The organism is Knoellia altitudinis, from assembly GCF_042666355.1.
Classification (GTDB): Bacteria; Actinomycetota; Actinomycetes; order Actinomycetales; family Dermatophilaceae; genus Knoellia; species Knoellia altitudinis.
Genome location: NZ_JBHTDK010000002.1, coordinates 623,539 through 679,145, shown reverse-complemented (window position 1 = coordinate 679,145; position 55,607 = coordinate 623,539). Strand labels below are relative to the sequence as shown.

The following is a 55,607-nucleotide window of genomic DNA, read 5'->3' as shown; positions in this document are numbered from 1 at the left end:
GGTGTCGGTGTCGGCGTCGGTGTCGGTGGCTCGGCCGTACATGAGCGAGCCGGGTGTGGTGAGCTCGGTGCCGGTCTCGAGCCAGGTCTTCAGGCCTGAGAGCACCATCGGCCAGCCGCCATGGATCGCCTCGACGACGCCTTCGGGGAGCTGGTCGTGGACCACCGTCAGGCGGCACGAGTCGCCGACCGGTTCGATCTCCCAGGTGACCCGTGACGTCCCGGCCGACTCGGCCGCGTCGTCCCAGTGGGCCCGGAAGCTCTGCACGAGGCGCCGGGGGGGCTCGACCGTGAGGTTCTCACCCTCGACGAGAGGTCCGTCGACCCCGTCGTGGGTGAGGGAGTAGGACGATCCATCGGTCCAGTCGGACGTCACCGTGCTGCCGAAGTGGAAGCGCCGGCGCGTCTGCGCGTCGGTGATGGCGGCCCACACCTTCTCGGGGGTGGTGCGGATGTAGATCTCGAACACCTTGCTCGTGCTCATGTCCTGGCCTTCCAGCTCGTCGCGCAGCCCGATGAGGCCGGCGGCCCAGGGCTCGGTGTACTTGCTGACCCACCGGTCGTGGATCTGGCGGATCCCCACCGGGTTGAGGAAGTGCAGCTTCTCCCGCCCCTGTCGACGGCTCACGACGAGGCCGGCCTCCTCGAGCAGGGCCAGATGCTTGGCCACGCCGATCCGGGTCATGTCGAAGTCGGCCGTGAGCGCCAGGAGCGACTGCCCGTCTCGGATGAACAACGCATCGAGCAGCGCCCGGCGGGTGGGGTCGGCGAGTGCTCGGAAGATGAGGTCCACGAGGACAGATTAGGAAACCATATGGTTTCCTGTCAAGGGTCGACCGGTCGCCCCAGTGAGGCTCCAAGGACTTGACCGACCGGCACCCTGCCGGAAGGCGGGATCGCAGCCACGTGGTTGGATGAACTCGCCCGACGACGGGGCCGGCTGGCATCGTCCCTGACCCGGAGGAGAGACATGGACGGCGCACGGCCGGTGGCGCAGGAACCTCGCGTCGTGTGCGTGGGAGAGTCCATGGCCCAGGTCGTGCCCCAGGACGGCCGCTTGGGCACAGCCGAGGTGTTCCGGATCGCCACTGCCGGGGCGGAGTCCAACGTCGCCGCAGGCCTCGCCGCCCTCGGCCTGGACGCGTCCTGGGTGAGCGCCGTCGGTGCGGATCCCCTGGGGGAGAGGGTGGTCGCCGATCTTGCTGCCAAAGGGGTCGACACGTCGTCGGTGCTCACCGACGACGACGCGCCCACCGGCGTCTTCTTCAAGGACCCGTCACCCGAGGGCTCCCGGGTGCACTACTACCGCGCCGGGTCGGCCGCGAGCCGCATGGACGCCTCCGTCGCCGATGTCGTCCTGGCCGCTGCGCCCACCTGGGTCCACGTCTCCGGTGTGACGAGCGCCCTCTCGCCGTCCTGCCGGGAGCTCGTCGCGTCACTGTTGCGACGAGCGCGGAGCTCTGGCGTGCGCACCACCTTCGACGTCAACTACCGCCCGCGCCTCTGGGGTGACCGCGAGAGCGCCGCGGCAGCCATCGCCGAAGCGGCTGCCCTCGCCGACACCGTGCTCGTGGGGCTCGACGAGGCCCAGGACCTCTGGCACGTCGACACTCCCGAGGACATCCGTGCCCTCCTGCCCCAACCCGAGACGATCGTGGTCAAGGACGGAAGCCGGTATGCCGTCCGCCTGGGTCACGCGGACACCGTCACCGTGCCTGCCCTGGCCGTCGACGTGGTCGAGCCGGTCGGGGCCGGCGACGCGTTCGCCGCGGGGTGGATCGCAGCCACGGCCAGGGGTGCTGATGCCGCGACGGCCCTCCGCCTCGGTCACCTCGTCGCCGGGCGAGCCCTGCTCAGTCTCGACGACCATCCGGAGCTCACCGACCGGGAGGCGCTTCTCGTCCGCGCGACCGATCCGCACGGCGAGTGGCCGGCCGAGACACGGACCTTCCCCGTGGCGGCCGAAGCCACCTCCCCCACCGCACAGGAGCAGACCTCATGAGCGCACCCCACGACCCGGACAGCTGGTTCGACGAGCAGCTGGGCGGGACCGGCGTCATGGTGATCCTGCGCGGATTCGACCCGGCGCGGACCCTCGAGCTGGCCCGCACGGCGTGGGCCGCCGGCATCCGGGCGGTCGAGGTGCCGGTGCAGGGCGAGGAGTCGCTGCGTTCGCTCACGGCCGTCGCGCGGGCCGCACCCGACGGTGCACCCGTCGGGGCGGGCACCATCGTCAGTCCCGACCAGGTGGCCCTCGTGCGTGACGCGGGAGCAGTCTTCACGGTCTCTCCGGGTTTCGACCGGGAGGTGAGCGTGGTGAGTCGCAACGCGGGCCTGCCGCACCTGCCCGGTGTCGCCACGGCCACCGAGGTGCACCACGCCGTCAGTGCCGGGCACCGCTGGCTCAAGCTCTTCCCGGCCACCGTCCTGGGTGCTGAGCTCATCCCTGCGCTCCATGGCCCCTTCCCGATGGCGAAGTTCTGCGTGACGGGTGGGATCTCCGTCGACAACGCAGCCCGCTTCCTCGATGCGGGTGCCTCTGCGGTGTCGTTGGGGTCAAGCTTTGCCGGCGCCGACGCCAGCGACCTCGCCGCCCTCGTGGGGCGCATCGCCGGATGAGCCGGCGTCGCCGGCGCTGCCTCAGAAGGCGGCGGGGCGGGGTGCGACACACATCGGAGCAGGAACCGTCAGGGTCGTGACGGCGCGGCCGATGCGGTGGGGTGAGAGGTCGTGCGTCGTGACTGCATCGGCGTCGCGTCCGGCGACGAGCAGGATGTCGCGCTCGCCGTCGGCGTGGAAGTGTCGCGGGTGTGCCGGGACGGCGGTCTCGCCGATGAGCACCGGGAGGTCCCCGGCCACGTCGAACACGCTCAGCGTGTCCGGACCGCGGTTCGAGATGAGCAGGCGTTGCGCGTCGGCATCGAGCCAGATCTGAGCGACGGAGTTCTCGGTCCTGCTCGAGGATGCGAGAACTTGGCCGGTGACCTCGAGCCTGCCGACAGCATTCTCGCGAAGGGCGACCAGGAACCCTGAAAGCTCCGCCCCCACCCAGGCTCGACCCGTCCGTGGGTCACGCACGACGTGACGCGGGCCGGCGCCGGGCGGCAGGGCACTCGAGGTGAGCTGGTCCAGGACGCCCTCACGGACGGCATACGTGACGATCTGGTCGCCACCCAGGTCGACGACCCATACCCGGTCATCAGGCAGGGGCGCGACCTGGTGCGCGTGACTGCCCTCCTGGCGTGTCGGGTGCGGCCCGCTGCCGGAGAGGCGCGCGGTGTCCGTGAGCGTGGTGACGACGTCGTCGGTGACCTCGATGGTCGACACGGTGCCGTCGGTGTAGTTGGCGGCGAGAAGGGTCCGTCCATCGGGCATGAGGGCGAGGTGGCACGGGTGGGCGCCACCGGTCGAGCACTGACCGACCTGGCTGAGAGCGGGTGGGCCGTCGGAGCGGTCTTCGACCATGAGGGTGACCACGTGACCGTCAGGCGTCTCACAGGCGACATGGAGGTGCGTGCCGTCAGGCGCCCAGACGACCCAGCCCGGCCGGGGGAGCTCGATGCTCGCGACAGCGGCGCCGAGCCCGTGGCCACCGTCCCACGGGTGCAGCGAGACCGTCCCCACGGACGGGTCGTCCGGGGATGATGCGACGGCAACCCAGACAGTTCGCGGTGTCGTGCCCATCACGCCAGCCTAGGGTCGACGGCTGGTGGGTGATCACTGCCTGACCACGAGCGCCGACACGGCGAAGTGCCGTGGGAGGATCGGGCCATGCTCCGTTGGTTGACCGCAGGTGAGTCTCACGGCCCTGCACTCCTTGCCACGATCGAAGGCCTTCCTGCTGGAGTCGAGGTGACTCGCAAGGACCTCGCTGACGCCCTGGCCCGGCGTCGTCTCGGCTACGGCCGTGGCGCCCGGATGAAGTTCGAGCAGGACGAGGTCGAGTTCCTCGGCGGCGTGCGCCACGGGCTGACGATGGGCTCGCCGGTCGCGATCCGGATCGGCAACACGGAGTGGCCCAAGTGGGAGACGGTCATGTCGGCCGACCCGGTGTCCGACGAGGCCTACGCGGCGTCGGACGACGTCAACGCCGAGAAGGAGATCGCCCGCAACCGACCCCTGACGCGTCCGCGGCCGGGACATGCCGACCTCGTGGGCATGCAGAAGTACGGCTTCGACGACGCCCGTCCCGTGCTCGAGCGCGCCTCCGCCCGGGAGACCGCTGCGCGAGTCGCTCTCGGTGAGGTCGCCGCCCGCTTCCTCGAGCAGGCCTACGGCATCCGGCTGGTGTCGCACACCGTCGCGATGGGCCCAGCCGGCGTCGCCGAGGACGCACCCCTGCCGACGCCCGACCAGCTCGCCGAGATCGACGCCGACCCGGTCCGCACGCTCGACGCAGCCGGGTCCGCGGCCATGGTGGCCGAGGTCGAGGCTGCCAAGAAGGACGGCGACACCCTCGGTGGCGTCGTCGAGGTCCTCGCCTATGGCCTGCCGCCCGGACTCGGCTCGCACGTGCACTGGGACCGGCGCCTCGACGCGCGACTGGCCGGAGCGCTCATGGGCATCCAGGCCATCAAGGGCGTGGAGGTCGGTGACGGCTTCCGCACTGCCGCCCGCCGTGGCTCGGCGGCCCACGACGAGATGGAGCGCGCCGCTGACGGCACGATCCAGCGCCGCACCGGGCGGGCCGGCGGCACCGAGGGCGGCATGTCGACGGGTGAGGTCCTACGTGTCCGGGCCGCGATGAAGCCGATCTCCACCGTGCCGCGCGCGCTCGACACCATCGACACCACGGGAGAGGCAGAGGCCAAGGCGATCCACCAGCGCTCCGACGTCTCGGCCGTGCCCGCCGCTGGCGTCGTTGCCGAGGCGATGGTCGCGCTCGTCCTCGCCGAGGCCTGTCTGGAGAAGTTCGGCGGGGACTCGGTCGCCGAGACGCGACGCAACCACGCGGCATACCTTGCAGCCATCCCCGAGACGATGCGCTCGTGGTGACCGGGGGAGAGGGCCGCCCGGTCGCGATCCTGATCGGTCCGCCGGGAGCGGGCAAGACGACGATCGGTGAGGCGCTCGCGGCTGCGCTCGAGGTGGACTTCCATGACACGGACGCCGCCATCGAGGACGAGCAGGGGTGCTCGATCTCGGACATCTTCGTGCTCGAGGGGGAGTCGGCCTTCCGGGCCCTCGAGCGGGCCGAGGTGGCCCGCGCCGTCTCGGTCGAGCGCGGCGTGGTGGCCCTCGGGGGCGGGGCGCCCATGGACTCGGAGACCCAGGCGGTCCTCGCGGACCATGTCGTGGTCTTCCTCGACGTCGGGATCGCGGATGCGGCCAAGCGGGTGGGCTTCGACGGGAGCCGACCGTTGCTCGCCATGAACCCGCGCGCGTCCTGGACCAAGCTGATGAACGAACGCCGCCCCACCTATGACCGGGTCGCAACGCACCACATCGACACGGCCGGACGTCCGGTCGACGACATCGTCGGGGAGATCGCCGAGCGCTTGCGGGCCGCTCGATGAGCGTGGTCTCGGTCGGTGGCGACTACGACGTCGTCATCGAGGCCGGCTGCTCCGCACGGGTTGCCGATGTCGTCGGCGACGGCGTCCAGCGGGCGCTCGTCGTGCACCCGGACTCCATGCGCCCTCTCGGCGACAAGGTCACGGAGTCCCTGCGGGACAAAGGGATCGATGCGTATGCCGTGAGTGTGCCTGACGCCGAGGACGCCAAGACCGCTGTGGTCGCCGCCGACCTCTGGGCGCTGCTGGGGCAGCACGGGTTCACCCGGAGCGACGTCGTCGTCGGGGTCGGGGGAGGGACGGTCACCGACCTCGCGGGGTTCGTTGCCGCCACCTGGTTGCGCGGCGTGCCCGTGGTCCAGGTGCCCACGACGCTGCTCGGCATGGTCGATGCGGCTGTCGGGGGCAAGACGGGCATCAACACCGCCGAGGGCAAGAACCTCGTCGGGTCGTTCCACCCGCCGCGCGCCGTGCTGTGCGATGTCGACGTGCTGTCGACGCTGCCTCGCGCCGACTACGTCGCCGGCCTCGCCGAGATCATCAAGGCCGGTTTCATCGTCGACCCCGTCATCCTCGACCTCGTCGCGGAGGACCCCGAAGCGGCGACCCGGCCCGACGGCCCGCACACCCTGGAGCTCATCGAGCGGGCCATCGCGGTCAAGGCCGAGGTCGTCAGCCAGGACCTCAAGGAGTCCTCGCTGCGTGAGATCCTCAACTACGGCCACACGTTCGGTCACGCGATCGAGCACGTCGAGCACTATCGCCGCCGCCACGGTGAAGCGGTCTCGATCGGCATGGTCTTCGCCGCCGAGCTGGCCTGTGCCGCAGGGGTGCTCGCACGTGACGTCGTCGACCGGCACCGAGAGGCGTTGACGTCGGTGGGACTGCCGACGGCCTATGAGTCAGGCAGATGGGCCGAGCTCGAGACGGCGATGCGACGCGACAAGAAGACCCGCGGCTCACTCCTGCGGTTCGTCGTCCTCGAGGACATCGCCCGCCCCGTCCGCCTGGAAGGTCCGACGGAGGACCAGCTCACCACGGCATACGCCGCACTGTCCCACTGAAGACCTGCTGCCGTGGAACGCCCCCCGCCGCCTGACCGTTGCCATGTCGTGAACCCTCAGGCCCATGCCGGCGCGCCTCAGCCCATGATGGATGCGCCCTCGCGCCGGGTCTCGGCGCAGCTCGCCGACCGTCTCTTCGACATCAGGACCATCTATCACGAGCCGGAGATCGACCGCTTTGCTCGGGCACGCGAGGTCTTCGACCGTTACCCCGACGCTGAGCGCATCGTCGTACCGTCTCACGGGGCCATCCCCGGGCTCTACGGCAACCGGGGGAGCGTCGACGACTGGGTCCGACTCAAGCGCGAGGTGCTGGTCCTCGGGGAGAAGAAGTCCCTGACCGCACGTCCCAACGGGAGGTCGAGCGACTGGATCGCACCCTCCACCGCGAACGGCTGTGCCATGTCCTGCTCGTACTGCTACGTCCCCCGCCGCAAGGGCTTCGCCAACCCGGTGACCGTGTTCGCGAACATCGAACGGATCGTGGGGTACCTGGAACGTCATGCGGGTCGCCAAGGTGTCAAGGCGCAGCCTAACCAGTGTGATCCGAGCGACTGGGTGTACGACATCGGTGAGAACAGCGACTGCTCTGCCGACGCCCTGATCTCGGACAACGTGTCGGACCTCATCGACCTGTTCGGCCGGCTTCCCAACGCGAAGGCGAGCTTCGCGACGAAGCTGGTCAATCGTCAGCTCCTCGACCTCGACCCTCGCGAGGGCACGCGGGTGCGATTCAGCCTCATGCCGGAGGTGACGTCCAAGGTCGTCGATGTCCGCACCTCGAAGGTTGCCGAGCGGATCGCCGCCATGGACGAGTTCGTCGAGGCGGGTTACGAGGTGCACGTGAACCTCAGCCCGGTGATCGTCCACGAGGGCTGGCTCGAGGAGTGGGCCGATCTGCTCGACCAAGTGGCCGACGGGACGAGCGCGCGGACGAAGGCACAGCTGGCGGCCGAGATCATCTTCCTCACCCACAACGAGGACTTGCACGAGGTCAACCTCGGATGGCACCCGCAGGGGGAGGACCTGCTGTGGCGGCCCGACCTGCAGGAGACGAAGCAGAGCCAGAGCGGGCAGATCAACGTTCGGTACAGAAGTGCGTGGAAGGGCCGGTGGGTGGCTCAGCTCAACGACCTGGTCGCCACCAAGCTGCCCGAATGCCAAATCCGTTACGCCTTCTGAGGCCCGCTGCCGGCCCGCTGCCGGCTCAGCCGAAGGTTCCGCCGATCCCGCCGATCAGATCCATCGGGTTGATGCCGAGCCGATGCAGCAGGGCTGCGTGCTTGTCGGTGTCGACCACCTCTGGCAGCTCCAGCTCAGCGCGATCGGCTGTGGCGTCCTCACCCCTGCCTCGGAGCTCGTCGACGATCTCCTGCCTGTCGATCTCCACGTCGAGCCCCTTCCGTTCGTAGGATCTCGCCAGCCTGCCCGATCCTTGGCGCTGCGTGAAGGGGTGCGGGCACTTTGCCCCGGGTCAGGGCGCCCGTCCCGACCGGTGCACGTCAGTCGCTCTGCGCCCCGGGATCCGGCAGGACGTCGCGCCACGAGTGCAGCGGCTCGTAGCCGAGGAGCTGGCGCGCCTTGTCGATCGAGTAGAACGTCTCGTACCGACCAATCTCCCGTGTCACCTCGATGCCGTCGTAGAAGCGGTCGAGGACCTCTTGGCTCGTCGCCGCGACGGACATGTCCGCGTTGGCGACGTTGAAGACCTCGTAACCGAGCCCGTCGACCTCGAGGCACCGCTGCACCATCTGGCTGAGGTCCCGGGTGTCGATGTAGGCGAAGATGTTGCGCCGCCGGAGCGTTGGGTCCTCGAGGAAGTCAGGGAACATCCCCGCGTACTCGTGCGGCTCGATGACGTTGTTGATCCGCAGGCCGTAGATGTCGGCGCCGGTGCGAGCCTGGAAGGACCGCGCCGTCACCTCGCCCGCCACCTTGGACATCGCGTAGGAGTCCTCGGGCACTGTGGGGTGCTCCTCGTCCACCGGCACGTAGTCCGGTCGCCGCTTACCCTGGGCGAAGCAGATCCCGTAGGTCGTCTCCGACGAGGCGAACACGATCTTGCGGATGCCCAGGCGAGTCGCGGCCTCGAGCACGTTGTAGGTGCTGAGCACGTTGGTCGCGTAGGTCCTGGCGTCCGGCGACAGCAGGATCGCTGGCACCGCCGCGAAGTGGACGACGGCGTCGTAGGAGGGCTTGCTCCCCAGCTCCAGCTCGTCCATCGTCGCCAACCCTGCCAACGCCGAGTAGGTCTCCCCGATGTCAGTGAGGTCGACCCTCAGGTCGCTGACCGACGGATGCCCCAGGGGGACGAGGTCAGCATTGGTGACCTGATGACCCTGCTCGGCCAGGTGGGTTGCGACGTGCTTGCCCGCCTTGCCACTGGCCCCGGTGAAGAAGATGCGCATGCGTTGATCCAACCACCGAGCCGGACGGTTCGGGCGTGCCCACGCCTCAGGCGGTCGAGGTTGCGGACTCGGGAGCCTCGGTGTCACGGTCGCGCTCCGGCCACATGATCGAGGTGATCTCGCGCGAGAGGTCGGGACCCAGTGCCCCCCAGCCCGGTTCGTACCCGTAGACCTCGCGCAGGGGTCGACCCGAACGGTTGCCGTCGAGGATCTCGACCGAGTCGGCGTCGATGAGTCCGGGGTGGGGCACGCCGCACGCTTCCGACACCTTGAGCAGGTCACGGCGCAGTGTCCGGAGGTAGTTCGCGAGGCGCACCGACTTGAGCTCGGGGTCGAGACCGTGCGCGAGCCACGGGTCCTGCGTCGCGACACCGGTGGGGCAGCGGTCCGTGTGGCACTTCTGGGCCTGGATGCAGCCGAGCGCCAGCATCGGCTCACGGGCGACGTTGACCATGTCGGCGCCGAGGGCGAAGGCGACGAGCGCGTTGTCGGGCAGCCCCAGCTTGCCGCTTCCGATGAACGCGACGTCGTCGGTGAGACCGGCTCGCGCGAACGTCGAGTAGACCCGGGCGAAGCCGATCCGGAACGGCAGGGCGACGGTGTCGGTGAAGACGAGCGGGGCCGCACCCGTGCCCCCCTCGCCCCCGTCGACGGTGATGAAGTCGACGCCGCGTGTCCGACCGGACATCTCTCGAGCCAGCTCGGTCCAGAAGTCCATCTCGCCGACGGCCGACTTGATGCCCACAGGCAGGCCGGTCTCGTCAGCCACCATCTCGACCCAGTCGAGCAGGCTGTCGACGCTGTCGAACTCCGCGTGCCGTGACGGACTGACACAGTCCTCACCCTTGGGTATGCCGCGGATCCTGCTGATCTCGTCGGTGATCTTGGCAGCGGGCAGCACCCCGCCGAGGCCGGGCTTTGCTCCTTGGCTCAGCTTGACCTCGATCGCCTTGACTGGCGCGCTCTGGACGAGGTCCTTGAGACGCGCGAGGTCGAAGCGACCGGCATCGTCACGGCAGCCGAAGTAGGCCGTGCCGATCTGGAGGACGAGGTCGCCGCCCTGGCGGTGGTGGTCGGACAGGCCACCCTCGCCGGTGTTGTGGAGCGCGCCGGCCAGCGCGACCCCTCGGTTCATGGCCTGGATCGCGTTGCCGGACAGCGACCCGAAGCTCATCGCCGAGACGTTGACGACCGAACCGGGGCGGAACGCGTGTCTGCGACCCCGTGGTCGGCCGAGCACCTTGGCCGCCGGCAGGTCGACCTTCTCGTCGTGGTGACCGTGGGCGACGGCCGTCGAGGGCGCCGCAGCAGAAAAGGTCCGGTGCTTGATGATCGGGTAGTTCTCGAGGTGCTCGACGTCGTTGTCTGTGCCGAAGCCGACGTAGTTGTTCTCGAGCTTGCTGCTGGCATAGACCCAGGAGCGCTGGTCGCGGGAGAACGGTCGCTCGGTGTCGTTGCCCGTGATGATGTACTGCCGCAGCTCTGGGCCGATCTTCTCCAGGAAGTAGCGGGCGTTCGCCACGACGGGAAAGTTGCGCTTGAGCGAGTGCTTCTTCTGGGTGAGGTCACGGACGGCGACTCCCGCGAGTCCGACGACGGTGGCACCGATGAGTGACTTCGGTTTCATGTCTCGCAGTCTGCCCTGCCAGCAGGCGGCCAAACGGCAAGTCGTCCACAGGATCCACACAGCCGCTTCAGGGTTCGTGGCCAAGCCGCGCGCCCAGAGTGGAGCCATGAGCGAACGCCAGATGACGCAAGATCCCCACCCGGACCACGACCGCGGCCTCGAGTTCGACGTCGCCACACTCCTGGGGAGGCGCCGTGCGCTCGGCCTCTTCGGTGGTGCCGGCCTGCTCGCCCTGGCCGGCTGCGCCGAGGCCAGGACCGGCTCGACCGCGACGACCGCGTCGGCGACGGGCTCAGCCGCAGCCTCCACCGAGGTGCCGGACGAGACCGGCGGCCCCTTCCCGGGCGACGGCAGCAACGGGGTCAACGTCCTCGACGACTCCGGCATCGTCCGCTCCGACATCACCAGATCCTTCGGTACGTCGACGACGAAGGCGGAGGGGGTCCCGCTCACCATCCACCTGACCGTCACCGACAGCGGAGGCGGGTATGCCGCGATGGAGGGTGTCGCCGTCTACCTCTGGCACTGCGACCGGGACGGCAGCTACTCCATGTACTCGGAGGGCGTCGAGGGCGAGAACTACCTTCGAGGGGTGCAGCCGACCAACGCCAACGGCACGGCCACGTTCACGACGATCTTCCCCGCGGCATACACGGGTCGTTGGCCGCACGTGCACTTCGAGGTCTACCGGTCCACGGCGGACGCGACGAGCAGCGGGCAGATCGTCAAGACGTCGCAGCTGGCCCTTCCGGACGCGGTGTGCAACAGCGTCTATGCGACACCCGGCTACGAGCAGAGTGTGCGCAACATGTCGCAGACGAGCCTCACGTCCGACAACGTCTTCGGCGACGATGGCGGCATCCACCAGCTGGCCACGGTGACGGGGGACGCCACGAGTGGCTACGTCGCGAACCTGACGATCGGCGTCTGACGCGGCGCCGGGCCTACACTCCAACCCATGGCAGCCCCCCACGCATCGGCCCAGCCCGAGAACGGTGGTGACGACGTCGTCACCTACGTCCTCGTCGACGGGGAGAACATCGACGCCACCCTCGGCACCTCGATCCTCGGTCGGCGCCCGCAGCCCGACGAACGCCCGCGCTGGGACCGCCTGCTGTCGTTCGCCCGTGAGACGTGGGGCCAGGACGTGCGAGGGCTGTTCTTCCTCAACGCCACCACGAGCATGCCGATGCCGTTCATCCAGGCGCTCAACGCGCTGGGGTTCACTCCGGTGCCGCTGTCCGGAGCCGCCGACGTCAAGGTCGTCGACGTCGCCATCCAGAAGACGCTGCGGGCCATCCGCGACCGTGACGCCGACGTCATGCTCGTCAGCCACGACGGCGACTTCCTCGAGGAGCTCGAGGGGCTGCTCGACGACGACCGCCGCGTCGGGGTCATGGCGTTCCGTGAGTTCCGCAACAGCGGGTTCACGGCGTTGGAGGCGGACGGCCTCGAGAGCTTCGACCTCGAGTACGACGTCAAGGCGTTCACGTCACGGCTGCCACGCGTCCGGGTCATCCCGATCGACGAGTTCGACCCGTCGCAGTTCCTCTGAGGCGCGCGAGTTCGGGCGTCGGCGCCCCGGCGGATAGACTTCCCGGCGAATCCCACCGTCCGACTTCCGTGACGCCTCCGCGCGCCCTGCGCACGCGGCATACCGGATCCTTGAAAACCTGATCGAAAGTGAACACCCGTGGCATCGACGAACGACCTCAAGAACGGCCTCGTCCTCAACCTCGAGGGCCAGCTCTGGACCGTCGTGGAGTTCCAGCACGTCAAGCCCGGCAAGGGTCCGGCCTTCGTGCGCACCAAGCTCAAGCACGTGCTGTCGGGCAAGGTCGTCGACAAGACGTTCAACGCCGGCACCAAGGTCGAGACGGCCAACGTCGACAAGCGCAACATGCAGTACCTCTACAACGACGGCACCGACTACGTCTTCATGGACGGCGACACGTTCGACCAGATCGCGGTCACGCCGACCGTCGTGGGTGACGCGGCCAAGTACATGCTCGAGAACCAGGACGCCATCGTCGCGCGCCACGAGGGCAACGTCCTGTTCATCGAGCTCCCCGCCTCGGTCGTCCTCGAGATCCAGTACACCGAGCCGGGCCTCCAGGGCGACCGCTCCACCGGTGGCACCAAGCCGGCGACCCTCGAGACCGGCGCCGAGATCGGCGTCCCGCTCTTCCTCAACACCGGCGACAAGGTCAAGGTGGACACGCGCGACGGGTCCTACCTCGGCCGCGTCAACTGATCGGCGGACTTCCACCACATGGCCGCCCGCACCAAGTCGCGCAGACGCGCGATCGACCTCCTCTTCGAGGCCGAGCAGCGTCAGGTCAACGCCAGCGAGCTCCTCAGGGAGCGCCTCGCCACGCCGGTGACCGAGGCCCCGCTCAACGAGTACACCGCCGACCTCGTCACAGGGGTCGTCGGGCACTGGACGCAGATCAACGACCTGCTCGCGACCTACTCGCAGGGGTGGTCGGTCGAGCGCATGCCCGCCGTCGACCGCGCGATCCTGCGCGTCGGTGCCTTCGAGGTGCTCTTCGGTGAGGTGCCCGAGGGTGTGGCCATCTCCGAGGCCGTGGCCATCGCCACCGAGCTGTCCACCGACGACTCGCCGAAGTTCGTCAACGGTCTGCTCGCCCGTCTCGCCGAGGTCAAGCCGACCCTGGTCTGACGTCGCTCCACTCGCATGGCGGCCGCTGACCCTCCTGGTCGGCGGCCGTTGCGCTGTGCGCAGGCACGACATGTCGGTATGCCGCGTGCTCGCCCCTGTCGAGGTCCTTCACCTCGACGCACACCGGTGGCTGCAGGGTGGCCGGAACGCTCCGCGTCGTCAGTGCGCAGCGGACGGGTGCGGGATCCGGGCACCGAAGACGACCTCGGGCCAGGCGGCGCGTGCGAGCCACGCGCGGTAGGCGTCGGCGTCCGCGTCGCGCGGCGGGAAGAGCGGCGCACGCTCGGGCGTCGTGGCACACGTGCCGCCGGAGCTGGATGTCGTGAGCGTCTGCGGGTGCACGGTTGCCTCCTTCGGCGATGAGCGATGTCCCATTACATCACGTCACCTTGGGCCAGGCATAGCATCACGTTATGTGTTTCGCGGTGTGGACCGTCATGCCGGGTCGGATTGGGGGAGGGTGGGCCGAGTCGCTACAGTGAGGCGACCGACATCCTTTAACGACCTGTCCCGTGAGGCAGGGAAGGAGGTCACGACACCGATGTGTCCTGACGCAGCTGTGCCCCCGAGCTCCCAGAAGTCCCCGAGCTCCTCGAGTGAGACCGACCCCGTGGACGACGGGAGGACGGTCCTCGGAGCATCCGACATCTCCCGGGCACTGCGTCGCATCGCCCACGAGATCCTCGAGGCCAACAAGGGTGCGGAAGGCCTCGTCCTGCTCGGCATCCCCTCTCGGGGCGTGCCGCTCGCTCGCCGCCTGGCCGCCATCATCGCCGAGTTCGAGGGCAGCGAGATCCCCGTCGGCAGCCTCGACGTGACGATGTATCGCGACGACCTGCGACGTCAGCCCACGAGGGCGCCCCTGCCGACCGAGATCCCCGACGGTGGCGTCGACGGCAGGACCGTCGTGCTGGTGGACGACGTCCTCTACAGCGGTCGCACGGTCCGAGCCGCGCTCGACGCCTTGGCAGACCACGGACGGCCGGCCGCCGTGCGCCTGGCCGTGCTCGTCGACCGTGGGCACCGTGAGCTCCCGATCCGGGCGGACCACGTCGGCAAGAACCTTCCGACCGCCCAGACCGAGAAGGTGCGCGTGCGCCTCGCCGACTTCGACGACGCCGACAGCGTGACCATCACCGGGGGCGCCCGATGAGCGAGGCGAAGACGCAGACACGGATGCCGCGCCACCTGCTCTCGATGGACGACCTGGACGCGGCCGGTATCCGGACCATCCTCGCCACGGCCACCCAGATGCACGAGGTGCAGAAGCGCGAGGTCAAGAAGATCCCGACCCTGCGGGGACGCACGATCATCAACCTCTTCTTCGAGGACTCCACACGCACGCGCAGCTCGTTCGAGATCGCGGGCAAGTGGATGAGCGCCGACACCATCAACATCACCGGCAAGGGGTCGTCGGCCTCCAAGGGCGAGTCGCTGCGCGACACCGTGCGCACCATCGACGCCATGGGGGTCGATGCCATGGTCATCCGGCACGGTGCATCCGGTGCCTGCCACCAGGTTGCCGGCTGGGTCGACGCCCATGTCATCAACGCCGGCGACGGCACGCACGAGCACCCGACCCAGGCGCTGCTCGATGCCTACACGATGGAGCAGCGGCTCGGTTCGCTCGAGGGCAAGCACGTCGCCATCGTGGGGGACCTCACCCACTCCCGTGTCGTCCGGTCCAACCTCATCTCGTTGCGCCGACTCGGGGCGCACGTCACCCTGGTCGCTCCACCGACGCTCATGCCGAGCGGGATCGGCACCTGGGCGCAACGTGAGGGCTTCGACCTCAGCCACGACCTCGACGGGGTGCTGCAGGGCGGCGGCTCCGGGCGGCCGATCGATGCGCTGATGATGCTCCGCGTCCAGAAGGAGCGGATGAGCGGCGGCTTCTTCCCCACGGCCCGCGAGTACACCGTGGGCTACGGGCTCACGCGCGACCGGCTCGCTCGCCTCACCGACGCCAACCCGGACCTCGTCATCTGCCACCCGGGTCCGATGAACCGTGGCCTCGAGATCAGCGCGGACGCTGCCGACGCCGCGCAAAGTCTGGTCCTCGACCAGGTGAGTGCCGGAGTGGCCGTGCGGATGAGCGTCTTGTACCACCTGCTGGCCGGCAACGACTCGCCCACCGAGGTAGGGCCCGTCACAGAGGGGAGTGCGGCATGACGAACCTGCACATCACCGGGGCCCGACTGCTCGGTGCCGGCGCCCAGGACGTCCTCGTTCGAGATGGACGGATCGCCGAGATCGGAACCAGCCTCGATGTGCCCCAAGGCACCGAGAGGATCGACGCCGACGGGCTCGCCCTGCTGCCCGGCTTCGTCGACCTGCACACCCACCTGCGTGAGCCGGGACGGGAGGACGCGGAGACGATCGCGACCGGTGCGGCCGCAGCGGCTGCTGGTGGTTTCACCGCGGTTCTCGCCATGGCCAACACCAGCCCGGTCACCGACACGGCGGAGGCTGCTGAGCGCGTCCTCGACCTCGGTCGCGCCTCCGGGCTCGTCGACGTCCAGCCCATCGGGGCGGTCACCAAGGGCCTCGACGGTGAGGAGCTCGCGGAGCTCGCCCTCATGCACCGCTCGCGTGCCACCGTGCGGGTCTTCTCCGACGACGGCCGGTGCGTCCACGACGCGCGCGTCATGCGCCGCGCCCTCGAGTACGTCCGAGCCTTCGGCGGCGTCGTGAGCCAGCACAGCCAGGACCCGGACCTCGCCGGGCCGAGCGCCTGCTGCCACGAGGGAGAGCTGAGCGGTCGCCTCGGGCTGGTCGGCTGGCCGGCCGTCGCCGAGTCGAGCATCATCGCCCGCGACGCACAGCTGGCCCGGCACACCAGGTCACGAGTCCACGTGGCTCACGTGACGACGGCCGAGGGGGTCGAGGTCCTCCGCTGGGCCAAGGCCCGTGGCATCGACGTCACCGCCGAGGTCACGCCGCACCACCTGCTCCTCACCCAGGAACTGCTGCGTGGCTACGACCCGACGTTCAAGGTCAACCCACCTCTGCGTCCGGCCGAGGACGTCGAGGCCCTGCGCGCCGCACTGGTCGACGGGACCATCGACGCGGTCGCGACGGACCACGCTCCCCACGCCCGTCACGACAAGGAGCACGCGTTCGTCGATGCGGCCTTCGGCATGCTCGGCCTCGAGACCGCCTTCGCAGTCGTCCACGACACCATGGTCCGCAGCGGCGCGCTCGACCTCGCCACGCTGGCGGACCGGATGTCGACGTCGCCGGCGCGCATCGCCGGGCTGTCCGAGCACGGCCGCGCACCCGAGGTGGGCGCTCCCGCCAACCTCGTCCTCGTCGACACCGACGCCCATCACACGGTGGACGCCTCAGCGTCGAAGTCGTTGTCCCGCAACAATCCTTGGCACGGCATGGGCTTCACCGGTGCCGTCCACACGACCATCCTGCGTGGCCGGGTCACGGCCACGCTTCAGGAGCACGCATGAAAACGACACTGCCCACCCGCGAACCAGCAGTCCTCGTCCTCGAGGACGGGCGTACCTTCAAAGGACGTTCCTACGGCAGCCTCGGCGAGACCGTGGGCGAGGCGGTCTTCTGCACCGCGATGACCGGCTACCAGGAGCTGCTCACCGACCCGAGCTACCACCGCCAGGTCGTCGTCATGACGGCCCCGCACGTCGGCAACACCGGGTGGAACGACGAGGACGACGAGTCCTCTCGCATCTGGGTCTCCGGCTACGTCGTGCGCGACCCCGCACTGCGCCCCTCGAGCTGGCGCTCCCAGCGCTCTCTCGAGGACGAGCTCGTCGCCCAGGGCGTCGTCGGCATCTGCGACATCGACACCCGTGCCCTCACCCGGCACCTCCGTGAGCGTGGTGCGATGCGGGTCGGCATCTTCTCCGGAGACGACGCGCGTATGCCGTCGCGCGAGCTCGTCGAGCGCGTCACCGCCGCGCCCCAGATGGCGGGTTCCTCGCTCGCCGAAGAGGTCAGCACCGACGAGCCCTATGTCGTCGAGGCAGTGGGGGAGAGGCGCTTCACCGTCGCGGCGATCGACCTCGGCATCAAGGCGATGACGCCGCAGTGCATGGCCGAGCGTGGCATCGAGGTCCACGTCCTCCCGGCGACCACGACCTTCGCCGACATCCGGGCCATCGGCCCCGACGGCGTCTTCTTCAGCAACGGCCCGGGTGACCCGTCGGCCGCCGACCACGAGGTCGGTGTCCTGCGCGAGGTGCTCGCCGCCGGGATCCCGTTCTTCGGGATCTGCTTCGGCAACCAGCTGCTCGGGCGGGCGCTGGGCTTCGGCACCTTCAAGCTCAAGTACGGCCACCGCGGGATCAACCAGCCGGTCATGGACCGCACCACGGGCAAGGTCGAGGTCACTGCCCACAACCACGGCTTCGCGGTCGATGCCCCCCTCGACAGGGACACCGAGACCGAGTTCGGCCGGGCGCGCGTCTCGCACGTCTGTCTCAACGACGACGTGGTCGAAGGCCTCGAAGTGCGTTCTGGCACAGGCGAGCTGACGGCTTTCTCGGTCCAGTACCACCCGGAAGCGGCAGCGGGACCGCACGACGCGGCATACCTGTTCGACCGGTTCGTCGATCTCCTCAACTCACACCAGAAGGTGAACGCCTGACATGCCGAAGCGCGACGACATCACGAGCGTCCTCGTCATCGGGTCCGGCCCGATCGTCATCGGGCAGGCCTGCGAGTTCGACTACTCGGGCACCCAGGCGTGCCGGGTCCTGCGCGAGGAGGGTGTGCGCGTCATCCTCGTGAACTCCAACCCTGCGACGATCATGACGGACCCGGAGTTCGCGGACGCGACCTACATCGAGCCGATCACCCCCGAGGTCGTCGAGAAGATCATCGAGAAGGAGCGCCCCGACGCGGTGCTCGCGACCCTCGGTGGCCAGACCGCCCTCAACTGCGCGATCGCGTTGCACGACAACGGTGTCCTCGAGAAGTACAACTGCCCGCTCATCGGCGCCAACGTCGAGGCGATCCAGCTCGGTGAGGACCGTCAGCTCTTCAAGGGCGTCGTCGAACGCTGTGGCGCCGAGAGCGCCCGCTCGGTCATCGCCCACACGATGGACGACTGTCTCGCGGCCGCGCAGGAGCTCGGCTACCCGATGGTCGTTCGCCCCTCCTTCACCATGGGTGGGCTCGGGTCCGGCTTCGCGCACGACGAGGCCGAGCTGCGACGCATGGCCGGTGCCGGACTGCAGGCCAGCCCGACCACCGAGGTCCTCCTCGAGGAGTCGATCAAGGGCTGGAAGGAGTACGAGCTCGAGGTGATGCGCGACCACAAGGACAACGTCGTGGTCGTCTGCTCCATCGAGAACCTCGACCCCATGGGCGTGCACACCGGTGACTCGATCACGGTCGCGCCCGCGCTCACCCTCACCGACCGTGAGTACCAGCGGCTGCGTGACGTCGGCATCGCGATCATCCGCGAGGTCGGCGTGGACACCGGTGGCTGCAACATCCAGTTCGCGGTCAACCCGCAGGACGGCCGCATCATCGTCATCGAGATGAACCCGCGCGTCTCGCGGAGCTCGGCGCTGGCGTCCAAGGCGACCGGCTTCCCGATCGCCAAGATCGCCGCCAAGATGGCCATCGGATACACCCTCGACGAGGTCCCCAACGACATCACCCGGGAGACGCCGGCGAGCTTCGAACCGAGCCTCGACTACGTCGTCGTCAAGGTGCCGCGGTTCGCCTTCGAGAAGTTCCCCTCCGCCGACGACACCCTCACGACGACGATGAAGTCGGTCGGCGAGGCCATGTCGATCGGGCGCAACTTCACCGAGGCCATGCAGAAGGCGCTGCGCTCGGTCGAGAGCAAGGGCTCCTCGTTCCACTGGCGTGGCGAGACCCCCACCCGCGACGAGGCGCTCGAGCTGCTCACGGTGGCCGCCCGGCCGACGGACGGGCGGATCGTCACCGTCCAGCAGGCCATGCGCGGCGGAGCCACCGTCGAGGAGACCCACGCGGCGACCCGCATCGACCCCTGGTTCCTCGACCAGATCGAGCTCGTCAACGACATCGCCCGCGAGGTCGGCGATGCACCCGAGCTGACGCCGGAGCTGCTGCGGCTGGCCAAGCGTCACGGCTTCTCCGACGCCCAGCTCAGCGAGCTCCGACGTATGCCGGAGAGTGTCGTTCGCGGGGTCCGTCACGCCCTCGGGGTGCGACCGGTCTTCAAGACCGTCGACACCTGCGCGGCCGAGTTCGACGCCCAGACGCCCTACTACTACAGCTCCTACGACGAGGAGACCGAGGTCGTGCCGCGCGAGCGGGAGGCCGTGATCATCCTCGGCTCCGGCCCGAACCGCATCGGACAGGGCGTCGAGTTCGACTACTCCTGCGTCCACGCCAGCTTCGCCCTGCGCGACGCCGGCTACGACACCGTCATGGTCAACTGCAACCCCGAGACGGTCTCGACCGACTACGACACGAGCAGCCGCCTCTACTTCGAGCCCCTCACCCTCGAGGACGTCCTCGAGGTCTACCACGCCGAGAAGCAGGCCGGCCCGATCGCGGGCGTCATCGTGCAGCTCGGTGGCCAGACGCCCCTCGGACTCGCACGCGCGCTCAAGGACGCCGGCGTGCCCATCGTCGGCACCTCGCCCGAGGCGATCGACCTCGCCGAGGACCGCGGGGCCTTCGGCCGAGTTCTCGCAGAGGCGAAGCTGCCCGCGCCCAAGCACGGCACGGCATACAGCGCTTCTGAAGCCCTCGCGGTGGCGCGCGACATCGGCTACCCGGTCCTCGTGCGACCGTCCTACGTGCTCGGTGGGCGCGGGATGGAGATCGTCTACGACGACGACACCCTCATCACCTACGTCGAGCGTGCCACGCAGGCCTCGCCGGAGCACCCGGTGCTCGTCGACCGCTTCCTCGACGACGCGATCGAGATCGACGTCGACGTCCTCTACGACGGCACCGAGATGTATCTCGGCGGCGTCATGGAGCACATCGAGGAGGCCGGCATCCACTCCGGCGACAGCGCCTGCACCCTTCCGCCCGCGACCCTCGGCAACGCCGAGATCGAGCTCGTGCGCGAGAGCACGCTCAAGCTGGCCCGGGGGATCGGCGTCGTGGGGCTCATGAACGTCCAGTTCGCCCTGGCGCAGGACATCCTCTACGTCCTCGAGGCCAACCCGCGCGCCTCGCGGACGGTGCCCTTCGTCGCCAAGGCGACCGGTGTGGCCCTGGCCAACGCCGCGAGCCGCATCATGCTCGGCGCGACCATCGCCGAGCTGCGCGCCGAGGGAGTGCTCCCGCCCAGCGGCGACGGAGGCAACCTCCCGCCGCACGCACCGATCTCGGTCAAGGAGGCGGTGCTGCCCTTCCACCGCTTCCGGCAGGCCGACGGCTCCATGGTCGACAGCCTCCTCGGGCCCGAGATGCGCTCGACCGGCGAGGTCATGGGCATCGACACGACGTTCGGCCGGGCGTTCGGCAAGAGCCAGCTCGCGGCATACGGCGGCCTTCCCGACGCGGGCACGGTGTTCGTCTCCGTCGCCAACCGCGACAAGCGCGCGATGCTCTTCCCGGTCAACCGGCTCGTCGACCTCGGCTTCGATATCGTGGCGACGTCCGGCACGACGGATGTGCTGCGGCGCAACGGAATTCCCGCCAAAGTCATCCGCAAGATCACCGAGCGTGAGGGCGATGCCGAGGCCAGCGACGCACGCACGATCGGCCAGCTCATCCTCGACGGCGAGATCGCCATGGTCATCAACACGCCGACCGGGCAGAGTGCACGCGCAGACGGGTACGCGATCCGGGCCGCGGCCAACACCGCCGACGTCCCGCTCATCACGACCGTGCAGGAGTTCGCTGCCGCCGTCCAGGCGATCGAGGCCCTGCGTCGGGGAGACCTCACGGTCACCTCGCTCCAGGAGCACGCGCGTCACCTCGACCTCATGCAGGTGGCCGACAAGTGAGTGAGACCCGATCCAGCGGCGTCGTCCAGGTGCAGGGCGAGGTCATCGCCACCCGTCGCGTGGGCGCCTACCACCACCTCACCATCGTCGCGCCCGGGGTCGCCGAGCTCGCCCGCCCGGGCCAGTTCGCGGCCCTGGCCGTGGGCGGTCCGACGACCGGCAACCTCCTGCGACGCTCGTTCTCCATCCACAAGGTGAGCCCGTCCGGCACCTACGGCGGCACGATGGACCTCGTCATCGCGGCCAAGGGCGCCGGGACGGAGTGGCTCACGAGGCTGCGGGCGCACGACGCGGTCGACGTCGTGGCACCGCTGGGGCGGCCGTTCCCCCTGCCGACCGAGCCGGTGCCCTGCGTGCTCGTCGGGGGTGGCTACGGGTCGGCGCCGCTGTTCTGGCTGGCCGAGGTCCTGCGAGGACGCGGCTGCCCGGTCGAGATGGTGCTCGGCGCGGCGTCCGAGGACCGGCTCTTCGGCGTCGTCGAGGCGCGTCGGGCGGCTGATCGGGTCACCGTGACGACCGACGACGGTTCGGCCGGACAACGCGGCTGGGTGAGCGACGTCCTGCCCGAGGTGTTCCAGCGCACCGGCGCTCCCGTGGCCTACGCCTGCGGACCGATGGGCATGCTTCAGTCGGTCACCCGGGTGGCGGCCGAGCACGGCGCCGTGGCCCAGGTGGCGGTCGAGGAGTCGATGGCCTGCGGTGTCGGGGTCTGCATGACCTGCGTCATGCCCGTGCGCAACAAGGATGGGGTCACCTCGATGGTGCGCTCGTGCGTCGAGGGGCCGGTCTTCCGTGGCGACCGCATCCGCTGGGAGGCCTTCCACGACGGCGTGTGTGGCGTCCCGGAGGACGCCGTCGGGGCTCCGAGGGTGGGAGGTCACTGATGGCCGTCGACATGTCCGTGACCTTCACCGGGCGGACCCTGCCCAACCCGGTGATGACCGCATCTGGGTGCGCCGCCAACGGGCGCGAGCTGCACCGCTTCTTCGACGTCTCCGGTCTCGGCGCGTTCGTCACCAAGACGGTGATGATGGACGCGCGCTCCGGCCGTGGCACACCGCGCATGGCCGAGACGAGCTCGGGCATGCTCAACTCGATCGGCCTCCAGGGCCCCGGCATCCGCGCGTTCGTCGAGAAGGACCTGCCCTGGCTGAAGTCGGTCGGGGCGCGCGTCCTCGTCTCCATCGCCGGCAACACCGCGGGGGAGTTCGCCGACGTGGCCAAGGTGCTCGCCGAGAGCGACGCGTTCGACTGCGTCATCGGCGTCGAGGTCAACATCTCCTGTCCCAACGTCGCCAACCGCGGTCTCGTCTTCGCCTGCGACCCGCTGGCGTCGGGCAAGGTCATCTCACTGGTGCGCGAGCAGCTGCCCCGTGACGTGCCGATGTTCGCCAAGCTCACCCCCGACGTCACCGACATCGTGACGATCGCCGACGCGGCGGTGAAGTCCGGCGCCACCGGCCTGACGATGATCAACACCCTGCTCGGCATGGTCATCGACACCGATCGCCTGCGACCTCAGCTCGGTGGCGTGACCGGTGGCCTCTCCGGCCCGTCGATCCGGCCGGTCGCCGTCCGGGCCCTCTGGCAGGTCACCGCCGCCATGCGTGAGGGGCGGTTCCAGACGGTGCCCCTCATCGGCGTTGGGGGAGTGCGCACGGGTCGCGACGCCCTCGAGCTCATCGCCGCCGGAGCCACCGGCATCCAGGTCGGCACCGCGACCTTCAACGACCCGACCGCTCCCCAGCGCGTCCTCACCGAGCTCGAGGCCCTCGCCGCGACCCACGGCGTCGCCCGGATCACCGAGCTCGTCGGAATCGCTCACGACAGGATGGTGACCCCATGACCGCACCGACCGCGACCTTCGGCCAGCGACTGCGCACCGCGATGGCCGAGCACGGTCCGCTCTGCGCCGGCCTCGACCCGCACCAGTCCCTCGTCGAGTCCTGGGGCCTCACCTACGACCTCCACGGGCTGCGTGCCTTCACCGGCGCCTGCGTCGAGGCCTTCGGTGGCCACGTGGGCATCGTCAAGCCGCAGTCGGCCTTCTTCGAGGTCTTCGGCTCTGCGGGCATCGCCGTCCTCGAGGAGGCGATCCGCGACCTGCGTGCCGCAGGCACGCTCGTCCTCCTCGACGCCAAGCGAGGCGACATCGGATCGACGATGTCGGCGTATGCCGCGGCATACCTCGGCAGCTCAGCGTCGGCACCAGCCGACGCACTGACGGTGAGCCCCTATCTCGGCTTCGAGTCGCTGCGCCCGGCACTGGACGCGGCCGCCGACAACGGACGTGGAGTCTTCGTGCTCGCGCTGACCTCCAACCCCGAGGGCCCGTCGGTCCAGCACGCGCGACACGACGGCGTCAGCGTCGCCGAGTCGATGGTTGTTGGGGCCGCCGCCGAGAACGCAGCCGCGCTGGCAACCGGTGATCTCGGGAGCACCGGGCTCGTCGTCGGCGCCACGATCGGGACTGCGGCGCACGACCTGGGCCTCGACCTCGCAGGGGTCAACGGGCCACTGCTCGCGCCGGGTGTCGGTGCCCAGGGCGGCACGCCCGAGGGCCTCAGGCGCGTCTTCGGTGACGCGCTCCCCAACGTCCTGCCAGCGAGCAGTCGCGAGGTCCTGGCCGCAGGTCCGGGCGTCCCCGACCTGCGAGCAGCGGTGGCGCGCACCAACGAGGACCTGGCCCGCCTCCTGCACTGAGGGCCAAGTGCGGCGGCGAGCCGAGGCGTCGCGGTCCGGGCCAGTCGTGACTGCGTGCCCGGCTCGCAGTCCTTGCGTCAGTCCGTCGCTGTGCCCGTGCCCGGGCCCTTCTTGACACCGGGCCAGTCCCGACGTGCCAGAGCCGAGTTCAGCCGACCGTGATTAAATCGTCGGCAGGCGTTGAGAAGCAGCGCCTCGAGATTTCAACGGAGGACTTCCGCCATGGCACTCCCGCCGCTGACCCCCGAGCAACGCGCTGCCGCGCTGGAAAAGGCGGCGGTGGCTCGACGCGAGCGGGCAGCCGTCAAGAACCGCCTCAAGTACGCACAGGGTGATCTCAGCGAGGTCATCAGTGAAGGGAAGTCGAACGACGTGATCGGCAAGATGCGCGTGACCGCGCTGCTCGAGTCGATGCCCGGCGTCGGTCGGGTCAAGGCCAAGGCCCTCATGGAGGACATCGGCATCAGCGGGAGCCGTCGCGTCAGGGGACTGGGTCAGAACCAGATCTCCGCTCTGCTCATGCGCTTCGACAAGGCGTGACCGGGACCTCCCGGCTCACCGTGCTCGCCGGCCCGACGGCCGTCGGCAAGGGCACCGTCGCGGCATACGTGCGTGAGCACCACCCCGACGTGTGGCTCTCCGTCTCCGCGACGACCCGCAGGCCCCGCCCGACAGAGGTCGACGGCAGGCACTACCACTTCGTGTCCAACGAGCAGTTCGGCCGCATGGTCGACCAGGGCGAGTTCCTCGAGTGGGCGACCGTGCACGGCCGGGCGCAGTACGGCACGCCGCGCGGTCCCGTCGAGGCCGCGTTGGTCCAGGGCCGACCGGCTCTGCTCGAGATCGACCTGCAGGGTGCGCGGCAGGTGCGCGAGACGATGCCGGACGCGCTCTTCGTCTTCCTGGCCCCCCCGAGCTGGGACGAGCTGGTGCGCAGGCTGGTCGGGCGCGGCACCGAGTCGCCGGAGGAGCGCGAGGTGCGACTGACGACGGCCAGGGCCGAGCTGGCCGCCGCCGAGGAGTTCGACGTGACCCTCGTCAACGACGACGTTCGGCGGGTGGCCGACGAACTCGTATCATTGATGCGCACCCCCCACCAGACGAAACGAGACTGATTCCGTGTCAGGCACCAAGGCCAACCCCATCGGCATCACCAACCCGCCGATCGACGAGCTCCTCACGCACGCCGACTCCAAGTACTCCCTGGTCCTCTACTCGGCCAAGCGCGCACGCCAGATCAACGCCTACTACGCGCAGCTCCAGGACGGCCTGCTCGAGTACGTCGGCCCGCTCGTCGACTCCGAGGTGCACGAGAAGCCCCTCTCCATCGCCCTGCGCGAGATCAACGGCAGCCTGCTGACCTCAGAGAAGATCGAGGACTGAGCCACCCGTGCGCGTCGTCCTCGGTGTGGCGGGCGGCATCGCGGCATACAAGGCCTGTTCGCTGCTGCGCCTCCTCGCCGAGGCGGGGCACGACGTCACTGTCGTGCCGACGGCGGCCGCGCTGAAGTTCGTCGGCGCCCCCACGTGGGCGGCGCTCTCCGGCAAGCCCGTGAGCACCGACGTGTGGACCGGCGTCCATGACGTGCCACACGTGCGCCTCGGCCAGGAGGCCGACCTCGTCATGGTCGCGCCGGCCACCGCTGACCTCCTCGCGAAGGCCGCGACGGGGCAGGCCGATGACCTCCTCACCAACGTCCTGCTCACGGCTCGCTGCCCGGTCGTCATGGCCCCGGCGATGCACACGGAGATGTGGGACCACCCCGCGACCCAGGCCAACGTCTCGACACTTACCGAGCGCGGCGTGCACATCGTGCCGCCGGCCAGTGGTCGCCTCACCGGCAAGGACACCGGGCCCGGCCGCCTTCCGGAGCCCGAGGACCTGTATGCCGTGTGCGAGCGTGAGCTTGCCCGCTCGGCCTCCGCTGCCGGCTCCGCTGCGTCGGCTCAGGGGGCAGCGGGAGCGTCCGCGTCCGCAGACCTCAGGGGTGCGCTGACCCCGGAACGACGGGGTGACCTCACGGGTCGACGCGTCGTCGTGAGCGCTGGAGGCACCCGTGAGCCGCTGGATCCGGTGCGCTACCTCGGCAACCGAAGCTCCGGCAAGCAGGGCCACGCACTGGCCGTCGCCGCCGCCGAGCGAGGTGCCCGGGTGACCCTCGTGACGTCCGCCGCAGCCGACCTGCCCGGCGTCGAGGTCGTCCCCGTCGAGACTGCGCTGCAGATGCGCGGGGCGGTCCTGGCGGCGGCCGCGGAGGGCGATGTCGTCGTCATGGCCGCCGCCGTCGCCGACTTCCGTCCCGCGACCTATGCGCCCGCCAAGATCAAGAAGACCCACGCGACCCACGTCGACGGCACCGACGACGACTCCGCGCCGACGATCACTCTCGTGCGCAACCCCGACATCCTCGCCGAGCTCGTCCAGACGCGTGGCGCCTCCGACAGCCCGGTCATCGTGGGCTTCGCCGCCGAGACCGGTGACGACGACGGCTCGGTGCTCGACCACGCGCGGGCCAAGCTCGAGCGCAAGGGCTGCGACGTGCTCGTCGTCAACGAGGTGGGCGAGGACAAGACCTTCGGCGCCGACGACAACACCGTCACGATCCTGCGCCGCAGCGGTGGGCAGTCGGTCGAGGTCGGTCCGGCCACCAAGGCGGTGGTCTCCGACGCTGTCTGGGACGTCGTCGCCACCCTCCTCTGAGCCGGGAACGCGACCGCGCGAGGTCGAGGTAGCGCGACACGCCGCGCGCCCACGCGCACCACGGCGGGTGGTGCTACTTCGAGTGGTGTGGCGCCTGGGCGACGTCCGCGTTCGCGGCGCGTGCCCCGCCAGCTGATGGGCCGCTTTCCCATCAACCGGCGCGACCGGCTAGATTTGGCCGTCGCGCCGCGCCGGTGCGTCGAACCGTTCCCGCATGAAGGAGTATCCCGGGTGGCTGCACGCCTGTTCACGTCCGAGTCCGTCACCGAGGGTCACCCCGACAAGATCTGTGACCAGATCTCCGACTCCATCCTCGACGCCATGATCGAGCAGGACCCCCGGGCGCGGGTCGCCGTCGAGACGATGGTCACCACCGGCCTGGTCCACGTCGCGGGGGAGGTGACGACCGAGGCCTACGTCGAGATCCCCAAGATCGTCCGTGACACCGTGCTCGGCATCGGCTACGACTCCTCGACCAAGGGCTTCGACGGCGCCTCCTGCGGGGTCGAGGTCTCCATCGGTCAGCAGAGCCCGGACATCGCGCAAGGTGTCGACACGGCATACGAGAGCCGCACCGGCGCCGTCGACCCGCTCGACAAGCAGGGCGCGGGCGACCAGGGCCTCATGTTCGGCTATGCCTGCGACGACACCGCCGAGCTCATGCCGCTCCCCATCTATCTGGCCCACCGCCTGGCCGAGCAGCTCACCGCCGTGCGCAAGAGCGATGAGCTCGCCTACCTCCGCCCCGACGGCAAGACGCAGGTGACCATCAGCTACGAGGGCGACAAGGCGGTCAAGCTCGACACCGTCGTCCTGTCGACCCAGCACGCCGACGGCATCTCGCTCGACGGGCTGCTCAGCCCCGACATCGAGAAGCACGTCATCGCACCGGTGCTGGCCGAGCTCGCCGAGTCCGGCACCGACCTCGACACCTCCGACTACCGCTCGCTCATCAACCCGACCGGGACGTTCGTCATCGGCGGGCCCATGGGCGACGCCGGCCTCACCGGCCGCAAGATCATCGTCGACACCTATGGCGGCATGGCCCGTCACGGCGGCGGCGCCTTCTCGGGCAAGGACCCGTCCAAGGTCGACCGCTCGGCCGCCTACGCCACCCGCTGGGTCGCCAAGAACGTCGTGGCCGCGGGGCTCGCCCGTCGCTGCGAGGTCCAGGTCGCCTACGCCATCGGCAAGGCGCAGCCGGTCGGCATCTATGTCGAGACCTTCGGCACCGAGACGGCACCGGCCGACAAGATCCAGGACGCGATCCTCTCCGTCTTCGACCTGCGCCCCGCCGCGATCCTCGACGCGCTGGACCTCCTCCGCCCGATCTACAAGACCACGGCGGCCTACGGCCACTTCGGTCGCACGTCGGCCGAGGGTGTCCACAACCCGTTCACGTGGGAGCGCACCGACCGTGTCGACGAGCTCCAGCGCGCGGTCAAGGGCTGACGGACCCGACGGACGACCCAGCCGGGCCCGCCGCTCCTCGTTTCACGACGAGAGCGGCGGGCCCGCTTGTCTGCGTGGCGCTGGGGCAACCCGGGCCCGGCCCGGCAGTGTCCGGTGCGTCGTCTAGTTTCGGGGGATGACCGAGCGGGACGAGGGGACGCAGCTGGAGCTCATCCAGCCCTCTGCCCGCACCCGGCCGAAGCCCAGGACCGGCGGCGAACCCGTCGCCGAGGTCGACCCGGTCGCCTCCGTCCTCGTCGACACCGGGCTGGCCCACCTCGACCGACCGTTCGAGTACCTCGTGCCCGCGGCGATGGCTGCCGAGGTCGTGCCCGGCGCTCGGGTCAAGGTCCGCTTCGCCGGGCAGGACCTCGACGGTTTCGTCGTCTCGCGTGCGGCCGCCGCCGAGCACGAGGGGAGGCTGGCGACGATCCGGCGGGTCGTCTCTCCCGAGGCCGTGCTCACACCGGCCGTGCTCGCTGCGGCCCGAGAGGTGGCCCGGCGCTATGGCGGTGTGGTCGGCGATGTCCTGCGCCTCGCCGTGCCACCCCGGCACGCAGCGGCGGAGAAGGCCCTCGCGCTCGCCGCACCCGACGTCGACGCCGTGCCGACCCTCGAGTCGGTCGCCTGGAGCCGGTATGCCGGCGGGCCCGCCTTCCTCTCCCGGCTCGCCGCAGGCGGTGCCCCCGCGACGTCGCTGCTCGCGGCGCCGGCCACCGACCCGGTGCAGGACTGGCCGAGACTGCTCGCGGATGCCGCAGCGGCGGCTCTGGCGGGGGGTCGGGGCAGCATCATCGTGGTCCCCGACGCCCGCGACGTTGCTCGCGTCGAGTCCGCGCTCACCGACCGCCTCGGCAAGGGCCACCACGTCCGCCTCACCGCCGACCAAGGGCCGCAGGCCCGCTACACGGCATACGTCAAGGTTCTGAGGGGACACGTGCGGGTGGTCGTGGGCACCCGCGCGGCGGTGTTCGCCCCGGTGCGCGACCTCGGACTCGTCGCCTGGTGGGACGACGGCGACGACCTCCACGACGAGCAGCGCGCGCCCTATCCGCAGGTCCGTGAGGTCGCCCGGATCCGCGTCGGGATCGAGGGCGCCGCGCTGCTGAGTGCCGGCTTCGTGCGGACGGCTGCCCTGGCGCGGTGGTGTGCCGATGGTGTGGCTGTGCCCCTGGAAGCCGACCGAGCCGTCGTGCGGCGGGTGGTCTCGCGGGTCCGGGTGGCCGGCGAAGGGGCGGACCTCGCCCGCGACCCCGCCGCCGCGCGTGCCCACCTGCCCTCGGCCGCGTGGCAGGTGGCCAAGGAGGGCCTGACCCGAGGACCGGTGCTCGTCCAGGTGCCGCGTCGTGGCTATCTCCCCTCGCTCTCGTGCCAGGACTGCCGCCGCCCGGCGCGGTGCGGCGTCTGCGCCGGCCCTCTCGGGCTGCATGGGCCGGGTCAGCCCCCGACCTGCCGCTGGTGCGGGGCCGTCGAGACTCGGTTCGAGTGCCCCCACTGCGGCTCGCCGCGGCTTCGCTCGTCGGTGGTGGGCGCCCGGCGCACGGCGGAGGAGCTGGGGCGCGCGTTCCCGGGGGTGCCCGTGACGACCTCGGGCGCCGGAGCCGTCGTCGACCACGTGGACTCCCGGCCGCGACTCGTCATCTCGACGCCGGGCGCCGAGCCGGTGGCGGAGGACGGGTATGCCGCCTGCCTCCTCCTCGACGCCTGGGCGCTGCTCGACCGCCCGTCCCTCGACGCGGCCGAGGAGTCCTTGCGACGGTGGATGAATGCCGTCGGGCTCACTCGCGGCGCGGCTGACGGGGGAGTGGCCGTGCTCGCCGGCGTCCCGACCCACACGACGGTCCCCGCGGTCGAGGCACTCGTGCGCTGGGACCCCGCGTGGTTCGCCGACCGTGAGCTCGGCGAGCGCACGGAGCTCTCGCTGCCGCCGACGGCTCGCGTGGCCACGCTGACCGGGGCGCGCTCGGCCCTCCAGGCAGCCGTGGCGGAGATGCGGCTGGGGGAGTCGGTGCGTGTCCTCGGCCCGCTGCCGGTCGATGCCGACACCGAGCGCCTCGTGCTGAGCGCGCCGCTGCCCGACGGGCCCGCGCTCGCTGCCGAGGTGGCGGCGATGCGGGCGCGCCGATCTGCGCGCAAGGACTCGGCCCCCCTGACGGCGCGGTTGGACCCGCGCGATCCCGCGAGCTGACGCGTCAGCGGGCCGCTCGACCCGACGTCGTGCCGCTCCACCCGAGTTGCCGGCTCGGGTCCAGCGGCCCTTGATGGGGTGACCCGATCATGCGGCCGCAGGCGGGTGTGCGGCGGGTTCGTAGACTGCCCGCGTGACGAGCGACGTGTGGTGCATCCGATGAGGCTGGTCTTCGCCGGCACACCCGAGACCTCCCTGCCCTCCCTCGAGGCGCTGCTCGCGTCGAAGCACGACGTCGTGGCCGTCCTCACGCGGCCGGACGCCCGTGCCGGGCGGGGTCGCACCCTGCACCCGTCGCCGGTCAAGGCTCTGGCGCTCGAGCGGGGCATCGAGGTGCTCACCCCGGGGAGTCCTCGCGATCCCGACTTCCAGGCCAGGCTGCGCGAGATCGCGCCGGACGCGTGCCCCGTCGTCGCCTACGGAGCCCTGCTGCCACGCGACGTTCTCGACATCCCCACCCATGGCTGGGTCAACCTGCACTTCTCGGTCCTGCCGGCCTGGCGAGGAGCGGCTCCGGTGCAGCGCGCCATCATGGCCGGCGACGAGGCGACGGGGGCCACGACCTTCGTCATCGAGGAGGGCCTCGACACCGGTCCGGTCCTCGGGCTCATGACCGAGACGATCCGCACCGACGACACATCGGGCACGCTCCTCGAACGCCTCGCCCAGGCCGGTGCCGGGCTGCTCGTCGCGACGATGGACGGACTCGAGAGCGGCGACCTCCACCCCGTGCCACAGCCCACCGAGGGCGTCTCGCACGCCGCGAAGCTCACGACCGCCGACGCCGAGATCTCCTGGAAGACACCGGCGTATGCCGTGAGCCGACACGTGCGTGGGTGCACTCCGGCTCCCGGTGCCTGGACCACCTTCCGGGGCGAGCGCCTGGGAGTCGGCCCGGTGTCCCCTGCGCCCGAGGACGCGCTCGCCACCCGGGAGGCCTCAGAGCCGTTGGCGCCGGGGGAGATCCACACGACCAAGAACGCCGTCCACGTCGGCACGGCGAACGGCGCCGTCACCCTGGGTGAGGTGCGCCCACAGGGCAAGAAGCCCATGGCGGCCGCCGACTGGGCTCGAGGCGTGCGCATCGACGCGGGTGAGGCCCTCGGCCGCGCCACTACGCTGACCTGATGCCCGCACCCGACTCATCCCAGCCCCGACGCCCGCATGGCCGCTCGGGCCCTCGCGGCAGCCAGCGCTCCCTGCAGCGGCCGAGCGAGCGGGCCAAGCACGCCGAACCGGCACGCCTCGCGGCATACACGCTGCTCCGGGCCGTCGACGAGGGTGCCTACGCGAACCTCGAGTTCCCGGCGATCATCCGACGCCACCGACTGGACTCGCGAGACGCCGCGTTCGCGACCGAGCTCGCCTTCGGGACGCTGCGGATGCAGGGCTTCTACGACGCCGTCATCGAGCGCGCGGCCAGCCGGCCCACCGCCAAGATCGACAGCGGGGTCCTCGACGTCCTGCGGCTGGGCGCCCACCAGCTGCTCGGCATGCGGGTCCCGTCGCACGCCGCCGCCGACCAGACCGTCGGACTCGCGCGCACCGTGAGCGGCGCCGGTGCCAGTGGTTTCGTCAATGCCGTCATGCGCCGGGTCAGTGAGCGCACCCGCGACGAGTGGCTGACCGAGGTCGTGCCCGAGGGCGGCTCGACCGCCGCTCTGGCGGTGGAGTACTCCCACCCCGAATGGGTCGTGACCGCCATGCGCGGTGCCCTCCTCGCCGGGGGGCGCGCCAACGCTGACACCGTCGACGGCGAGCTGCGCGAGCTCCTCGACAGCGACAACACGCCGGCCAAGGTCAGCCTCGTGGCCCGCCCCGGCCTCGCGACCGTCGAGGAGCTCGTCGACGCCGGCGCCACGGCGAGCACCACCTCGCCCTTCGGTGCCGTCCTCGAGCACGGCGAGCCGGGCGCCATCGCCGCGATCCGCGACCGGCGGGCCGCGGTGCAGGACGAGGGGTCCCAGCTGCTCGCGGCCGCCCTCGCCATGGCGCCGGTCGATGACGACGTCCCGAAGCGCTGGCTCGACCTCTGCGCCGGGCCCGGTGGCAAGAGCGGCGTCCTCGGCGCGCTCGCCGTCGAGGCCGGCGCCGACCTTGTCGCCGTCGAGATCAGCGAACACCGCGCCGACCTGGTCCGCAGCACGCTCGAACCCGTCATCAGCCTGGCCGATGCAGCCGGGCGACGCGTCGACGTGCGCACCGCGGACGGCCGCGAGGTCGGGGAAGCCGAGCCGGCGGCATACGGGCGCGTTCTCGTCGATGCGCCGTGCACGGGACTCGGCGCGTTGCGTCGCCGACCCGAGGCGCGGTGGCGTCGCCAGCCTAGCGACCTCGTGCAGCTCGGGCCGCTGCAGCGCGACCTGCTCCGCAGCGCGCTCGACGCCGTCGCGCCCGGTGGCCTCGTCGGCTACGCCACGTGCAGCCCGCACCCGGCCGAGACGACGTTCGTCGTGCGCGACGTCCTCAAGAGGCGTGACGACGTCGAGGTCGTCGACGCCCGCGAGCTCTTCCGCGACGCGTCGGGTGCCGTGCTGCACGATCTCGGCGACGGGCCCGGGGTGCAGCTGTGGCCACACGTCCACGGCACCGACGCCATGTTCTTCACGCTGCTGCGCAAGACGCGCTGACCCGGGGCAGGAGCCTTCACCCCTAGGCTGCTCGGGTGCAGATCTCACCGTCGATCCTCTCCGCCGACTTCGCCAACCTCCAGTCCGAGCTCGACGCGATCTCGAACGCCGACTGGGCGCACGTCGACGTCATGGACAACCACTTCGTCCCCAACCTCACCCTCGGTCTGCCGGTCGTCGAGGCGCTGCTCAAGGTGTCGCCGATCCCGATCGACTGCCACCTCATGATCGAGGACCCGGACCGTTGGGCTCCTGCCTTCGCCGAGGCCGGTGCGCAGTCGGTGACCTTCCACGTCGAGGCCGCTCGTGACCCACGCACCTTGGCACGCACGCTCCGCTCGGCCGGGGCGCGGGCCGGCCTGGCGATCAAGCCCGGGACCCCCTGGGCGCCCTACGCCGACCTGCTGCCCGACCTCGACATGGTGCTCGTCATGACCGTCGAGCCCGGATTCGGGGGTCAGTCGTTCATGGCCGACCAGATGTCCAAGGTCGCCGAGGTCCGCGCGGCCGTCGCGCGCCACGGCGGCGAGGTCTGGATCCAGGTCGACGGGGGAGTGTCGGCCACGACCATCGAGCAGTGCGCCGAGGCCGGCGCCGACGTGTTCGTCGCCGGCTCCGCGGTCTACGGCGCGGACTCGGCGGCCACCGCCATCGACGAGCTACGGGCCCTCGCCACGAAGCACACCCACTGACCATGGCCGCCCAGGCGCTGGAGTCACTGGCGGCCGGTGAGACCCTGCGCGGTCGCGAGGTCCTCGGCGAGGAGCTGAGCGGCCTCAGCTGGGAGAGCGCTGCGCTGCTCGGCTGCGTCTTCGAGGAGTGCACGTTCACGAGCTGCAACTTCTCGATGACGGCCCTGACCGACACCCGATTCGTCGAGTGCAGCTTCGTCGGGTGCAAGCTGCTGGCGGTCAACTGGACCGCCACTGGCGCGGGGTCGCTGCTCGCACAGCCTTTGCGGTTCGAACGGTCCCGTCTCGACGGGACGACGTTCGCCGGTGTGGATCTCACCGGGTTCGTCTTCCGCGACTGCATCCTGCGAGACGTCGACTTCACCGAGACTGACCTGCGACGGGTCGACTTCGCTGGCTCGGACCTCTCGGGGGCCCGGTTCGACGGCAGCGACCTGCGGGACGCCGACCTGCGCGGCACTCGTGGCCTGGCGCTCGACCCCCGCGCCAGCAAGCTCTCCGGCGCCAGGCTCGACCTCGACTCCGCCCCGGGGCTCCTCGACGTCTTCGGCGTCACCTTCACCTGAGCCCACTCACGCCTCGTGTGTATGAGGCCACGCCCTGACGCGGCGCCATACCCACAAGGCGGGGTGCGGGTGGGCGATCTCACCGTGGACGGAGGTTCGATCCACGGAGCCACTGCGGCATACTGGTCGATGACGTGCTCCGGGGTCGGTGCAATTCCGAACCGGCGGTGACAGTCCGCGACCCGACCGCAGCCAGCGGCCGGTTGACTGGGTGGAACTCCCAGACCGACGGTGAGAGTCCGGATGGTAGGCAGCACGCGACAGCGGGACCTTTCGAGGTCGCGCCGTCCGGCGTCATGCGCCGACGGCAGCCGCTGCACGTCCCCCGGAGCTCGACTTCACGGTCTCGAGCACGAGGGCAGGACGATGACGCGACAGAGCAGGAGCGACGAGCAGTGGATGCTGCGCGCCCTCGCGGTCGCCGCCAACGGGCCGGAGGCCGACGCCAACCCACGCGTCGGCTGCGTCCTCGTCGACCCCGACGGTGTCCTCGTCGCAGAGGGCTGGCACGAGGGCGCCGGCACCCCGCACGCAGAGGCGGCCGCCCTCTCGACCGCGGGCGAACGCGCGGCCGGGTGCACGGCATACGTCACGCTTGAACCCTGCAACCACACCGGGCGCACCGAACCGTGTTCGAGCGCCCTGGCCGCGGCGGGAGTCGCACGCGTCGTGTATGCCGTGAGCGACCCGAACGCCGCGGCCGCCGGTGGCGCTGCCCGCCTGACAGAGCAGGGCGTCACGACCGAGGGTGGCCTCCTCGAGGTCGAGGCAGAAGCACTCAACCGCAGCTGGCTGCACCTCATGCGCACCGGCCGTCCCTGGGTCACGTGGAAGGTCGCCACGACCCTCGACGGACGCAGTGCCGCAGCCGACGGCACGAGCCAGTGGATCACCGGCCTCGAGGCCCGAGCCGACGTGCACGAGCAGCGGGCCGGCAGCGGCGCGATCATCGTCGGCACGGGCACCGCCCTCACGGACGACCCGCACCTCACCGCACGCCGCCCTGACGGCACGCTCCACGACCGCCAGCCCCTGCGCGTCGTCATGGGTCAGCGCGACCTGCCCCCCGACGCCCACCTGTTCGACGATGCCGCCGAGACCGTGCACCTGCGCACCCGCAGCCCGCGCGACGTCCTTGCCTTCCTCGCCGGGCGCGAGGTCCACCGCGTCTGGCTCGAGGGCGGGCCGACCGTGGCCGCGGCGTTCATGGCCGACCACCTCGTCGACGAGATCGTCGCCTATGTCGCCCCCGTGCTGCTCGGCCGCGGCCGGCCCTCGGTCAGCGACCTCGGCATCACGACCATCGCCGACGCCCTGCGCCTGGAACCCACCGACACCCGGATCGTCGGCCGTGACGTCCGGATCACCGCCATCCTGGAGGAGTCCCGCTGATGTTCACCGGAATCGTCGAAGAGCTCGGTCAGGTCGAGCACCTCGCCCGCACCGAGTCCTCCGCCCGGCTCACGGTCCTCGGGCCGCTCGTCACCAGCGACGCCGTGCACGGTGCGTCGATCGCCGTCAACGGCGTCTGCCTCACCGTCGTCGAGCACGACGCCGAGGCGGGCTGGTTCTCCGTCGACGTCATGGCAGAGACGTTGTCCCGCAGCGGTGTCGGTTCGCTGGTGCCGGGCGCGCGCGTCAACCTGGAACGCGCCATGTCAGCCTTTAGCCGGTTCGGTGGGCACATCGTCCAGGGCCACGTTGACGGCACCGCCACCGTGGTCGAGCGCGTGGCCGACGAGCACTGGGAGGTCGTCACGTTCACCCTCCCCGGCGACCTGGCGCGCTACGTCGTCGAGAAAGGCTCGGTCACCGTGGACGGGGTCAGCCTCACGGTCGCGGCCGTCACCGACGACACCTTCAGCGTCTCGCTCATCCCCACGACCCTCGCCCTCACGACCCTCGGGCTGCGCGCCGTCGGCGACACCGTCAACCTCGAGGTGGACGTCCTCGCGAAGTACGTCGAGCGCCTCCTCACCCTCCCCGGCGCCGACGGCCTCGCCCATCCCGCCCACCAGCCCACCACCAGCCCAACCACCACGGAGGTTCTCGCATGAACTGGCTCGAGCGGCTCTTCGAGGCCCAGCTGACGATCGGCAGCTCGCACATCCTGTGGCGCGAGATCGTCGGCAACGTCTTCGGGTTCGCCTCCGCGATCGGTGGCATGCGTCGCCGCGTGTGGGCCTGGCCGGCCGGCATCGTCGGCAACGCCCTGCTCTTCACCGTGTTCTTCGGTGTGGCCTTCGCCAACCCGCAGCACCAGACGCTCTACGGCCAGGCCGGGCGCCAGGTCTTCTTCATCATCACGAGCGTCTACGGCTGGTGGCTCTGGCAGCAGCACCGCAAGAACCGCGGGGCCGACGCGCCGGCCATCACCCCACGCTGGGCCACGATGCGCGAGCGTGCGGGCTACGTCGGCGTGTGGGTCGGTGGAGTCCTCATCGGACAGTGGATCTTCGCGACGATCGGCGCCGAGTGGCCCGCCCCCCGTTGGTACTTCTGGTGCGACGCGTGGATCTTCGTCGGCTCGATGCTCGCGACCTATGCGATGGCCCGCGGCTGGAACGACTTCTGGCTCATGTGGATCGCCGTCGACCTCGTCGGCGTGCCGCTCCTGTGGCACTCGAAGTTCTATCCGTCCGCGGTCCTGTATGCCGTCTACGGCGTCCTCGTGCTCTACGGCTTCACCGTGTGGCTCAAGGCCTCACGCGAGGAGAAGGATCCCGAGCGCCAGCTCGCAGAGGTGCGCTCATGAATCGCTTGTCGAGCATCGAGGACGCCCTGGACGCGCTGCGAGCCGGTCGACCGGTGCTCGTCACCGACGACGAGGACCGCGAGAACGAGGGCGACGTCATCCTGGCCGCGCAGACCCTCACCGACGAGTGGATGGCGTGGACCATCCGTCACTCGTCCGGCTATGTCTGCGCGCCCGTGCCCACCGAGGTCGCCGACCTCCTGGACCTGCCGCTCATGGTGAGGGACAACGCGGACCGGTTGCGGACGGCATACACGGTCACGGTCGACGCCGCGCAGGGCGTGACGACGGGCATCAGCGCGGCCGACCGCGCCCACACCGTGCGCCAGCTCGCCGACCCGACGGCCACCGCCGGGGCCTTCACCAGGCCCGGTCACGTCGTGCCGCTGCGGGCGCGCGACGGAGGGGTGCTCGTCCGTCGGGGACACACCGAGGCCGCCGTGGACCTCTGTCGGCTCGCGGGCCTCGAGCCGGTCGGGGCCATCGCCGAGCTGACCCACGACGACGGCACGATGATGCGACTGCCCGCGGTCCTCGACCTCGGCGCCGAGCACGACCTGCCGGTGATCACCATCGATCAGCTCGTCGACCACCGTCAGCGCCACGACCGGGTCACCCGCCACGCGACGACGACGCTGCCCACCCCAGACGGTCTCTTCACGGTGCACGCCTACCGCGACACCCTCACCGGCGACGAGCACCTCGCGCTCGTCAGCCCGCGCGGCCTCGGCGACGGTCCGGTCCTCACCCGGCTCCACAGCGAGTGCCTGACCGGCGACGTCTTCGGGTCGGCCCGGTGCGACTGCGGCCCGCAGCTGCGACGCGCCCAGGGCCGTGTCGCCCGCGAGGGTGGAGTCGTCGTCTACGTCCGGGGACACGAGGGTCGCGGGGTCGGCCTGGCCGACAAGATCGCCGCGTATGCCGTGCAGGACACCGGAGCTGACACCGTCACCGCGCAGGTGGAGCTGGGTCTGCCCGTCGACGCACGGGACTACTCGGCGGGCACGGCGATCCTGCACGACCTCGGCGTGCGCGCCGTGCGGCTGCTCACCAACAACCCCGACAAGGTCGAGGCCGTGCGAGCAGCCGGCATCGACATCGCGACCATCGAGCGCCTCCAGGTGGCCCCCGTCCCCACGAACGCCGCCTACCTGCGCACCAAGCGCGACCGGCTCGGGCACGACCTCGTCCTCGACTCCCACGACGCCTCGGAGGCCAGCGCATGAAGGCCGGAGCACCTGACGTCCGGGCCGACGGGGCGGGTCTGCGGGTCGCGGTCGTCGCCGCCTCCTGGCACAAGGCCGTGATGGACGGGCTCGTCGAGGGAGCCCTCGCAGCTCTCGCCGAGGCGGGGCTGCCCGACGTCCGCGTCGTGCGAGTGCCCGGCACGGTCGAGCTCTCCGTCGCCTGTGCCCGGCTTGCGCCGAGCCACGACGCGCTCGTCGCGCTCGGAGTCGTCATCCGCGGCGGGACACCGCACTTCGACTACGTCTGCAGCGGGGTCACCCACGGCCTCACCGACGTGAGCATCCGCACCGGCGTGCCGATCGGCTTCGGCGTCCTCACCTGCGACACGGCCGAGCAGGCCCTCGCGCGGGCCGGGCTGCCGGGGTCGAGCGAGGACAAGGGCGCGGAGGCTGCCCTGGCCGCCGTCGCGACCGCCGTGACGTTGCGGGACCTCGCTCCTCGTACGATTGACGCGTGAAGACCTTCGACGCGCTGTTCGCCGAGCTCACCGACAAGGCCGCGACCCGTCCGGAGGGTTCGGGCACCGTCGCGCAGCTCGATGCCGGCGTGCATGCCATCGGCAAGAAGATCGTCGAGGAGGCCGCCGAGGTCTGGATGGCCGCCGAGCACGAGAGCGACGAGCGAGCGGCCGAGGAGATCTCCCAGCTGCTCTACCACCTGCAGGTCCTCATGGTCGCCAAGGGTCTGACCCTCGACGACGTCTACACCCACCTCTGAGACAGAGACCCCATGCTGCGCATTGCCGTCCCCAACAAGGGTTCCCTCGCCGAGCCCGCCGCCGAGATGCTCCGCGAGGCGGGCTACCGCACGCGTCGCGACTCCAAGGAGCTCGTCGTCAACGACGAGGCCAACGGTGTCGAGCTCTTCTACCTCCGTCCCCGTGACATCGCCGTCTATGTCGGCTCGGGCACCGTCGACTGCGGCATCACCGGCCGCGATCTGCTTCTCGACTCGGGGAGTGCGGCGACCGAGGCGATGGCGCTCGGCTTCGGGAGCTCGACCTTCCGGTATGCCGGCCGGCCGGGCACCGTGTCGGCCGTCGCGGACATCGCGGGTCGCCGGGTGGCCACGAGCTACCAGGGACTGGTCGAGAAGCACCTCGCCGAGCACGGCGTGCAGGCCGAGGTGGTTCGCCTCGACGGCGCCGTCGAGACGGCGATCACCCTCGGCGTGGCCGACGTCATCGCCGACGTCGTCGAGACCGGCGCCACGCTGCGCAGCCAGGGCCTCGAGGTCTTCGGCGACCCGATCCTGCGCAGCGAGGCCGTCCTCATCCGCCGGGACGGCAGCCACGAGGACTCGGGCATCGAGGTGCTCCGCCGCCGGATGCTCGGCGTGGTCACCGCGCGGCACTACGTCATGCTCGACTACGACGTCCCGGCGTCACTCGTCGACGAGGCCTGCGGCATCACGCCGGGCCTGGAGTCGCCCACCGTCTCGAACCTGCAGAACCCGGACTGGAAGGCCGTGCGCGCCATGGTCCCGAGGTCGGTGACGAACCGGGTCATGGACGAGCTGTGGGAGCTGGGTGCGCGCGCCATCCTCGTCACCGACATCGCGGCGTGCCGCTTGTGACCGATCCCCGCTCCGTCCCGTCGCCGCCGTTCGTCTCCCGGCGAGGCCGGCGGATGGCGATCGTGATGGCTGTGCTCTCGCTCGTCCTGTTCGTGGCGCTGGCCGTCCTCGTCGCCGGGGTGGACGAGGGTGGCTGGGTCGTCGCGGACCGCGTGATGATGGCCGTGATCGGTGTGTGTCTGGCGCTCGTCCTGTGGCGGTGGGCGGCGATCCGCGCCGTTGCTGATCCTGAGGGCGTCAACGTCCAGAACCTTCTCGGTCGGCGACACATCGCCTGGGACGAGATCGCCGACGTCACCTTCGACGAGGGCGACCCGTGGGCGACGCTGCACCTGAAGGACACCGAGACCGTCGCGGTCATGGCGATCCAGCGCGCCGACGGGAAGTCGGCCCGCGCCGAGGCCCAACGGCTCGCCGACCTCGTCGCGCGCTCCCGCACCCGCTCCTGACCAGCCCGTCCACCGCCCGGGGGTCTGGGATCCGGGCCCACATCCGTGCGTGTGGCCCCGGATGTCCGACACCCACCGGCCCAGGTCGTCAGGAGACGGGGGCGCGACTGGGTCTGAGGGTCAGGGTGGCCGCCAGCTGCACGAACATGAGCGCTGCCAGCACGAGCCAGATCGCGGAGTAGCCACCGGTGAGGTCGCGCACCGCACCCATGGTCGTCGGACCCATCGACGCCACGGTGTAGGAGACGAGGAAGGCCATCGCGGTGAAGCGGGCAGCGGCGGCCGGCGACACGGCATACCGGACGAGCAGGACGATGCCGATCGCGAAGGACGCTCCCTGCGCCGCGCCGAGCAACAGGGCCCACACCCACGGCGCTGCCTCCGGAGCGGCCCACACACCGGTCTGTCCAGCCAGGCCGCACAGCCCCGCACCGACGAGCGGGATCCGCCAGTCGCCGACGCGGTCGGTGATGGCCGGGCCGACGAGACCTGACACGAGCTGGGCGCCGGTGAAGACCGACAGCAGCAGACCGGCGTGCTGGGCGTCCCAACCGTGCCCGACATAGGTGGGGGAAAGCCATGCGAGCGTCGAGTAGAACTGCCAGGACTGGATCGCGAGGAATCCCGCGACGAGCCAGGCCGTCGTGCTGCGCCACGGCAGTCGGTGGGCGGCGTCCGCGGGATGCTGGTCGTGGTCGCCCCCACGGTGCACAGCGCGGTCGACCGGCATCCAGAACGCCAGGCTGAGGAGACCGACGAGGCCCCAGAAGCCGAGCGCGAGGTCCCAGTCGTCCAGCCACCCGGCCAGCGGGACCGAGACGGCGGCGGCCAGACCGGCGCCTCCCATCATCGCGATCATCTGGACGCCGGTCGCCAACCCCGCGCGACCGGCGGGGAAGAAGTCCTTGACCAGGCCCGGCAGCAGGGTCCCGGCAAGCGCGATGCCGGCTCCAGCACACAGCGTGCCGAGATAGAGCGCGACGACCTCGTGCCCGAACCCGCGCACGAGGTTGCCGGCGGCCACGGCGACCATGGCGAGCGAGATGCACCGGGCCACGCCGAGGCGCAGCCCCAGACGCGCCGCCGCGGGCGCGAGCAGCCCCATGCAGAGCACGGGAAGGGTGGTGAGCACCCCGAGCCACACCGAGCTGAGTCCGAGCTCCTCCCGGATCTGGGGGAGCAGGGGCGGCACCGACGTCATGAGGGTGCGCGTGCTGAGGGCGACGGCCACGACCCCGACGACGACGAGGGTGAGCGACGGACCTGCCGGAGGCTCGATCGGCGACGACCCGCCTCCCACGGCGCCCGTGTCGATGCGGAGGTCGGCGTCGTCGCGTCCGGGCGAGCCGGCATACAGCTGGCGCTCCTGGTCGGCCCACAGGTCCCAGTGGGACGCGAACACCTCACCGTCTCGGGCGATCGCGCGGTCGTGGCGCTCCTCGTCCGGGGCCTCGACCCACACGGTCGCCGATGCGTGGCCGTCGGCGATGGCGAACGCCCCCACGCCCTCGAGGACGACGACCTCGGCGTGCGGCACGGCGCGATCGGGCTCGCGCACGTCGTCGTCCCAGTCCCAGGCGGGGTGGCTGGCGGGCTCGTCGCGCGCCCATGCCCCCACGAGAGACGAGCGCGCGAGGTGCACCGTCGCGAGCAGCCCCGTCCAACCCTGGTGCATGTCGTCGACGTGGAGGACGAGCGCGTCGAGGTCGCGCCCGAGGTCGGCTGCGAGGGTCGTCTTGCCCGATCCGCTCGGCCCGTCGACTGCGACGACGGTGACGGCGCCGCAGCGCGGGCCTCGCTCGGCGACGAGTCGCTGCACCTGGGTCGTGAGGTCGTCCACGTCGGTCACCGCATCCATCGCCACACCGGCAAGCCTAGGTCGGGGTCGACTCGTCCTCGTCGTCGCCTTCGGAGAGACGGTCCGACACGGGCACGTTGCCCACGGCCTCGTCGGAGGGCACACCGGTGAGGACGAGGAGGTCCACCACCATCGACCGGACCTGCGCACGGATGACCTCACCGGACAGTCCGGACGCCGGGTCGATGGCGGCGCTGCGCTCGCCGAGCCGCCGCAGCCCGGCCCGCGCCGGGATCGGCTCGTGCCGCTCGTGGAGCTGTCGGGCGATGTCGTCGCACGAGCGTGCGAGGTCGTCGAGGAGGGCCACGTATGCCGTGGGCACGACTTCGTGACGCCGCGTGCCGACCGCTGCCCGTCGGACGAGGACTCGCAGGTTGCGGATGCTCCGGTCCAGCGGTTCGAGGAGGTCCGAGATCGCTTGGGCTCCCGGGAGGTGGCGTCGGCGAAACGGTGAGAGGCGCACGACGGCCACGCCCTCCGAGGCAAGTGACTGGAGCTCGTCGAGCATCGACTCGGACGCGCGCGCCCGCTCCAGCGTGCGCGCGGCCAGGGCCGTGTCGCCGGTGCGGAGGACCTGCGCGGTCTCGGTGAGGATCGCCGAGATCTCCTCGACGACGCGGGCCGCCTGCTGGCGTGGCCGGTGCAGCCCCGTCGCGGGTGCGAGCGCGCTGATGACGAGGGCGACTCCTCCGCCGATGACGGCATCGAGCCAGCGCGTGAACGCCTGGCCGGGCGCAGCCACGAGCGTCGTGATGATCGCCGCCTGCACGCCTGCCTGGATGGTGATGAGCAGGCCCGCGCCGAACAGCGAGGCGATGGTCATCGCGAGCATGATGACGACGAGCAGCTGCAGGATCCCGCTGCCGAAGAGATGGGCGAAGACGTCGCCGATCAGGACACCGATCGCTACCCCGACCATCACCTCCACGGCCCGTCGAACCCGCTGGCCGTAGGACAGGCCGAGCGAGATGATCGCCGTCACGGGGGCGAAGAACGGCAGGGGGTGGTCGAAGACGTCCTTGGCGAGCCACCACGCGAGGGCCGCACCCACCCCGCACTGGAGGATGAACACCAACCGGCCGGACAGGCGGTCCGTGCGGGTGCGCGCCTCGGTGCGCGAACGCGCGGCGACGCGGGCAGGCAGGTCGGAGGCGGACGGCATACCTCGCATCATCCCCTGCCCGATAACCTGCGCGGGTGAGCGTCGCGATCCGTGTCATCCCGTGCCTCGACGTCGACGCCGGTCGCGTCGTCAAGGGCGTGAACTTCGAGAACCTGCGCGACGCCGGCGACCCGGTGGAGCTGGCCCGGTCCTACGGCGAGCAGGGCGCCGACGAGCTGACCTTCCTCGACGTCACCGCGAGCAGCGGCGACCGGGCGACGACCTACGACGTCGTGCGGCGCACCGCCGAGCAGGTCTTCATCCCGCTGACGGTCGGCGGGGGAGTGCGCACCGTCGACGACGTCGACCGGCTGCTGCGCAGCGGCGCCGACAAGGTGGGCGTCAACACGGCCGCCATCGCCCGGCCCCAGCTCATCGCCGAGACGGCCGACCGCTTCGGCTCGCAGGTCCTCGTCCTCTCGGCCGACGTGCGACGCCGGCGCGCCGACGACGGCTCGGTCACCGACGACGTCGAGGTGACGACCCACGGCGGCCGCACCGGCACCGGGCTCGACGCCATCGAGTGGTGCGTCCGGGCGGCCGAGCTCGGCGCCGGCGAGATCCTGCTCAACTCCATGGACGCCGACGGGACGAAGGCCGGCTTCGACCTCGACCTCATCGCGCGCGTCCGTCGTGAGGTGAGCATCCCCGTCATCGCCAGCGGCGGCGCAGGTGCCCTCGAGCACTTCGCCCCGGCGGTCCGTGCCGGCGCCGACGCCGTCCTCGCCGCGAGCGTCTTCCACTTCGGCGACCTCACCATCGGCCAGGTCAAGGACGCCCTGCGCGCCGACGCCCACCCCGTGCGCTGATCAGAGCCCGAAGCTCGCTGTGTCGAACCGGGCGACTGCGTCCGCGTCGCCGGTCACCTCGATCTCGGCGACCTGACGACGTCCGTATGCCGTGAGCAACAGCTCCACCGGCGCCCCCGTGACGTGGACGGTCGCCTCCCCTCCGCTCACCGTGAGCGCACCGCGGCCCGGCGCGTGCAGCTGGACGCCGTCCGGCGCCCTGCGGAAGAGGAGCCGGCCCATCCGCGAGAGCAGGGTCCAGGCCGCGGCCTCGACGTGCGCGGTGGGCTCGCGGCGCGGGCCGGGGGAGCCGTCCCCGCGCAGCACGTCCTCGTGGTGGATGACCATCTCGGCGAGGTTGACCGCGTTGTCGATGAGGGTGAGCCGGGTCGGGTGCCAGCCGGGCGGGCCGGAGCGCACGGCCTCGACGAGCTCGGGCCACGGCTGGGCCGCGACCCTGGCCTGCTCGCGCTCGGTGCGCTCCTTGAGGAAGGGGAGCCAGATCCCGGACGCGAGGTCGGGGCGGCCCTCTCGGATGACGAGGTGCGCCGCGAGGTCCCGGGTGGTCCACGGCATGCACAGCGTGGGGGCGTCCGGGCCGACGGACTCCAAGGTGTCGCAGAGGTCGAGGCGCTCCCGGCGGGCGATGCTGGTCGAGGTCGTCATGGACCCATCCTCGCGCCACCAGACCCGCGCGGCACAATGGCGGACGTGCCCGATCTCGACCCCGCCGTGTCCAGCCGCCTTCGCTTCGACGACGCCGGCCTCGTTGCCGCGATCATCCAGCAGCACGACACCGGCGAGGTCCTCATGCTCGGCTGGATGGACATCGAGGCGGTCCGTCGCACGCTGACGGAGGGGCGCGTGACGTTCTGGTCGCGCAGCCGACAGGTCTACTGGCGCAAGGGCGACACCTCCGGCCACGCCCAGCACGTCAGGTCCGTGGCCGTCGACTGCGACGGCGACGCCCTGCTCGTCCGGGTCGAGCAGGTCGGCGCCGCATGTCACACCGGCGACCGCACCTGCTTCGACGCCGGCGCGCTCGACGTCGTCGTCGGAGAGGTTGGTCGATGAGCAGCGGTGAGGGGCCCGGCCCCTTCCCGGACCTGGGGTTCGGTGCGACCTGGCCCTCGCTCGACGTCTTCTCGGTGCTCGCGGAGGGACGGCGCGTCATCCCCGTCGTCCGACGGCTCATGGCCGACGCCGAGACCCCCGTCGGCCTCTACCGCAAGCTCGCCCAGAGCCGCCCGGGCACCTTCCTGCTCGAGTCGGCGGAGCACGGTGGGGTGTGGTCGCGCTACTCGATCATCGGGGTCGCGAGCCGGGCCACGCTGACCGAGAAGGACGGCGAGGCCCACTGGGTCGGCGAGCCACCCGTCGGAGTCCCCACGACCGGTCTGGCCACCGAAGCGTTGCGGGACACCGTCGCTGCCCTCGCGAGCGACCCGATTCCTGGTCTGCCACCACTCACGGGCGGCATGGTCGGGATGATCTCCTACGACGCCGTCCGCCGATGGGAGAGGGTCCCGTCGACGACGCCCGACGTCCTGCACCTTCCCGAGATCTCGATGATGCTGGCGACCGACCTCGCCGTCCTCGACCACGCCGACGGGTCCGTCCTGCTCATCGCCAACGCCGTCAACTACGACGCCACCGACGAGCGCGTGGCTGATGCCTGGGCCGACGCCGTCGCGCGCCTCGACACGATGACGCACGACCTCGGGGCGAGCGCCGAGAGCACGGTGTCGCTCGTCGAGACCGACGTCGTCGACGAGGCCCTCGAGACGGTCACCGCCAACCTCACGCGCGACGACTACGAGCTAATGGTCGAGAGCGCCAAGGAGGACATCCGCGCCGGCGAGGTCTTCCAGGTCGTGCTCTCGCAGCGCTTCTCGATGCCCTGCGACGCAGACGCCCTCGACGTCTACCGGGCCCTGCGGGCGGGCAACCCCAGCCCCTACATGTACCTCTTCCGGTTCACGCGACCGGACGGCACGGCATACGACGTCGTGGGCAGCTCGCCGGAGGCGCTCGTCAAGGTGACGGGCACGCAGGCGATCACCCACCCGATCGCCGGCTCCCGTCCGCGCGGCAAGTCTCCCGAGGACGACGTGCGCCTGGCCGAGGACCTCCTCGCCGACCCCAAGGAGCGCTCGGAGCACGTCATGCTCGTCGACCTCGGGCGCAACGACCTCGGCCGTGTCTGCCGGCCCGGCACGGTCGACGTCGTCGAGTTCATGGACGTCCGCCGCTACAGCCACGTCATGCACCTCGAGTCCACGGTGGTGGGTGAGCTGCGCCCCGGGGTCCGGGCCTACGACGTCCTCGTGTCGACCTTCCCCGCCGGGACCCTCTCCGGGGCGCCCAAGCCGCGGGCGCTCGCGCTCATCGAGGGCTACGAGCCGTCGCGCCGAGGGGTCTACGGCGGCGTCGTCGGCTACCTCGACTTCCACGGCGACCTCGACATGGCGATCGCCATCCGCACCGCGCTCATCGACGGTGGGGTGGCGCACGTCCAGGCGGGCGCCGGCATCGTCGCCGACTCGGTGCCACGCAACGAGCACGACGAATGCATCGCCAAGGCAGCCGCGGTCCTGCGCGCCGTGGCCACGGCCACAGCCCTGAGGAAGGTCCCGTGAGCCTGGTCCGTCGCCGCGGTGTCCTCGTCCTGCTCGTCGTCCTCGGGGCCCTCATCGTCGTCGTGACGGCGTCGCGCACCTGGCTCACCGGCTCGGTCGACGACGTCGTCCTCGGTGCAAGGTCGGTGGCTGCCACCGGCGCCGACGCGGCGGGTGGGGTCGTCGCGCTCGCCCTCGTCGTCGTCGCGGGTGCCATCGCCTCAGCGACGGCGGGCACCCGTGCCCGCGTCGTCGCCCTCGTCCTGACGGCGCTCGCGGTGCTCGCCGGCATCGCGAGCGTTGCCCGCGTGCTCCTCGATCCCGACGCCGTCCTCGGACCGATCGCGGCAGCAGCTGCGGGTCGCACCGGGTCGCTCGAGATCCAGTCCCGGGCCAACGCGTGGCCGTGGGTCTCGCTCGTCGGGTTCCTGCTCGCGGGACTCGCCCTGGTCGGCCTCGCCCGGGTCCGACGAGCCGCTCCGGGGCTCTCCTCCCGCTACGAGGCGCCCGGTCGTCCACCCGAGAGCGACTGGGACCAGCTGAGCGCCGGTGGGGACCCCACCGATGCCGGTCCGGCACCGCGAACCTGACACAATGGCCCGCGAACGCACATCTTTCCGGGAGGCACTCATGGCTGAGCACGACGACGACAACCACGGCAACAGCGTCGCGGCGTGGGTCATGGTCGGGATCATCATCCTCGCGTCGGCCGTCATGGCGGTCGCGATGATCTTCCCCAACCTCCCGCTGTTCATCGGTGGTGTCGTCCTCGTCGTCGTCGGCCTCGTCGCGGGCAAGGTGCTGGCCCTCGCCGGATACGGCGTCAACGGCGCGATCTCCCGCCGCGACACCAACATCTCCTGAACCGGGTGCCCATGCCCACCGTGCTCGACGCCATCGTTGCCGGCGTGCGTGAGGACCTCGCCGTCCGCGCAGACCGGGTGAGCCTGTCCGTGCTCGAGCGCCGCATCGCCGAGATCCCCGGGCCCATCGACGCGGAGGAGCAGCTGCGCGCCGACGGCCTCTCGCTCATCGCCGAGGTCAAGCGGGCCAGCCCCAGCAAGGGTGCACTCGCCGACATCGCCGACCCGTCGTCGCTGGCTCGCGCCTATGCCGATGCCGGGGCCGCGGCCGTCAGCGTCCTCACCGAGCAGCGCCGCTTCGGCGGAAGCCTCGACGACCTCGACGCCGTCCGAGCGGCGGTCTCGATCCCGGTGCTGCGCAAGGACTTCATGGTCACCGACTACCAGCTCTATGAGGCCCGCGCGCACGGAGCGGACATCATCCTGCTCATCGTGGCGTCGCTCACCGACGAAGAGCTCCTCCGCATGCACACCCTCGCCCAGGACCTCGGGATGACCGCGCTCGTCGAGGTCCACGACGAGGGCGAGACCCAGCGCGCCGTCGACGCCGGTGCGCGGGTCATCGGCGTCAACGCCCGCAACCTCAAGACCCTCGAGATCCACCCCGACACGTTCTCGCGCCTCGTGCCGCTCATCCCGCCGGGGGTCGTCACCGTGGCCGAGTCGGGCATCCGGGGTGCCGACGACGCAGCGATGTATGCCGCGCAGGGCGCCGACGCCGTGCTCGTGGGCGAGACCCTCGTGCGGGGCGCGGACCCGTCGGCGACCGTGCGGGAGATCATCGCCGCCGGCGCCCACGCGACGCAGGGGACACCCGGACCGCTCGCAGCTCCCGGTGGTCCGCACGCGGTCGGTCCCGCGTGAGCGCCGGCCGCTTCGGACAGTTCGGCGGACGCTATGTGCCCGAGGCCCTCGTCCCGGCTCTCGAGCAGCTGGACGAGGCCAGGCGGACGGCCATGCAGGACCCGACGTTCCTTGCCGAGCTCGACCACCTGCACCGCACCTACACCGGGCGCCCGAGCATCATCACCGAGGTCCCGCGCTTCGCTGCTCATGCCGGTGGCGCGAGGATCATCCTCAAGCGCGAGGACCTGAACCACACCGGTTCCCACAAGATCAACAACGTCATCGCGCAGGCACTGCTCACCAAGCGCATGGGCAAGACCCGGGTCATCGCCGAGACCGGAGCGGGCCAGCACGGAGTCGCGACGGCGACGGCCGCTGCCCTCATGGGGCTCGAGTGTCGCGTCTACATGGGCAAGGTCGACACCGAGCGGCAGGCCCTCAACGTCGCGCGCATGCGCATGCTCGGCGCCGAGGTCGTCGCGGTCGAGCACGGCAGCGCAACCCTCAAGGACGCGATCAACGAGGCCCTGCGCGACTGGGTGACCAACGTCGACCGCACCCACTACCTCATCGGCACGGTGACCGGCCCGCACCCGTTCCCCGAGATGGTCCGCGACTTCCACCGCATCATCGGTGTCGAGGCACGCGAGCAGGTGCTCGAGCTGACCGGCCGGTTGCCCGACGCCGTCGTCGCCTGCGTCGGTGGCGGGTCCAACGCCATGGGGATCTTCCACCGCTTCATCGAGGACGAGGGCGTCCGGCTCGTGGGGGTCGAGGCTGGCGGCGAGGGGCTCGAGGGGCGGCATGCTGCCCGCTTCGCCACGGCCGTTCCCGGAGTGCTGCACGGCGCGATGAGCTATCTCATGCAGGACGAGGACGGCCAGACCACCGAGTCGCACTCGGTGTCCGCAGGTCTCGACTACCCCAGCGTCGGGCCGGAGCACGCTCACCTGCGCGACACCGGCCGGGCGGAGTACGTCTACGCCACCGACGACCAGGCCATGGAGGCGTTCGCGCTGCTCTGCCGCACCGAGGGCATCATCCCCGCGATCGAGTCCGCCCACGCGCTCGCCGGCGCCCTGGTCCTCGGCCGTGAGCTCGGCCCGGACGGCACGATCCTCGTCAACCTCTCGGGACGTGGCGACAAGGACATGCACACGGCCGCCGAGTGGTTCAACCTCGTCGGGGACGTCGTGGCCGACGACGAGATGGTGCCCTCGGGGGAGTCCGACGACCCGGGCGCGACCGGCGACGGACGGACCCAGCTGTGAGCCCCGACCTCGGCGCCGGTGACGTCCTCGCCCGGTGCAAGGAGGAGGGGCGTGCTGCCCTCATCGGCTACCTGCCGGTCGGCTTCCCCGATGTGGAGGGCTCGATCCGCGCCATGGTCGCCATGGTCGAGTGCGGGGTCGACATCGTCGAGGTCGGACTCCCGTACTCCGACCCGCTCATGGACGGCCCGGTCATCCAACGTGCCGTCGAGGCGGCGCTCGCCGGAGGCTCCCGCGTGGTGGACGGCTACCTCGCCACCCAGGCGGTCCGCGACGCCGGGGCGCCGCCGCTCGTCATGGCCTCGTGGAACCTCATCCTCCGCCGTGGGGTCGACCGGTATGCCGCGGAGCTGGCTGCCGCCGGCGGTGCCGGCATCATCACCCCCGACCTCATCCCCGACGAGGCGCAGGAGTGGATCGCGGCGAGCGAGCGCGAGGGCCTCGACCGCGTCTTCCTCGTCGCCCCGAGCTCGACACCCGAGCGGTTGTCCAGGGTGACCGACGCCTGTCGTGGGTTCGTCTATGCCGCCTCGACCATGGGTGTCACGGGCCTGCGGACCACCGTGGACTCGGCCGCGCGAGACCTTGTGGACCGGACCAGGGCCGTCACCGACCTGCCGGTCTGCGTCGGGTTGGGCGTCTCGAACGGCGACCAGGCGGCCGAGATCGCCCAGTACGCCGACGGCGTCATCGTGGGCACCGCCTTCGTCCGGGCCCTCAGCGGGGACGGGGAACTCGGAGCGCGCCTCGACGCGTTGCGCGAGTTGACGACTGATCTGGCGAGGGGTGTGAGGGAAGGGGCGAGGTGAGCACGCGTGCCGCGGATGTCCTCGGGCTGGTCGCCCGCCTCGTCCTCGGCGGAGTCTTCCTCGTCGCCGGTGCCCTCAAGGTCCCCACTCCCGAAGCGCTGGCCAAGGCCACGCAGGCCTACCAGGTCCTCCCGCACGACGTCGCGACCTACGTCGGCTACGCGCTGCCGATCGTCGAGGTGATCCTCGGACTCCTGCTCGTCCTCGGGCTCTTCACCCGGGTGTCAGCGGTGATCACCTCTCTCCTGGTGGTCGCCTTCATCGTGGGGATCGCTCAGGCATGGGCCCGCGGCCTCACCATCGACTGCGGTTGCTTCGGCGGTGGCGGCACGGTGAGCGCGGCCCAGACGTCCTACCTGCCACGGATCCTCGAGGACCTCGGCCTGCTCGCGTGCGGCCTGTGGCTCTCCCGGCGCCCCACGTCCTTCCTGTCCCTCGAACGGGCGCTCTTCGGCCCTGCCGGCTGAGCGCGCCGCGTCGCACCCCCCGACCCGCAACACAAGGAGCCCCAGACCATGGCGAAGAAGACGACGGGGTCGGCCAGCGCCCGCCGAGCCAAGATCGAGGCGACCCGCAAGAACGCCCGCGGCGGCCCGGACCGGATCATCGTGGGCGCCGTCGTCGCCGTCGTGGCGATCATCGCGGTCGTCGGGGGAGTCGTCGTCGCCGCGCAGGACAAGCAGGAGCGGGCGGGCACGAGCACCTCGGTGCCCGCAGCTGCCGAAGCGATGGGGGAGGGCTATGTGGCCAACAAGGACGTCGCGCTCGCCCCAGGGGCTCCCACGCTCGAGATCTACGAGGACTTCCAGTGCCCGGCGTGCGCCCAGTTCGAGCGCGTCATGGGTGCCACGGTGGCCGAGCTGGCGGAGCAGGGCAAGATCAGGCTCGTGTACCACTTCAAGACGATCATCGACGCCAACACCGGGACGACCCACTCGTTGACGATGGGCAACGCCGCCATGTGTGCCGCGGAGGCGGGCGCGGGCGCCTTCCAGTCCTTCCACGACGACGTGTTCGCCCACCTGCCGGCCCAGGAGGGACAGGGCTGGACCGCGGCCCAGACGACGGGCTTCGCCGAGAAGGCCGGTATCACCGGAGCGGCGCTCGACACCTGGCAGTCCTGCGTCGACGATCGGAGATACAACGCCTACATCGAGTCGACCGAGGAGGCATCGGCTCGGGCCGACATCACCGGGACGCCCACCATCGTCCTGGCCGGTGAGCGGCTGGACCTCGACCAGATCGGTGACGTCCAGGGGCTCACCGCCGCCATCGAGGCAGCGACCCCGTGATGCTTCCGGCGACCATCCCCAGCCCGACCGCAGGCGTCCTCCACCTCGGTCCGCTCCCGATCCGTGGCTACGCGCTGTGCATCCTGCTCGGCATCGTCGTGGCCGTCTGGCTCACGGAGCGGCGGATGCGCACCCGCGGAGGTGAGCCGGGGCAGGTCCTGGACGTCGCGGCATACGCCGTGGTGTCCGGCATCATCGGCGGTCGGATCTATCACGTCATCACGACGCCCGACCCCTACTGGGGCAAGGACGGCAACCCGGTCGACGCGCTCAAGATCTGGGAGGGAGGGCTGGGCATCTGGGGGGCCGTGGCGCTCGGGGCGCTCGGTGCGTGGGTCGGCTGCCGTCGCGTCGGCGTGAGATACCTCGACTTCGCGGATGCAGCGGCACCGGGCATCGCCATCGCCCAGGGCATCGGCCGGTGGGGCAACTGGTTCAACAACGAGCTCTACGGCGGGCCGACCGACCTGCCCTGGGGCCTCGAGATCCACGAGTGGGACAACGCCGCCGGGCGGGCGGTCACCGACGCCAACGGGGAGGCCGTGGTGCAGGGCATCTACCACCCCACGTTCCTCTACGAGGCGATCTTCGTGATGGCCCTCGCGGTGGTCCTCCTCCTCATCGAGCGGCGGCGGTCCCTGGCACCGGGCCAGCTCTTCGGGCTCTACATCGCCGGCTACCCGATCGGCCGGATCATCATCGAGAAGATGCGCACCGACGACGCCGAGCTGATCCTCGGTCAGCGCCTCAACGTCTGGACGAGCATCATCGTCTTCCTCATCGGTGTCGCGATCGTCGTCCACACGGGTCGACGAGCCCGGAAGCCATCGGAGACCACCCCGGAACCGTCCACGATGTGAGATACGTGCGCTCGCATTGCAAGACGCGCGTGGGATAGCATCCGTCAAAACGTGGCCACCGCTGTCCGCGTCCGATGACCTCCTGTGCCCGGTCCCCGCGTTCTCGCGTTCCCGGCCCCGACTCCCTGAGGACGGTGACCCGACGTGTCTCCGACGCGCTTCTCCGCCCACCCGGCCGACACCGGTCTGTACCGGCGCGCCCACGAGCACGATGCCTGTGGTGTCGCCATGGTGGCCACCATGCGTGGCACCGCCGGCCACGACATCGTGGAGCACGCGCTCACCGCGCTGCGCAACCTCGACCACCGGGGTGCCACGGGCGCCGACCCGCTCGTCGGTGACGGTGCCGGCCTGCTCACGCAGGTGCCCGACGCGTTCTTCCGCGCCGTGCTGGAGGTCGAGCTCCCGGCGGCGGGTGCGTATGCCGCGGGCATGGCCTACCTGCCCCAGGACGAGTCGACGCGTGCGGACGCCGAGCAGCGGATCGCTCAGATCGCCACCGAGGAGGGGCTAGAGGTCCTCGCCTGGCGCGACGTGCCCGTGGCTCCGGAGCTGGTCGGCGAGCAGGCACGTGCCTGTATGCCGGCCTTCCGGCAGCTCTTCGTCGCCGCTCCCGATCGCAGTGTCACCGGGATCGAGCTGGACCGCCTCGCCTTCTGCCTGCGCAAGCGCGCCGAGCGCGAGGTCGAGGTCTACTTCCCGTCCCTCTCCGCCCGCACCATCGTCTACAAGGGCATGCTCACCACGGGGCAGCTTGAGCCGTTCTTCCCGGACCTCTCGGACGAACGCTTCGCCAGCGAGCTGGCGCTCGTGCACTCGCGCTTCTCGACCAACACCTTCCCGAGCTGGCCGCTGGCCCACCCCTACCGGCTCATGGCCCACAACGGCGAGATCAACACCGTCAAGGGCAACCGCAACTGGATGCGTGCACGCGAGAGCCAGCTCGTGTCCGACACGATCAGCGGCGACCTCGACCGGCTCTTCCCGATCTGCACGCCGGACGCCTCGGACTCGGCGAGCTTCGACGAGGTCCTCGAGCTCATCCACCTCGGTGGCCGGTCCCTGCCGCACGCCGTCCTCATGATGATCCCGGAGGCGTGGGAGAACCATGCCGAGATGGACCCGGCCAGGCGCGCCTTCTACGAGTTCCACTCGACGTTCATGGAGCCGTGGGACGGACCCGCGTGCGTCGCCTTCACCGACGGCACCCTCATCGGCGCCCTGCTCGACCGCAACGGACTGCGCCCCGGCCGCTACTGGGTCACCGACGACGGCCTGGTCGTCCTCGCCTCCGAGGCCGGCGTCCTCGACCTGCCGGCTGAGAAGGTCGTCAAGCGTGGCCGCCTCCAGCCGGGTCGCATGTTCCTCATCGACACCGCGGCCGGCCGCATCGTCAGCGACGACGAGGTCAAGTCCGAGCTCGCCGCCGAGAACCCCTACGAGGAGTGGCTGCACGCGGGCCTGCTGTCGCTCGACCAGCTCCCCCCGCGCGAGCACATCATCCACACGGCAGCGTCGGTCGCCCGGCGCCAGCGCACCTTCGGCTACACCGAGGAGGAGCTCAAGATCCTGCTCGCACCGATGGCACGCTCCGGTGGTGAGGCCCTGGGCTCGATGGGCACCGACACCCCGGTCGCGGTCCTGTCGGACAAGCCTCGACTGCTCTTCGACTACTTCACGCAGCTCTTCGCGCAGGTGACCAACCCGCCGCTCGACGCGATCCGCGAGGAGCTCGTCACCTCGCTCGGCACGGTCATCGGTCCCGAGGGCAACATGCTGGGGGCCAGTCCGGTCCACGCCCGCCAGGTGGTGCTGCCCTTCCCGGTCATCGACAACGACGAGCTCGCCAAGATCGTCCACATCAACGCCGACGGTGACCTGCCCGGCTACGCGACCCACGTCGCCCGGGGGACCTACCGGGTCGCCGAGGGCGAGGCCGCCCTGCGCAGCCGCCTCGACGAGATCTGCACGGAGGTGAGCGAGGCGATCGCCCGCGGAGCCCGCTTCGTCGTGCTCTCCGACCGTGACTCGGACCGCGACCACGCCCCGATCCCGTCACTCCTGCTCACGTCCGCGGTGCACCACCACCTCATCCGCGAGAAGACCCGCAACATGGTCGGGCTCCTCGTCGAGGCAGGTGACGTGCGCGAGGTGCACCACGTCGCCCTGCTCGTCGGGTTCGGCGCGGCCGCCATCAACCCCTACCTCGCCATGGAGACCGTCGAGGACATGGTGCGCACCGGCGCCGTCACCGGGGTCACCGCCGAGCAGGCCGTCAAGAACCTCATCAAGGCACTGGGCAAGGGCATCCTCAAGGTGATGTCCAAGATGGGCATCTCCACGGTGGCCTCCTACCGCGGTGCGCAGGTCTTCGAGGCGCTTGGCCTGTCGCAGGAGCTCGTCGACGAGTACTTCACCGGCACGGTCTCGCAGCTCGGGGGGATCGGTCTCGACGTCATCGCCGCGGAGACAGCGGCACGTCACGACTCGGCATACCCGACCGACGGCGTGATCCTCTCGCACCGCAAGCTGCGGGTGGGCGGGGAGTACCAGTGGCGTCGCGAGGGCGAGCCGCACCTCTTCGACCCCGACACCGTCTTCCGCCTCCAGCACGCCACCCGTGAGCGCCGCTACGACATCTTCAAGCAGTACACCGCGCGCATCGACGACCAGGCGGAGCGGCTCATGACGCTGCGCGGGCTCTTCGAGCTGGGTGGTCGGACCGAGCGCGAGCCCGTCCCGATCGACGAGGTGGAGTCGGTCGGCGACATCGTCAAGCGCTTCAACACCGGTGCGATGAGCTACGGCTCGATCAGCCAGGAGGCCCACGAGACGCTCGCCGTCGCGATGAACCGGCTCGGCGGCCGGTCCAACACGGGCGAGGGCGGCGAGGACCTCGAGCGGCTGCTCGACCCGGAGCGCCGCTCGGCGATCAAGCAGGTCGCCTCCGGTCGGTTCGGGGTGACCTCGGCCTACCTCACCAACGCCGACGACATCCAGATCAAGATGGCGCAGGGCGCCAAGCCGGGTGAGGGCGGCCAGCTGCCCGG

57 protein-coding genes and 1 riboswitch (2 of these 58 only partly in view) are annotated in these 55,607 nt (G+C 70.8%); of the genes, 48 read left to right on the top strand and 9 right to left on the bottom strand.

Going from position 1 to position 55,607, the window contains the following annotated elements; genetic code table 11:
* A protein-coding gene (locus ACFQW8_RS17980) for an ArsR/SmtB family transcription factor (protein ID WP_380089737.1) crosses the window boundary here: on the bottom strand, window positions 1–792 show its 5' portion. Its footprint begins 30 nt before the window's first position; the window shows 792 of its 822 coding nt (coding positions 1–792); its start codon is at window positions 790–792; its stop codon lies off the left edge, out of view.
* Window positions 793–1,014: 222 nt separating this feature from the next.
* Between ACFQW8_RS17980 and ACFQW8_RS17975 the strand changes: the two genes are divergently transcribed.
* Window positions 1,015–2,001: a sugar kinase gene (locus tag ACFQW8_RS17975; RefSeq protein WP_380089736.1), complete on the top strand. Its 987-nt coding sequence runs from the start codon at window positions 1,015–1,017 to the stop codon at window positions 1,999–2,001.
* Window positions 1,998–2,618 (top strand): bifunctional 4-hydroxy-2-oxoglutarate aldolase/2-dehydro-3-deoxy-phosphogluconate aldolase, encoded by a 621-nt coding sequence (locus ACFQW8_RS17970; RefSeq protein ID WP_380089735.1) that lies wholly within the window; start codon window positions 1,998–2,000, stop codon window positions 2,616–2,618. The genes ACFQW8_RS17975 and ACFQW8_RS17970 overlap by 4 nt, the downstream gene beginning before the upstream one ends.
* 21 nt (window positions 2,619–2,639) lie before the next feature.
* Here the strand turns inward: ACFQW8_RS17970 and ACFQW8_RS17965 are convergent, their stop codons facing one another.
* The gene (locus ACFQW8_RS17965) at window positions 2,640–3,683 is read right to left on the bottom strand and encodes a lactonase family protein (RefSeq protein ID WP_380089734.1); all 1,044 of its coding nucleotides are present in this window, start codon (window positions 3,681–3,683) and stop codon (window positions 2,640–2,642) included.
* Window positions 3,684–3,770: 87 nt separating this feature from the next.
* Here ACFQW8_RS17965 and aroC point away from each other — a divergent pair, with 87 nt between their 5' ends.
* The 4 genes from aroC to ACFQW8_RS17945 all read left to right on the top strand — a co-directional run bounded on the left by aroC (window position 3,771) and on the right by ACFQW8_RS17945 (window position 7,758).
* The gene (gene aroC / locus ACFQW8_RS17960) at window positions 3,771–4,994 is read left to right on the top strand and encodes a chorismate synthase (protein WP_380089732.1); all 1,224 of its coding nucleotides are present in this window, start codon (window positions 3,771–3,773) and stop codon (window positions 4,992–4,994) included.
* Window positions 4,988–5,515: a shikimate kinase gene (locus ACFQW8_RS17955; protein ID WP_380089730.1), complete on the top strand. Its 528-nt coding sequence runs from the start codon at window positions 4,988–4,990 to the stop codon at window positions 5,513–5,515. The genes aroC and ACFQW8_RS17955 overlap by 7 nt, the downstream gene beginning before the upstream one ends.
* Complete coding sequence (gene aroB, locus ACFQW8_RS17950; RefSeq protein ID WP_380089728.1) at window positions 5,512–6,576, top strand: 3-dehydroquinate synthase; 1,065 nt, start codon at window positions 5,512–5,514, stop codon at window positions 6,574–6,576. Before ACFQW8_RS17955 ends, aroB begins: the two co-directional genes overlap by 4 nt.
* An 84-nt stretch (window positions 6,577–6,660) precedes the next feature.
* Complete coding sequence (locus tag ACFQW8_RS17945; protein WP_380089726.1) at window positions 6,661–7,758, top strand: spore photoproduct lyase family protein; 1,098 nt, start codon at window positions 6,661–6,663, stop codon at window positions 7,756–7,758.
* Window positions 7,759–7,783: 25 nt separating this feature from the next.
* Here the strand turns inward: ACFQW8_RS17945 and ACFQW8_RS17940 are convergent, their stop codons facing one another.
* From ACFQW8_RS17940 to ACFQW8_RS17930, 3 genes are all read right to left on the bottom strand, one after another.
* Window positions 7,784–7,966, bottom strand: coding sequence for a hypothetical protein (locus ACFQW8_RS17940; RefSeq protein WP_380089724.1), 183 nt, complete (start codon window positions 7,964–7,966; stop codon window positions 7,784–7,786).
* Between the two features lie 112 nt (window positions 7,967–8,078).
* Window positions 8,079–8,984: an NAD-dependent epimerase/dehydratase family protein gene (locus ACFQW8_RS17935; RefSeq protein ID WP_380089723.1), complete on the bottom strand. Its 906-nt coding sequence runs from the start codon at window positions 8,982–8,984 to the stop codon at window positions 8,079–8,081.
* Window positions 8,985–9,030: 46 nt separating this feature from the next.
* Entirely contained in the window at window positions 9,031–10,611 is a 1,581-nt protein-coding gene (locus tag ACFQW8_RS17930) for an FMN-binding glutamate synthase family protein (RefSeq protein WP_380089722.1), read from the bottom strand.
* 106 nt (window positions 10,612–10,717) lie between these two features.
* Between ACFQW8_RS17930 and ACFQW8_RS17925 the strand changes: the two genes are divergently transcribed.
* From ACFQW8_RS17925 to nusB, 4 genes are all read left to right on the top strand, one after another.
* Window positions 10,718–11,542: an intradiol ring-cleavage dioxygenase gene (locus ACFQW8_RS17925; RefSeq protein ID WP_380089720.1), complete on the top strand. Its 825-nt coding sequence runs from the start codon at window positions 10,718–10,720 to the stop codon at window positions 11,540–11,542.
* Between the two features lie 27 nt (window positions 11,543–11,569).
* The gene (locus ACFQW8_RS17920) at window positions 11,570–12,166 is read left to right on the top strand and encodes an NYN domain-containing protein (RefSeq protein WP_380089718.1); all 597 of its coding nucleotides are present in this window, start codon (window positions 11,570–11,572) and stop codon (window positions 12,164–12,166) included.
* 138 nt (window positions 12,167–12,304) lie between these two features.
* Window positions 12,305–12,865, top strand: coding sequence for an elongation factor P (efp, locus tag ACFQW8_RS17915; RefSeq protein ID WP_380089716.1), 561 nt, complete (start codon window positions 12,305–12,307; stop codon window positions 12,863–12,865).
* 18 nt (window positions 12,866–12,883) lie between these two features.
* A complete protein-coding gene (nusB, locus tag ACFQW8_RS17910) occupies window positions 12,884–13,294 on the top strand; it encodes a transcription antitermination factor NusB (protein WP_380089714.1) in 411 nt (136 codons plus the stop codon).
* Window positions 13,295–13,453: 159 nt separating this feature from the next.
* Here the strand turns inward: nusB and ACFQW8_RS17905 are convergent, their stop codons facing one another.
* On the bottom strand, window positions 13,454–13,636 hold the full coding sequence (locus ACFQW8_RS17905) for a hypothetical protein (RefSeq protein WP_380089712.1): 183 nt from the start codon (window positions 13,634–13,636) through the stop codon (window positions 13,454–13,456).
* Window positions 13,637–13,835: 199 nt separating this feature from the next.
* Here ACFQW8_RS17905 and pyrR point away from each other — a divergent pair, with 199 nt between their 5' ends.
* The 26 genes from pyrR (at window position 13,836) to ACFQW8_RS17775 (ending at window position 40,190) form a co-directional block, all read left to right on the top strand.
* Entirely contained in the window at window positions 13,836–14,447 is a 612-nt protein-coding gene (pyrR, locus tag ACFQW8_RS17900; RefSeq protein WP_380089710.1) for a bifunctional pyr operon transcriptional regulator/uracil phosphoribosyltransferase PyrR, read from the top strand.
* A gap of 23 nt (window positions 14,448–14,470) precedes the next feature.
* Complete coding sequence (locus ACFQW8_RS17895) at window positions 14,471–15,466, top strand: aspartate carbamoyltransferase catalytic subunit (protein ID WP_380089826.1); 996 nt, start codon at window positions 14,471–14,473, stop codon at window positions 15,464–15,466.
* Window positions 15,463–16,755: a dihydroorotase gene (locus ACFQW8_RS17890; RefSeq protein ID WP_380089708.1), complete on the top strand. Its 1,293-nt coding sequence runs from the start codon at window positions 15,463–15,465 to the stop codon at window positions 16,753–16,755. Before ACFQW8_RS17895 ends, ACFQW8_RS17890 begins: the two co-directional genes overlap by 4 nt.
* The gene (carA, locus tag ACFQW8_RS17885; RefSeq protein WP_380089706.1) at window positions 16,752–17,912 is read left to right on the top strand and encodes a glutamine-hydrolyzing carbamoyl-phosphate synthase small subunit; all 1,161 of its coding nucleotides are present in this window, start codon (window positions 16,752–16,754) and stop codon (window positions 17,910–17,912) included. The genes ACFQW8_RS17890 and carA overlap by 4 nt, the downstream gene beginning before the upstream one ends.
* A gap of 1 nt (window position 17,913) precedes the next feature.
* On the top strand, window positions 17,914–21,231 hold the full coding sequence (gene carB, locus ACFQW8_RS17880; RefSeq protein ID WP_380089705.1) for a carbamoyl-phosphate synthase large subunit: 3,318 nt from the start codon (window positions 17,914–17,916) through the stop codon (window positions 21,229–21,231).
* On the top strand, window positions 21,228–22,115 hold the full coding sequence (locus tag ACFQW8_RS17875) for a dihydroorotate dehydrogenase electron transfer subunit (protein ID WP_380089703.1): 888 nt from the start codon (window positions 21,228–21,230) through the stop codon (window positions 22,113–22,115). The genes carB and ACFQW8_RS17875 overlap by 4 nt, the downstream gene beginning before the upstream one ends.
* Window positions 22,115–23,077: a dihydroorotate dehydrogenase gene (locus ACFQW8_RS17870; RefSeq protein WP_380089702.1), complete on the top strand. Its 963-nt coding sequence runs from the start codon at window positions 22,115–22,117 to the stop codon at window positions 23,075–23,077. The genes ACFQW8_RS17875 and ACFQW8_RS17870 overlap by 1 nt, the downstream gene beginning before the upstream one ends.
* Entirely contained in the window at window positions 23,074–23,934 is an 861-nt protein-coding gene (pyrF, locus tag ACFQW8_RS17865; protein ID WP_380089701.1) for an orotidine-5'-phosphate decarboxylase, read from the top strand. The genes ACFQW8_RS17870 and pyrF overlap by 4 nt, the downstream gene beginning before the upstream one ends.
* A 222-nt stretch (window positions 23,935–24,156) precedes the next feature.
* The gene (gene mihF, locus ACFQW8_RS17860; RefSeq protein ID WP_380089700.1) at window positions 24,157–24,474 is read left to right on the top strand and encodes an integration host factor, actinobacterial type; all 318 of its coding nucleotides are present in this window, start codon (window positions 24,157–24,159) and stop codon (window positions 24,472–24,474) included.
* The gene (gmk, locus tag ACFQW8_RS17855) at window positions 24,471–25,049 is read left to right on the top strand and encodes a guanylate kinase (RefSeq protein ID WP_380089699.1); all 579 of its coding nucleotides are present in this window, start codon (window positions 24,471–24,473) and stop codon (window positions 25,047–25,049) included. The genes mihF and gmk overlap by 4 nt, the downstream gene beginning before the upstream one ends.
* A gap of 4 nt (window positions 25,050–25,053) precedes the next feature.
* Window positions 25,054–25,317 (top strand): DNA-directed RNA polymerase subunit omega, encoded by a 264-nt coding sequence (gene rpoZ / locus ACFQW8_RS17850; RefSeq protein ID WP_380089698.1) that lies wholly within the window; start codon window positions 25,054–25,056, stop codon window positions 25,315–25,317.
* 7 nt (window positions 25,318–25,324) lie between these two features.
* Window positions 25,325–26,635, top strand: coding sequence for a bifunctional phosphopantothenoylcysteine decarboxylase/phosphopantothenate synthase (locus tag ACFQW8_RS17845; RefSeq protein ID WP_380089697.1), 1,311 nt, complete (start codon window positions 25,325–25,327; stop codon window positions 26,633–26,635).
* Between the two features lie 231 nt (window positions 26,636–26,866).
* Window positions 26,867–28,087, top strand: coding sequence for a methionine adenosyltransferase (gene metK, locus ACFQW8_RS17840; RefSeq protein ID WP_380089696.1), 1,221 nt, complete (start codon window positions 26,867–26,869; stop codon window positions 28,085–28,087).
* Between the two features lie 136 nt (window positions 28,088–28,223).
* Window positions 28,224–30,275: a primosomal protein N' family DNA-binding protein gene (locus ACFQW8_RS17835; RefSeq protein ID WP_380089695.1), complete on the top strand. Its 2,052-nt coding sequence runs from the start codon at window positions 28,224–28,226 to the stop codon at window positions 30,273–30,275.
* Window positions 30,276–30,434: 159 nt separating this feature from the next.
* Entirely contained in the window at window positions 30,435–31,403 is a 969-nt protein-coding gene (fmt, locus tag ACFQW8_RS17830; RefSeq protein ID WP_380089694.1) for a methionyl-tRNA formyltransferase, read from the top strand.
* Window positions 31,403–32,905 carry an RsmB/NOP family class I SAM-dependent RNA methyltransferase gene (locus tag ACFQW8_RS17825; RefSeq protein ID WP_380089693.1) on the top strand — a complete coding sequence of 501 codons (1,503 nt, stop codon included), beginning with the start codon at window positions 31,403–31,405 and terminating at the stop codon, window positions 32,903–32,905. The genes fmt and ACFQW8_RS17825 overlap by 1 nt, the downstream gene beginning before the upstream one ends.
* A gap of 35 nt (window positions 32,906–32,940) precedes the next feature.
* Window positions 32,941–33,597, top strand: a complete 657-nt coding sequence (gene rpe / locus ACFQW8_RS17820) for a ribulose-phosphate 3-epimerase (RefSeq protein WP_380089692.1) — start codon at window positions 32,941–32,943, stop codon at window positions 33,595–33,597.
* A gap of 2 nt (window positions 33,598–33,599) precedes the next feature.
* On the top strand, window positions 33,600–34,163 hold the full coding sequence (locus tag ACFQW8_RS17815; RefSeq protein ID WP_380089691.1) for a pentapeptide repeat-containing protein: 564 nt from the start codon (window positions 33,600–33,602) through the stop codon (window positions 34,161–34,163).
* Window positions 34,164–34,293: 130 nt separating this feature from the next.
* Window positions 34,294–34,424: riboswitch (FMN riboswitch) on the top strand.
* A 105-nt stretch (window positions 34,425–34,529) separates the two neighbouring features.
* Window positions 34,530–35,555, top strand: coding sequence for a bifunctional diaminohydroxyphosphoribosylaminopyrimidine deaminase/5-amino-6-(5-phosphoribosylamino)uracil reductase RibD (ribD, locus tag ACFQW8_RS17810; RefSeq protein ID WP_380089690.1), 1,026 nt, complete (start codon window positions 34,530–34,532; stop codon window positions 35,553–35,555).
* Window positions 35,555–36,220: a riboflavin synthase gene (locus ACFQW8_RS17805; protein WP_380089689.1), complete on the top strand. Its 666-nt coding sequence runs from the start codon at window positions 35,555–35,557 to the stop codon at window positions 36,218–36,220. Before ribD ends, ACFQW8_RS17805 begins: the two co-directional genes overlap by 1 nt.
* Window positions 36,217–36,918, top strand: coding sequence for a nicotinamide riboside transporter PnuC (pnuC, locus tag ACFQW8_RS17800; RefSeq protein ID WP_380089688.1), 702 nt, complete (start codon window positions 36,217–36,219; stop codon window positions 36,916–36,918). Before ACFQW8_RS17805 ends, pnuC begins: the two co-directional genes overlap by 4 nt.
* A complete protein-coding gene (ribB, locus tag ACFQW8_RS17795) occupies window positions 36,915–38,144 on the top strand; it encodes a 3,4-dihydroxy-2-butanone-4-phosphate synthase (protein ID WP_380089687.1) in 1,230 nt (409 codons plus the stop codon). Before pnuC ends, ribB begins: the two co-directional genes overlap by 4 nt.
* Window positions 38,141–38,623 carry a 6,7-dimethyl-8-ribityllumazine synthase gene (ribH, locus tag ACFQW8_RS17790; protein ID WP_380089686.1) on the top strand — a complete coding sequence of 161 codons (483 nt, stop codon included), beginning with the start codon at window positions 38,141–38,143 and terminating at the stop codon, window positions 38,621–38,623. Before ribB ends, ribH begins: the two co-directional genes overlap by 4 nt.
* Window positions 38,620–38,883 (top strand): phosphoribosyl-ATP diphosphatase, encoded by a 264-nt coding sequence (locus ACFQW8_RS17785; protein ID WP_147065431.1) that lies wholly within the window; start codon window positions 38,620–38,622, stop codon window positions 38,881–38,883. The genes ribH and ACFQW8_RS17785 overlap by 4 nt, the downstream gene beginning before the upstream one ends.
* A 12-nt stretch (window positions 38,884–38,895) precedes the next feature.
* On the top strand, window positions 38,896–39,741 hold the full coding sequence (hisG, locus tag ACFQW8_RS17780) for an ATP phosphoribosyltransferase (protein WP_380089685.1): 846 nt from the start codon (window positions 38,896–38,898) through the stop codon (window positions 39,739–39,741).
* Between the two features lie 53 nt (window positions 39,742–39,794).
* A complete protein-coding gene (locus ACFQW8_RS17775) occupies window positions 39,795–40,190 on the top strand; it encodes a PH domain-containing protein (RefSeq protein WP_380089684.1) in 396 nt (131 codons plus the stop codon).
* An 88-nt stretch (window positions 40,191–40,278) separates the two neighbouring features.
* Here the strand turns inward: ACFQW8_RS17775 and ACFQW8_RS17770 are convergent, their stop codons facing one another.
* Both ACFQW8_RS17770 and ACFQW8_RS17765 read right to left on the bottom strand, forming a co-directional pair.
* Window positions 40,279–42,048 carry an MFS transporter gene (locus ACFQW8_RS17770; protein ID WP_380089824.1) on the bottom strand — a complete coding sequence of 590 codons (1,770 nt, stop codon included), beginning with the start codon at window positions 42,046–42,048 and terminating at the stop codon, window positions 40,279–40,281.
* 16 nt (window positions 42,049–42,064) lie between these two features.
* Entirely contained in the window at window positions 42,065–43,210 is a 1,146-nt protein-coding gene (locus tag ACFQW8_RS17765) for an FUSC family protein (RefSeq protein WP_380089683.1), read from the bottom strand.
* A 35-nt stretch (window positions 43,211–43,245) separates the two neighbouring features.
* Between ACFQW8_RS17765 and hisF the strand changes: the two genes are divergently transcribed.
* Window positions 43,246–44,019, top strand: coding sequence for an imidazole glycerol phosphate synthase subunit HisF (gene hisF / locus ACFQW8_RS17760; RefSeq protein ID WP_380089682.1), 774 nt, complete (start codon window positions 43,246–43,248; stop codon window positions 44,017–44,019).
* Here the strand turns inward: hisF and ACFQW8_RS17755 are convergent, their stop codons facing one another.
* Window positions 44,020–44,664, bottom strand: coding sequence for a TIGR03085 family metal-binding protein (locus ACFQW8_RS17755; protein ID WP_380089680.1), 645 nt, complete (start codon window positions 44,662–44,664; stop codon window positions 44,020–44,022).
* 36 nt (window positions 44,665–44,700) lie between these two features.
* Between ACFQW8_RS17755 and hisI the strand changes: the two genes are divergently transcribed.
* The 11 genes from hisI to gltB form a co-directional block, all read left to right on the top strand.
* The gene (gene hisI / locus ACFQW8_RS17750; RefSeq protein WP_380089677.1) at window positions 44,701–45,072 is read left to right on the top strand and encodes a phosphoribosyl-AMP cyclohydrolase; all 372 of its coding nucleotides are present in this window, start codon (window positions 44,701–44,703) and stop codon (window positions 45,070–45,072) included.
* Complete coding sequence (locus tag ACFQW8_RS17745; protein WP_380089675.1) at window positions 45,069–46,637, top strand: anthranilate synthase component I; 1,569 nt, start codon at window positions 45,069–45,071, stop codon at window positions 46,635–46,637. The genes hisI and ACFQW8_RS17745 overlap by 4 nt, the downstream gene beginning before the upstream one ends.
* On the top strand, window positions 46,634–47,206 hold the full coding sequence (locus ACFQW8_RS17740) for a Trp biosynthesis-associated membrane protein (protein WP_380089673.1): 573 nt from the start codon (window positions 46,634–46,636) through the stop codon (window positions 47,204–47,206). The genes ACFQW8_RS17745 and ACFQW8_RS17740 overlap by 4 nt, the downstream gene beginning before the upstream one ends.
* 40 nt (window positions 47,207–47,246) lie before the next feature.
* Window positions 47,247–47,480, top strand: a complete 234-nt coding sequence (locus tag ACFQW8_RS17735; RefSeq protein WP_380089671.1) for an HGxxPAAW family protein — start codon at window positions 47,247–47,249, stop codon at window positions 47,478–47,480.
* Window positions 47,481–47,491: 11 nt separating this feature from the next.
* The gene (gene trpC / locus ACFQW8_RS17730; RefSeq protein WP_380089669.1) at window positions 47,492–48,343 is read left to right on the top strand and encodes an indole-3-glycerol phosphate synthase TrpC; all 852 of its coding nucleotides are present in this window, start codon (window positions 47,492–47,494) and stop codon (window positions 48,341–48,343) included.
* Window positions 48,340–49,596 (top strand): tryptophan synthase subunit beta, encoded by a 1,257-nt coding sequence (gene trpB / locus ACFQW8_RS17725; RefSeq protein ID WP_380089667.1) that lies wholly within the window; start codon window positions 48,340–48,342, stop codon window positions 49,594–49,596. The genes trpC and trpB overlap by 4 nt, the downstream gene beginning before the upstream one ends.
* A complete protein-coding gene (gene trpA, locus ACFQW8_RS17720) occupies window positions 49,593–50,405 on the top strand; it encodes a tryptophan synthase subunit alpha (RefSeq protein WP_380089665.1) in 813 nt (270 codons plus the stop codon). Before trpB ends, trpA begins: the two co-directional genes overlap by 4 nt.
* On the top strand, window positions 50,402–50,872 hold the full coding sequence (locus ACFQW8_RS17715) for a MauE/DoxX family redox-associated membrane protein (RefSeq protein ID WP_380089663.1): 471 nt from the start codon (window positions 50,402–50,404) through the stop codon (window positions 50,870–50,872). The genes trpA and ACFQW8_RS17715 overlap by 4 nt, the downstream gene beginning before the upstream one ends.
* A gap of 48 nt (window positions 50,873–50,920) precedes the next feature.
* Entirely contained in the window at window positions 50,921–51,697 is a 777-nt protein-coding gene (locus ACFQW8_RS17710) for a DsbA family protein (RefSeq protein ID WP_380089661.1), read from the top strand.
* On the top strand, window positions 51,697–52,557 hold the full coding sequence (lgt, locus tag ACFQW8_RS17705; protein WP_380089822.1) for a prolipoprotein diacylglyceryl transferase: 861 nt from the start codon (window positions 51,697–51,699) through the stop codon (window positions 52,555–52,557). The genes ACFQW8_RS17710 and lgt overlap by 1 nt, the downstream gene beginning before the upstream one ends.
* Window positions 52,558–52,701: 144 nt before the next feature.
* On the top strand, window positions 52,702–55,607 hold the 5' portion of the coding sequence (gene gltB, locus ACFQW8_RS17700; protein ID WP_380089659.1) for a glutamate synthase large subunit. The gene runs 1,639 nt beyond the window's last position; 2,906 of the gene's 4,545 nt are visible here — the first part of the coding sequence; the start codon lies at window positions 52,702–52,704; its stop codon lies beyond the right edge, outside the window.

What these genes read in the sequence shown, in the direction of transcription:
- ACFQW8_RS17970 (WP_380089735.1), top strand. Translation starts at nt 1,998, where the DNA reads ATGAGCGCACCCCACGACCCGGACAGCTGGTTCGACGAGCAGCTGGGC.
- ACFQW8_RS17965 (WP_380089734.1), bottom strand. Translation starts at nt 3,683, where the DNA reads ATGGGCACGACACCGCGAACTGTCTGGGTTGCCGTCGCATCATCCCCG.
- aroC (WP_380089732.1), top strand. Translation starts at nt 3,771, where the DNA reads ATGCTCCGTTGGTTGACCGCAGGTGAGTCTCACGGCCCTGCACTCCTT.
- aroB (WP_380089728.1), top strand. Translation starts at nt 5,512, where the DNA reads ATGAGCGTGGTCTCGGTCGGTGGCGACTACGACGTCGTCATCGAGGCC.
- ACFQW8_RS17945 (WP_380089726.1), top strand. Translation starts at nt 6,661, where the DNA reads ATGATGGATGCGCCCTCGCGCCGGGTCTCGGCGCAGCTCGCCGACCGT.
- ACFQW8_RS17935 (WP_380089723.1), bottom strand. Translation starts at nt 8,984, where the DNA reads ATGCGCATCTTCTTCACCGGGGCCAGTGGCAAGGCGGGCAAGCACGTC.
- ACFQW8_RS17930 (WP_380089722.1), bottom strand. Translation starts at nt 10,611, where the DNA reads ATGAAACCGAAGTCACTCATCGGTGCCACCGTCGTCGGACTCGCGGGA.
- ACFQW8_RS17925 (WP_380089720.1), top strand. Translation starts at nt 10,718, where the DNA reads ATGAGCGAACGCCAGATGACGCAAGATCCCCACCCGGACCACGACCGC.
- ACFQW8_RS17920 (WP_380089718.1), top strand. Translation starts at nt 11,570, where the DNA reads ATGGCAGCCCCCCACGCATCGGCCCAGCCCGAGAACGGTGGTGACGAC.
- nusB (WP_380089714.1), top strand. Translation starts at nt 12,884, where the DNA reads ATGGCCGCCCGCACCAAGTCGCGCAGACGCGCGATCGACCTCCTCTTC.
- pyrR (WP_380089710.1), top strand. Translation starts at nt 13,836, where the DNA reads ATGTGTCCTGACGCAGCTGTGCCCCCGAGCTCCCAGAAGTCCCCGAGC.
- ACFQW8_RS17895 (WP_380089826.1), top strand. Translation starts at nt 14,471, where the DNA reads ATGCCGCGCCACCTGCTCTCGATGGACGACCTGGACGCGGCCGGTATC.
- ACFQW8_RS17890 (WP_380089708.1), top strand. Translation starts at nt 15,463, where the DNA reads ATGACGAACCTGCACATCACCGGGGCCCGACTGCTCGGTGCCGGCGCC.
- carA (WP_380089706.1), top strand. Translation starts at nt 16,752, where the DNA reads ATGAAAACGACACTGCCCACCCGCGAACCAGCAGTCCTCGTCCTCGAG.
- carB (WP_380089705.1), top strand. Translation starts at nt 17,914, where the DNA reads ATGCCGAAGCGCGACGACATCACGAGCGTCCTCGTCATCGGGTCCGGC.
- ACFQW8_RS17870 (WP_380089702.1), top strand. Translation starts at nt 22,115, where the DNA reads ATGGCCGTCGACATGTCCGTGACCTTCACCGGGCGGACCCTGCCCAAC.
- pyrF (WP_380089701.1), top strand. Translation starts at nt 23,074, where the DNA reads ATGACCGCACCGACCGCGACCTTCGGCCAGCGACTGCGCACCGCGATG.
- mihF (WP_380089700.1), top strand. Translation starts at nt 24,157, where the DNA reads ATGGCACTCCCGCCGCTGACCCCCGAGCAACGCGCTGCCGCGCTGGAA.
- ACFQW8_RS17835 (WP_380089695.1), top strand. Translation starts at nt 28,224, where the DNA reads ATGACCGAGCGGGACGAGGGGACGCAGCTGGAGCTCATCCAGCCCTCT.
- fmt (WP_380089694.1), top strand. Translation starts at nt 30,435, where the DNA reads ATGAGGCTGGTCTTCGCCGGCACACCCGAGACCTCCCTGCCCTCCCTC.
- ACFQW8_RS17825 (WP_380089693.1), top strand. Translation starts at nt 31,403, where the DNA reads ATGCCCGCACCCGACTCATCCCAGCCCCGACGCCCGCATGGCCGCTCG.
- ACFQW8_RS17815 (WP_380089691.1), top strand. Translation starts at nt 33,600, where the DNA reads ATGGCCGCCCAGGCGCTGGAGTCACTGGCGGCCGGTGAGACCCTGCGC.
- ribD (WP_380089690.1), top strand. Translation starts at nt 34,530, where the DNA reads ATGACGCGACAGAGCAGGAGCGACGAGCAGTGGATGCTGCGCGCCCTC.
- ACFQW8_RS17805 (WP_380089689.1), top strand. Translation starts at nt 35,555, where the DNA reads ATGTTCACCGGAATCGTCGAAGAGCTCGGTCAGGTCGAGCACCTCGCC.
- pnuC (WP_380089688.1), top strand. Translation starts at nt 36,217, where the DNA reads ATGAACTGGCTCGAGCGGCTCTTCGAGGCCCAGCTGACGATCGGCAGC.
- ribB (WP_380089687.1), top strand. Translation starts at nt 36,915, where the DNA reads ATGAATCGCTTGTCGAGCATCGAGGACGCCCTGGACGCGCTGCGAGCC.
- ribH (WP_380089686.1), top strand. Translation starts at nt 38,141, where the DNA reads ATGAAGGCCGGAGCACCTGACGTCCGGGCCGACGGGGCGGGTCTGCGG.
- hisG (WP_380089685.1), top strand. Translation starts at nt 38,896, where the DNA reads ATGCTGCGCATTGCCGTCCCCAACAAGGGTTCCCTCGCCGAGCCCGCC.
- ACFQW8_RS17775 (WP_380089684.1), top strand. Translation starts at nt 39,795, where the DNA reads ATGGCGATCGTGATGGCTGTGCTCTCGCTCGTCCTGTTCGTGGCGCTG.
- ACFQW8_RS17770 (WP_380089824.1), bottom strand. Translation starts at nt 42,048, where the DNA reads ATGGATGCGGTGACCGACGTGGACGACCTCACGACCCAGGTGCAGCGA.
- ACFQW8_RS17765 (WP_380089683.1), bottom strand. Translation starts at nt 43,210, where the DNA reads ATGCCGTCCGCCTCCGACCTGCCTGCCCGCGTCGCCGCGCGTTCGCGC.
- ACFQW8_RS17755 (WP_380089680.1), bottom strand. Translation starts at nt 44,664, where the DNA reads ATGACGACCTCGACCAGCATCGCCCGCCGGGAGCGCCTCGACCTCTGC.
- hisI (WP_380089677.1), top strand. Translation starts at nt 44,701, where the DNA reads ATGGCGGACGTGCCCGATCTCGACCCCGCCGTGTCCAGCCGCCTTCGC.
- ACFQW8_RS17745 (WP_380089675.1), top strand. Translation starts at nt 45,069, where the DNA reads ATGAGCAGCGGTGAGGGGCCCGGCCCCTTCCCGGACCTGGGGTTCGGT.
- ACFQW8_RS17735 (WP_380089671.1), top strand. Translation starts at nt 47,247, where the DNA reads ATGGCTGAGCACGACGACGACAACCACGGCAACAGCGTCGCGGCGTGG.
- trpC (WP_380089669.1), top strand. Translation starts at nt 47,492, where the DNA reads ATGCCCACCGTGCTCGACGCCATCGTTGCCGGCGTGCGTGAGGACCTC.
- ACFQW8_RS17710 (WP_380089661.1), top strand. Translation starts at nt 50,921, where the DNA reads ATGGCGAAGAAGACGACGGGGTCGGCCAGCGCCCGCCGAGCCAAGATC.
- lgt (WP_380089822.1), top strand. Translation starts at nt 51,697, where the DNA reads ATGCTTCCGGCGACCATCCCCAGCCCGACCGCAGGCGTCCTCCACCTC.